The 51,483-nt window shown below is 68.3% G+C and carries 42 protein-coding genes (1 of these 42 only partly in view); 31 read left to right on the plus strand and 11 right to left on the minus strand.

Annotated elements, in window-relative coordinates:
- The 8 genes from carB to ACZYZ5_RS05000 form a co-directional block, all read left to right on the plus strand.
- Positions 1-2,442 carry the 3' portion of a carbamoyl-phosphate synthase large subunit gene (gene carB, locus ACZYZ5_RS04965; RefSeq protein WP_463899612.1) on the plus strand. It extends 906 nt beyond the left edge of the window, so 2,442 of the gene's 3,348 nt are visible here — the last part of the coding sequence; the start codon falls outside the window, past its left edge; its stop codon occupies positions 2,440-2,442.
- Positions 2,432-3,313, plus strand: coding sequence for an orotidine-5'-phosphate decarboxylase (pyrF, locus tag ACZYZ5_RS04970; RefSeq protein ID WP_463899614.1), 882 nt, complete (start codon positions 2,432-2,434; stop codon positions 3,311-3,313). Before carB ends, pyrF begins: the two co-directional genes overlap by 11 nt.
- 186 nt (positions 3,314-3,499) lie before the next feature.
- Positions 3,500-3,835: an integration host factor, actinobacterial type gene (gene mihF / locus ACZYZ5_RS04975; RefSeq protein WP_463899617.1), complete on the plus strand. Its 336-nt coding sequence runs from the start codon at positions 3,500-3,502 to the stop codon at positions 3,833-3,835.
- Positions 3,836-3,858: 23 nt separating this feature from the next.
- A complete protein-coding gene (gmk, locus tag ACZYZ5_RS04980) occupies positions 3,859-4,431 on the plus strand; it encodes a guanylate kinase (RefSeq protein WP_463899619.1) in 573 nt (190 codons plus the stop codon).
- 39 nt (positions 4,432-4,470) lie between these two features.
- Positions 4,471-4,731 (plus strand): DNA-directed RNA polymerase subunit omega, encoded by a 261-nt coding sequence (gene rpoZ, locus ACZYZ5_RS04985; protein WP_011692102.1) that lies wholly within the window; start codon positions 4,471-4,473, stop codon positions 4,729-4,731.
- Between the two features lie 25 nt (positions 4,732-4,756).
- On the plus strand, positions 4,757-6,037 hold the full coding sequence (locus ACZYZ5_RS04990) for a bifunctional phosphopantothenoylcysteine decarboxylase/phosphopantothenate synthase (RefSeq protein WP_463899621.1): 1,281 nt from the start codon (positions 4,757-4,759) through the stop codon (positions 6,035-6,037).
- Between the two features lie 77 nt (positions 6,038-6,114).
- On the plus strand, positions 6,115-7,350 hold the full coding sequence (gene metK / locus ACZYZ5_RS04995) for a methionine adenosyltransferase (RefSeq protein ID WP_463899623.1): 1,236 nt from the start codon (positions 6,115-6,117) through the stop codon (positions 7,348-7,350).
- Positions 7,351-7,522: 172 nt separating this feature from the next.
- Entirely contained in the window at positions 7,523-9,676 is a 2,154-nt protein-coding gene (locus ACZYZ5_RS05000; RefSeq protein ID WP_463899624.1) for a primosomal protein N', read from the plus strand.
- A gap of 32 nt (positions 9,677-9,708) precedes the next feature.
- Here ACZYZ5_RS05000 and ACZYZ5_RS05005 read toward each other — a convergent pair whose 3' ends face one another.
- Genes ACZYZ5_RS05005 through ACZYZ5_RS05020 form a run of 4 tightly spaced genes read right to left on the minus strand, consistent with a single transcriptional unit; the run spans position 9,709 to position 13,646 of the window.
- Entirely contained in the window at positions 9,709-10,818 is a 1,110-nt protein-coding gene (locus ACZYZ5_RS05005) for a glycosyltransferase family 4 protein (protein WP_463899626.1), read from the minus strand.
- Positions 10,815-11,744 carry an alpha/beta fold hydrolase gene (locus ACZYZ5_RS05010; RefSeq protein ID WP_463899628.1) on the minus strand — a complete coding sequence of 310 codons (930 nt, stop codon included), beginning with the start codon at positions 11,742-11,744 and terminating at the stop codon, positions 10,815-10,817. The genes ACZYZ5_RS05005 and ACZYZ5_RS05010 overlap by 4 nt, the downstream gene beginning before the upstream one ends.
- 10 nt (positions 11,745-11,754) lie before the next feature.
- The gene (locus ACZYZ5_RS05015) at positions 11,755-12,633 is read right to left on the minus strand and encodes an aldo/keto reductase (protein ID WP_463899629.1); all 879 of its coding nucleotides are present in this window, start codon (positions 12,631-12,633) and stop codon (positions 11,755-11,757) included.
- A gap of 50 nt (positions 12,634-12,683) precedes the next feature.
- Positions 12,684-13,646 (minus strand): sugar-binding transcriptional regulator, encoded by a 963-nt coding sequence (locus ACZYZ5_RS05020; RefSeq protein WP_463899630.1) that lies wholly within the window; start codon positions 13,644-13,646, stop codon positions 12,684-12,686.
- Positions 13,647-13,771: 125 nt separating this feature from the next.
- On the opposite strand from ACZYZ5_RS05020, the gene ACZYZ5_RS05025 reads away from it, so the two are divergent.
- The 9 genes from ACZYZ5_RS05025 to ACZYZ5_RS05065 all read left to right on the plus strand — a co-directional run bounded on the left by ACZYZ5_RS05025 (position 13,772) and on the right by ACZYZ5_RS05065 (position 27,124).
- Positions 13,772-15,583, plus strand: a complete 1,812-nt coding sequence (locus ACZYZ5_RS05025) for a glycerol-3-phosphate dehydrogenase/oxidase (protein WP_463899631.1) — start codon at positions 13,772-13,774, stop codon at positions 15,581-15,583.
- 157 nt (positions 15,584-15,740) lie between these two features.
- Positions 15,741-16,493, plus strand: coding sequence for an MIP/aquaporin family protein (locus ACZYZ5_RS05030; RefSeq protein ID WP_463899633.1), 753 nt, complete (start codon positions 15,741-15,743; stop codon positions 16,491-16,493).
- Between the two features lie 52 nt (positions 16,494-16,545).
- On the plus strand, positions 16,546-18,060 hold the full coding sequence (gene glpK, locus ACZYZ5_RS05035) for a glycerol kinase GlpK (protein WP_463899635.1): 1,515 nt from the start codon (positions 16,546-16,548) through the stop codon (positions 18,058-18,060).
- Positions 18,061-18,445: 385 nt separating this feature from the next.
- Positions 18,446-20,977 carry a leucine--tRNA ligase gene (leuS, locus tag ACZYZ5_RS05040; protein ID WP_463899637.1) on the plus strand — a complete coding sequence of 844 codons (2,532 nt, stop codon included), beginning with the start codon at positions 18,446-18,448 and terminating at the stop codon, positions 20,975-20,977.
- 84 nt (positions 20,978-21,061) lie between these two features.
- Positions 21,062-22,048 carry a DegV family protein gene (locus ACZYZ5_RS05045; RefSeq protein ID WP_463899638.1) on the plus strand — a complete coding sequence of 329 codons (987 nt, stop codon included), beginning with the start codon at positions 21,062-21,064 and terminating at the stop codon, positions 22,046-22,048.
- A 116-nt stretch (positions 22,049-22,164) separates the two neighbouring features.
- On the plus strand, positions 22,165-23,079 hold the full coding sequence (locus ACZYZ5_RS05050; protein ID WP_463899640.1) for a ComEA family DNA-binding protein: 915 nt from the start codon (positions 22,165-22,167) through the stop codon (positions 23,077-23,079).
- Positions 23,080-23,091: 12 nt separating this feature from the next.
- Positions 23,092-25,059: a ComEC/Rec2 family competence protein gene (locus tag ACZYZ5_RS05055; RefSeq protein ID WP_463899641.1), complete on the plus strand. Its 1,968-nt coding sequence runs from the start codon at positions 23,092-23,094 to the stop codon at positions 25,057-25,059.
- Positions 24,993-26,006, plus strand: a complete 1,014-nt coding sequence (gene holA, locus ACZYZ5_RS05060; RefSeq protein ID WP_463899642.1) for a DNA polymerase III subunit delta — start codon at positions 24,993-24,995, stop codon at positions 26,004-26,006. The genes ACZYZ5_RS05055 and holA overlap by 67 nt, the downstream gene beginning before the upstream one ends.
- Positions 26,007-26,074: 68 nt before the next feature.
- Entirely contained in the window at positions 26,075-27,124 is a 1,050-nt protein-coding gene (locus tag ACZYZ5_RS05065; RefSeq protein WP_463899645.1) for a hypothetical protein, read from the plus strand.
- 96 nt (positions 27,125-27,220) lie between these two features.
- Here the strand turns inward: ACZYZ5_RS05065 and rpsT are convergent, their stop codons facing one another.
- Together rpsT and ACZYZ5_RS05075 are read right to left on the minus strand one after the other, a co-directional pair.
- Positions 27,221-27,481, minus strand: coding sequence for a 30S ribosomal protein S20 (gene rpsT, locus ACZYZ5_RS05070; protein ID WP_018773112.1), 261 nt, complete (start codon positions 27,479-27,481; stop codon positions 27,221-27,223).
- A gap of 174 nt (positions 27,482-27,655) precedes the next feature.
- A complete protein-coding gene (locus ACZYZ5_RS05075; protein ID WP_463899647.1) occupies positions 27,656-28,285 on the minus strand; it encodes a type II toxin-antitoxin system PemK/MazF family toxin in 630 nt (209 codons plus the stop codon).
- 239 nt (positions 28,286-28,524) lie between these two features.
- Here ACZYZ5_RS05075 and lepA point away from each other — a divergent pair, with 239 nt between their 5' ends.
- Complete coding sequence (lepA, locus tag ACZYZ5_RS05080; protein WP_463899650.1) at positions 28,525-30,378, plus strand: translation elongation factor 4; 1,854 nt, start codon at positions 28,525-28,527, stop codon at positions 30,376-30,378.
- 36 nt (positions 30,379-30,414) lie between these two features.
- The gene (gene hemW, locus ACZYZ5_RS05085; RefSeq protein ID WP_463899653.1) at positions 30,415-31,653 is read left to right on the plus strand and encodes a radical SAM family heme chaperone HemW; all 1,239 of its coding nucleotides are present in this window, start codon (positions 30,415-30,417) and stop codon (positions 31,651-31,653) included.
- A gap of 84 nt (positions 31,654-31,737) precedes the next feature.
- On the opposite strand, the gene ACZYZ5_RS05090 is transcribed toward hemW, so the two are convergent.
- Both ACZYZ5_RS05090 and ACZYZ5_RS05095 read right to left on the minus strand, forming a co-directional pair.
- A complete protein-coding gene (locus tag ACZYZ5_RS05090; protein ID WP_463899656.1) occupies positions 31,738-32,157 on the minus strand; it encodes a DUF4870 domain-containing protein in 420 nt (139 codons plus the stop codon).
- Positions 32,158-32,300: 143 nt separating this feature from the next.
- Positions 32,301-33,161: a DUF3097 family protein gene (locus ACZYZ5_RS05095; RefSeq protein WP_463899658.1), complete on the minus strand. Its 861-nt coding sequence runs from the start codon at positions 33,159-33,161 to the stop codon at positions 32,301-32,303.
- Positions 33,162-33,394: 233 nt separating this feature from the next.
- Between ACZYZ5_RS05095 and hrcA the strand changes: the two genes are divergently transcribed.
- The 3 genes from hrcA (at position 33,395) to ACZYZ5_RS05110 (ending at position 36,446) form a co-directional block, all read left to right on the plus strand.
- Positions 33,395-34,408 carry a heat-inducible transcriptional repressor HrcA gene (hrcA, locus tag ACZYZ5_RS05100; protein ID WP_463899660.1) on the plus strand — a complete coding sequence of 338 codons (1,014 nt, stop codon included), beginning with the start codon at positions 33,395-33,397 and terminating at the stop codon, positions 34,406-34,408.
- Positions 34,409-34,509: 101 nt separating this feature from the next.
- A complete protein-coding gene (gene dnaJ, locus ACZYZ5_RS05105; RefSeq protein WP_463899663.1) occupies positions 34,510-35,637 on the plus strand; it encodes a molecular chaperone DnaJ in 1,128 nt (375 codons plus the stop codon).
- Between the two features lie 2 nt (positions 35,638-35,639).
- A complete protein-coding gene (locus ACZYZ5_RS05110; protein WP_463899666.1) occupies positions 35,640-36,446 on the plus strand; it encodes a 16S rRNA (uracil(1498)-N(3))-methyltransferase in 807 nt (268 codons plus the stop codon).
- A 114-nt stretch (positions 36,447-36,560) separates the two neighbouring features.
- Here the strand turns inward: ACZYZ5_RS05110 and ACZYZ5_RS05115 are convergent, their stop codons facing one another.
- Entirely contained in the window at positions 36,561-37,460 is a 900-nt protein-coding gene (locus ACZYZ5_RS05115) for a GerMN domain-containing protein (RefSeq protein WP_463899668.1), read from the minus strand.
- A 441-nt stretch (positions 37,461-37,901) separates the two neighbouring features.
- Here ACZYZ5_RS05115 and ACZYZ5_RS05120 point away from each other — a divergent pair, with 441 nt between their 5' ends.
- The 5 genes from ACZYZ5_RS05120 to ACZYZ5_RS05140 all read left to right on the plus strand — a co-directional run bounded on the left by ACZYZ5_RS05120 (position 37,902) and on the right by ACZYZ5_RS05140 (position 43,420).
- On the plus strand, positions 37,902-38,990 hold the full coding sequence (locus ACZYZ5_RS05120) for a PhoH family protein (RefSeq protein ID WP_463899670.1): 1,089 nt from the start codon (positions 37,902-37,904) through the stop codon (positions 38,988-38,990).
- Complete coding sequence (ybeY, locus tag ACZYZ5_RS05125) at positions 38,987-39,460, plus strand: rRNA maturation RNase YbeY (RefSeq protein ID WP_463899671.1); 474 nt, start codon at positions 38,987-38,989, stop codon at positions 39,458-39,460. The genes ACZYZ5_RS05120 and ybeY overlap by 4 nt, the downstream gene beginning before the upstream one ends.
- Positions 39,457-40,788, plus strand: coding sequence for a hemolysin family protein (locus ACZYZ5_RS05130; RefSeq protein ID WP_463899674.1), 1,332 nt, complete (start codon positions 39,457-39,459; stop codon positions 40,786-40,788). Before ybeY ends, ACZYZ5_RS05130 begins: the two co-directional genes overlap by 4 nt.
- On the plus strand, positions 40,772-41,731 hold the full coding sequence (era, locus tag ACZYZ5_RS05135; protein WP_463899676.1) for a GTPase Era: 960 nt from the start codon (positions 40,772-40,774) through the stop codon (positions 41,729-41,731). The genes ACZYZ5_RS05130 and era overlap by 17 nt, the downstream gene beginning before the upstream one ends.
- A gap of 114 nt (positions 41,732-41,845) precedes the next feature.
- The gene (locus tag ACZYZ5_RS05140; protein ID WP_463899678.1) at positions 41,846-43,420 is read left to right on the plus strand and encodes an LCP family protein; all 1,575 of its coding nucleotides are present in this window, start codon (positions 41,846-41,848) and stop codon (positions 43,418-43,420) included.
- Positions 43,421-43,520: 100 nt separating this feature from the next.
- On the opposite strand, the gene ACZYZ5_RS05145 is transcribed toward ACZYZ5_RS05140, so the two are convergent.
- Positions 43,521-45,473, minus strand: coding sequence for a M13 family metallopeptidase (locus ACZYZ5_RS05145; RefSeq protein WP_463899679.1), 1,953 nt, complete (start codon positions 45,471-45,473; stop codon positions 43,521-43,523).
- 250 nt (positions 45,474-45,723) lie between these two features.
- On the opposite strand from ACZYZ5_RS05145, the gene leuA reads away from it, so the two are divergent.
- The 3 genes from leuA to ACZYZ5_RS05160 all read left to right on the plus strand — a co-directional run bounded on the left by leuA (position 45,724) and on the right by ACZYZ5_RS05160 (position 49,155).
- Positions 45,724-47,463: a 2-isopropylmalate synthase gene (leuA, locus tag ACZYZ5_RS05150; protein ID WP_463899682.1), complete on the plus strand. Its 1,740-nt coding sequence runs from the start codon at positions 45,724-45,726 to the stop codon at positions 47,461-47,463.
- A gap of 106 nt (positions 47,464-47,569) precedes the next feature.
- A complete protein-coding gene (recO, locus tag ACZYZ5_RS05155; protein ID WP_463899683.1) occupies positions 47,570-48,325 on the plus strand; it encodes a DNA repair protein RecO in 756 nt (251 codons plus the stop codon).
- 2 nt (positions 48,326-48,327) lie between these two features.
- Positions 48,328-49,155, plus strand: coding sequence for an isoprenyl transferase (locus tag ACZYZ5_RS05160; RefSeq protein ID WP_463899684.1), 828 nt, complete (start codon positions 48,328-48,330; stop codon positions 49,153-49,155).
- Positions 49,156-49,165: 10 nt separating this feature from the next.
- Here the strand turns inward: ACZYZ5_RS05160 and ACZYZ5_RS05165 are convergent, their stop codons facing one another.
- Positions 49,166-50,176: an alpha/beta hydrolase gene (locus tag ACZYZ5_RS05165; protein ID WP_463899685.1), complete on the minus strand. Its 1,011-nt coding sequence runs from the start codon at positions 50,174-50,176 to the stop codon at positions 49,166-49,168.
- A 67-nt stretch (positions 50,177-50,243) separates the two neighbouring features.
- Here ACZYZ5_RS05165 and ACZYZ5_RS05170 point away from each other — a divergent pair, with 67 nt between their 5' ends.
- Positions 50,244-51,317, plus strand: coding sequence for a quinone-dependent dihydroorotate dehydrogenase (locus ACZYZ5_RS05170; protein WP_463899686.1), 1,074 nt, complete (start codon positions 50,244-50,246; stop codon positions 51,315-51,317).
- Positions 51,318-51,483 lie beyond the last annotated feature (166 nt).

Consider the following 51,483-nt stretch of genomic DNA (forward strand, 5'->3'; position numbering starts at 1 on the left):
CGCGTCTCCCGCTCCTCCGCCCTGGCCTCCAAGGCCACCGGCTTCGCGATCGCCAAGATCGCCACCAAGCTCTCCCTCGGCTACACCCTCGACGAGATCCCGAACGACATCACCCAGAAGACCCCGGCGTCGTTCGAGCCGACCCTGGACTACGTCGTCGTGAAGGTCCCGCGCTTCGCGTTCGAGAAGTTCCCGGCGGCGGACCCCACCCTGACCACCACCATGAAGTCGGTGGGCGAGGCCATGGCCATGGGCCGGAACTTCACCGAGGCCCTGCAGAAGGCGCTGCGCTCCCTGGAACAGAAGGGCTCCCAGCTGGACTTCAGCCACGTCCCGGAATGGGAAGTCGCGGACCTGATCGAGAAGTCCAAGCGGCCCACGACGGACCGCCTGCACCAGGTCCAGCGGGCCCTGCTCGGCGGCGCCACCGTGGAGCAGCTCTTCGAAGCCACGAAGATCGACCCCTGGTACCTGGACCAGCTCCAGCTGCTGAACGAGATCTCCGTCGAGATCCGCAAGGCCGCCGCCCTGACCCCCGAGATGCTGAAGCGCGCCAAGCGCCACGGCTTCTCCGACGAGCAGATCGGCGCCCTGACGCACAACTCCGAGGACGTCGTCCGCGGCGTCCGGCAGGCCCTGGGCATCCGCCCGGTGTACAAGACCGTGGATACCTGCGCCGCCGAATTCGCCGCGTACACCCCGTACCACTACTCCTCCTACGACGAGGAGGATGAGGTCGCGCTGCACGCCAAACCGTCCATCATCATTCTCGGGTCCGGCCCGAACCGGATCGGGCAGGGCATCGAATTCGACTACTCCTGCGTGCACGCCTCGATGGCGCTGCGCAAGGCCGGCTACGAGACCGTGATGGTCAACTGCAACCCCGAAACCGTCTCCACCGACTACGACGTCTCCACGCGGCTGTACTTCGAACCGCTCACCCTGGAGGACGTGCTCGAGGTCATCGCGGCCGAGGAACGCACCGGCGGCGTGATGGGCGTCTTCGTCCAGCTCGGCGGCCAGACCCCGCTCAAGCTCGCCCAGCAACTCGCCGACGCCGGCGTGCCGATCCTCGGCACCTCCCCGGAAGCGATCGACCTGGCCGAGCACCGCGGCGCCTTCTCCCGGGTGCTCGACAAGGCCGGGCTCATTTCGCCGAAGAACGGCACCGCCGTGTCCTTCGAGGACGCCAAGAAGATCGCCGACGAGATCGGCTACCCGGTCCTGGTCCGGCCGTCCTACGTGCTCGGCGGCCGCGGCATGGAGATCGTCTACGACGAGCCCAACCTCTCCCGCTACATCGCCAACGCCACCGAAATCACCCCGGACCACCCGGTGCTGATCGACCGCTTCCTCGAGGACGCCGTCGAAATCGACGTCGACGCCCTCTACGACGGCACCGAGATGTACCTCGGCGGCATCATGGAGCACATCGAGGAAGCCGGCATCCACTCCGGCGACTCGGCCTGCGTGCTGCCGCCCATCACGCTGGGAAACAACGTGCTGGAGCGGGTCCGGACCGCGACGCTGGCGATCGCCGAGGGCGTGGGCGTCCGCGGCCTGATCAACATCCAGTTCGCCCTGGCCTCCGACGTGCTCTACGTCCTGGAAGCCAACCCGCGGGCCTCCCGCACGGTGCCGTTCGTCTCCAAGGCGACCGGCGTGCAGATGGCGAAGGCGGCTGCCCTGATCGGCACCGGCGTCACCGTCAACCAGCTCCGCACGGCCTACAAGATGCTCCCGGAAACCGGCGACGGCTCTACCCTGCCGCTGGACGCCCCGGTCTCGGTCAAGGAAGCCGTGCTGCCGTTCAGCCGGTTCCGCACCCCGGAGGGCAAGGTAGTGGATTCGCTGCTCGGGCCGGAAATGCGGTCCACCGGCGAGGTCATGGGCATCGACAAGCACTTCGACACCGCCTTCGCCAAGAGCCAGGCCGCGGCCAACAACGCGCTGCCCACCGAGGGCAAGATCTTCGTCTCCGTGGCCAACCGGGACAAGCGCTCGGTCATCATGGGAGTCAAGCGGCTCTCTGACCTCGGCTTCGAGATCGTCTCCACCGGCGGCACCGCCGACGTGCTGCGCCGCAACGGCATCCAGGCCACCCCGGTCCGGAAGGTCGCCGAGGGCTCCAGCGCCGAGGGCGAGGGCACCATCGCCGACCTCGTCATCGCCGGGGAGATCGACATGGTCTTCAACACCCCCTCGGGCGGTGAGGCACGCAGCGACGGCTACGAGCTGCGCGCGGCAGCGACGTCGATCGGCATCCCCTGCATCACGACCGTCGCCGAGTTCAACGCAGCGGTCCAGGCCATCGAGGCGCTGCGCACCTACGAGTGGTCGGTCACGAGCCTGCAGGAGCACGCCGCCGGACTGGCGGCATCGCAAAAAGCAGCCTCGCACGAACGGGTCGCGCAGGAACGGGTCACGCAGAATGCCGGCTGACGGCCTGCCTAAGGGCGCGACCGCCGGCACGGCCGGCCGGGAGCCGTTCGGCTCCCGGCTGGGCCGGGCCATGGCGGACCGCGGCCCGTTGTGCGTCGGGATCGACCCGCACCCGGCGCTGCTGGGCAGCTGGGGACTGGACGACGACGTCGCAGGGCTGGAGCGGTTCTCGCTCACCGTCCTGGAGGCGGTGGCTTCGCTCGCTGCCGCGGTCAAGCCGCAGGTGGCATTGTACGAGCGGCACGGATCCAAGGGCATGGCCGTGCTGGAACGCACGCTCGCCGCGGCGGCGGACGCCTCGGTGCTGACCATCGCCGACGCCAAGCGCGGCGACATCGGCTCCACCATGGCCGCCTACGCCGATGCCTGGCTGCGGGACGGGTCCGCCCTGGCCGCCGACTCGGTCACGCTGAGCCCGTACCTGGGCTTCGAATCGCTCCGCCCGGCCCTGGACCTCGCGGCCCAGACCGGCCGCGGCGTCTTCGTCCTGGCGCTGACGTCCAACCCGGAGGGCGCGTCCGTCCAGCACGCCGGCGGTGCGGACTCCGTGGCCCGCCGGATCGTCCGGGCCGCAGCGGCGGAGAACCGGCGATACGCGGGGGAGATGGGCTCAACCGGCCTCGTCGTCGGCGCGACGGTCGGCTCCGCCCTCACGGACCTCGACCTGGACCTCGCCGCGGTGCGGGGCCCGATCCTGGCCCCGGGCCTCGGCGCACAGGGCGCCACGGCCGCGGATCTGCGCCGCACCTTCGGCAACGCCTACTCCCAGGTGCTCGGGACGTCCAGCCGTGACATCCTCGTCGCCGGTCCGCGGATCCAGGACCTGCGGGACGCCGCCCAGCGGACCCTCGAGGGGCTGCGCGCGGCGTAGGGTGCTCTCCACGCTTCAACCAACACACCTGTGACCCGACGGGCCGCGCCGCCGAACTTGTCCATTGATTTCTGCCTCGCCAAGACGGTAGGTTCAGGACAAGTCCGCGGCACCGGCCGGGGTGCTGTTCGGCCCGTCCGGTCGGGCCGTTTGCGCGGTCCGCCCGACAATGCAGGGAGGCATTCAGTGAGTCTGCGACCCCTCACTCCGCAGGAGCGTGCCGACGCCTTGGGCAAGGCCGCCGCCGCCAGGACCACCCGGGCCACCGCCAAGGACCGGCTCAAGACCGGGGAGCTGACCATCACTGAGCTGCTCAGCGCCGGGGAGACTGACGACGCGATCGCCCGGATGAGGATCGTCGAACTGCTCGAGGCGCTTCCCGGCATCGGGCGGGTGCGAGCCGCGGCCATCATGGACCAGCTCGGCATCGCCGCGTCGCGCCGGGTCCGCGGGCTGGGAATTCACCAGCGCCGGGCGCTGGTAGATTTTATAGACGACAAACAGCCCGGTCCGCCGCGCTGACCCAACCCCGCCTAAAGGAATATGTGAGCAAGAAACCGGGACTAACAGTCCTCGCCGGCCCGACGGCTGTTGGCAAAGGCACCGTGTCCACCTACATCCGGGACAACTATCCCGAGGTCTGGTTGTCCGTTTCGGCGACAACGCGGGCGCCGCGGCCCGGAGAAGTCGACGGAGTCCACTACTACTTCAAGTCACAGGAAGAGTTCGAGTCCCTGGTGGCTGCAGGCGAACTCCTCGAATGGGCCGTCGTGCATGGACAGAACACCTATGGCACACTGAAGAGCACGGTCAACCAGGCCATCGCCGAGGGGCGCCCGGTGCTGCTGGAGATCGATCTCCAGGGAGCACGCCAGATAAGGCAGGCCGTTCCTGACGCGCAGTTCGTGTTCCTGGCCCCCCCAAGCTGGGACGAATTAGTGCGCCGGCTGGTGGGCCGCGGCACGGAAAGCGCCGAGGAACAGCAGCGGCGGCTGGAAACCGGTAAAGTAGAACTTGCTGCTGAACCGGAGTTCGACCACACCGTTATTAATGACGACGTTCGCCGGGCAGCGGACGAGCTTGTTTCACTCATGGGGCTGATCCCCCACCCGCACTAACCGCGGGAAGCCATCAGCCCGTAAGAATTTGGAGAATTCGTGTCCACGAACCTTGAAGGCATCATCAACCCGCCGATCGACGAGCTGCTGAAGGCCGCCGATTCGAAGTACGGACTGGTGATTTTCGGCGCCAAGCGCGCCCGCCAGATCAACGCGTACTACGCCCAGCTGCACGAGGGCCTGTTCGAGTACGTCGGCCCGCTGGTCGACACCAAGCTGAACGAGAAGTCGCTCTCCATCGCGCTGCGCGAGATCAACGAAGGCAAGCTCGTTTCCACGCCGATCGAACCTGCAGAGTAATTACGCAGCCGCAGGCGGAGGTCACGTGCGCATAGTCCTCGGAGTCGGGGGAGGGATAGCCGCCTACAAGGTGGCGTCGCTCCTCCGGCTTTTTACTGAAGCCGGCCATGACGTTACCGTCATCCCCACGGAGGCCGCGACCCGTTTTGTCGGCGTCGCCACCTGGGAGGCGCTGTCCGGGCATCCGGTCAACAACAGCGTCTTCGACGAGGTGCACACGGTCAACCACGTCCGCCTCGGCCACGAAGCCGAGCTGATCGTGGTGGCCCCCGCCACCGCCGACCTGCTGGCACGCGCTGCCACCGGCCAGGCCAACGACCTCCTGAGCAACACCCTGCTGATGGCCGGCGGCTGCCCGGTGCTGATGGCCCCCGCCATGCACACCGAGATGTGGCAGCACCCGGCCACCCAGGCCAACGTCGAGACGCTCCGCAGCCGCGGCATCACCGTACTGGAGCCGGCCTCCGGCCGGCTGACCGGGTCGGACTCCGGACCGGGCCGGCTGCCGGAACCCGAAGCCATCTTCGAAGCGGCCCTGGCTCTTGCCGGCGCGCCGCCGGTACCCGCGACGGCGCCGCCGCCGGCGTCGGATGCCGTGCCTTCTTCGCCCCGGGGTCCGCTGGTCGGGCTCACCGTCACCATCAGCGCCGGCGGCACCCGCGAACCCCTGGACCCCGTCCGGTTCCTCGGCAACCGTTCCTCCGGCAAGCAGGGCGTGGCGCTGGCCGCTGCCGCCCGCGACGCCGGCGCCAACGTCCGGCTGCTGGCCGCCCACATGGACGTCCCGCCGCCGGCCGGCGTGAACGTGGTCAAGGTCGAGACCGCCCTGGAGCTCCGCAAGGCCGCCCTGCACGCCGCCGCCGACTCCGACGTCATCATCATGGCCGCCGCCGTCGCCGACTTCCGCCCGGCGGACGTCTCCGGGACGAAAATCAAGAAGCGCGACGACGTCGCCGATCCCGTCATCTCGCTCGTCCGGAACCCGGACATCCTGCGCGAGCTCGTCGAAACCCGGGATGCGGCCTCCCGCCACCAGCTCATCGTCGGGTTCGCGGCCGAGACCGGCGACGCGGAAGGCGACGTCCTGGACTACGCCGCCGCCAAGCTGCGCCGCAAGGCCTGCGACCTGCTGGTGGTCAACCATGTGGGACAGGACAAGGTTTTCGGTGAGGACACCAACTCCGTAGTCATCCTTTCCCGTTCCGGCTCCGAACCCCAAGAGGCGTCGGGTTCCAAATCCGACGTTGCGGCTGCCGTGATTGACCGCATCAGCGCCGAGCTGAGCCGGGTTGTCCCGCCCGCCTGAACCGGCGTAAGCAACGTCTCCTTAGCACGGGGACACACGCCGCCGGACGACCGTTTTCCAACCAGTAAGGTAGTTGAGTGACTTTACCGCTGCACATCCCTGACTTTCATGGGTCCACGCCCGCCTCACTCCGGCTCTTCACGTCCGAGTCGGTGACCGAAGGCCATCCCGACAAGATCTGCGACCAGATCAGCGATGCGATCCTCGATGCCCTGCTGGCCAAGGATCCCGAGTCCAGGGTTGCCGTGGAGACACTGGCGACCACAGGGCTGGTCCACGTTGCCGGCGAGGTCACCACCGACGCCTACGTCGAAATCCCGCAGATCGTCCGGGAAACCATTCTCGGCATCGGCTACGACTCCTCGGCCAACGGTTTCGACGGCGCACGCTGCGGTGTGTCCGTCTCGATCGGCCAGCAGTCCAACGACATCGCCGGCGGCGTCTTCAATTCGCTCGAAGCCCGCGAGGGACGCCAGGAGGACGACTACGACCTCCAGGGCGCCGGTGACCAGGGACTGATGTTCGGCTACGCCAGCGACGAGACCCCCTCCTACATGCCGGTTCCGATCTGGCTCGCGCACCGTCTTTCCGAACGGCTCACCGAGGTCCGCAAGAACGGCGAACTGTCCTACCTGCGCCCCGACGGCAAGACCCAGGTCACCGTCGGCTACGAAGGCGACCGGCCCGTCTCGGTCGAGACCGTGGTGATTTCCAGCCAGCACGCCGAGGGCGCCAGCCTGGATCAGCTCCGCGCCGACCTCGCCGCCCACGTCGTTGACCCGGTCATGGCGCTGTCCAACCTGGACATCTCCCGGGCCAAGAACATCCTGAACCCGGCCGGCGCCTTCGTCATCGGCGGCCCGGTCGGCGACGCCGGGCTCACCGGCCGCAAAATCATCGTTGACACCTACGGCGGCATGGCCCGCCACGGCGGCGGTGCCTTCTCCGGCAAGGACCCGTCCAAGGTCGACCGCTCTGCGGCCTATGCGATGCGCTGGGTGGCCAAGAACGTGGTGGCTGCCGGTCTCGCGAAGCGCGCCGAAATCCAGATCGCCTACGCGATCGGCCAGGCCCGCCCGGTGGGAACCTACGTCGAGACCTTCGGCACCGAGACCGTGGATCCCGCCCGGATCAGTGCCGCGATCGCCGAGATCTTCGACCTGCGCCCCCGGGCCATCATCGATGCCCTCGACCTCAAGCGCCCGATCTATGCCAAGACAGCCGCGCACGGCCACTTCGGCCGCGAGGATCCCGACTTCACTTGGGAGCGGCTGGACCGGGTGGATGCGCTGAAGGCTTTCTTCAACGCCTGAGACGCCCCTGTCCCGGTCTGGAGATGCGGTCTTGGACTGCCGTCTTGAACTAATGTCACTGCCCTGTGATGTGCTGTAGCCAGGCCGCCGATCCCGGCGGCCTGGCTATTCTTTGTTGAGCCGGCGCTTCCTGGCCCGGCACTGACCCGTTGCTGAAGGGAGGACATCCGCGATGAGCCCGATCCATGGCGCGGCAGTGCCGGAAGAGCCCCTGCAGCTCTCGCTGCTCCAGGGCTTTCCAGCTTCCGCAGCCGCGTCCTCCGGCCCTCCCCTCGCCGCCCGGCTTCCCGTGGCCCGGGTGCGGCTCGAGTCGTCCCTTCCGCACCTTGACCGGCCCTTCGACTACAGCGTGCCCGCAGGGCTCGACGCCGCGTCGCAGCCAGGTGTCCGGGTGAAGGTGAAGTTCAACGGCCAGGAGCTGGCCGGATACCTGATCGAACGGGTGGCCGAATCCGACGCCGGGCACCCCCTCATCCCGCTGCACAAAGTGGTCTCTCCGGTCCCGGTGCTGACGGCCTCCGTCGCGGACCTCGCTTACCGGGTCGCGGCCCGTTATGCCGGCAACGTCAGCGATGTGCTCCGTGTCGCTGTGCCGCCGCGGATGGCCAAACTCGAGAAGGACCTTGCTCCCGATGGGGTCCTGGATCCGGCCCTCTTCGTGGACGGGGCCGACAGCGGGGCGGGGCCGGCCATCCCCGCCGGTCTGGAAGCCTCCAGCTGGTCCTCGTACCGCAACGGCCCGGCCTTCCTGCAGCACCTCAACGCCGGGGAGTCTCCGCGGGCCGTGCTCGGCGCGCTCCAGGGCTATGGTCCCGGAGGCTGGCCCCGCCTGGTTGCCGAGGCGGTCGCGGCCGTGCGCCTGTCCGGCCGCGGCGCCGTCGTCGTCGTGCCCGACTACCGGGACCTGGACCGGGTGGAAGCCGCCCTCCTGCAGCTCCTGCCGGCCGGGGACATCGCCCGGCTCACCGCGGACGACGGCCAGACCCCGCGCTACCGCAGTTTCCTGCGCATCCTCAGCGGCGCCGCCGGTGTCGCCGTCGGCACCCGTTCCGCCGCCTACGCGCCCGTCCACAATCTCGGCCTCGTGGTCTGCTGGGATGACGGCGACGACCTGCACATCGAGCAGCGCTCACCCTATGCCCACTCCCGCGAAGTCCTGCTGCTGCGCGCCGAGCAGGAGGGCGCCGCGTGCCTGCTCGCGGGACACACCCGGAGCACCGAAACGCAGCGCCTCGTCGAGGCAGGGTGGGCGTGGCCGGTGGAAGCGGACCGCGCCGTCGTCCGCCGGATCGTTCCGCGGGTGTTGAACACCGCGGACAGCTACGAACTCGAACACGATCCGCTGGCCAGGATCGCCCGGCTGCCGGGCGCCGCCTGGCGCGCCGCCAAGGACGGGCTCGAACGCGGCCCGGTCCTGGTCCAGGTCGCCAGGGCGGGCTACGCGCCATCGCTTGCCTGCGACAACTGCCGGGAACCGGCGCGCTGTACCGCCTGCAGCGGGCCGCTCGCCATCGCCGGGGCCAGCGGGAGCTCCGCCGTGCCGCAGTGCCGGTGGTGCTCCACGCCGGCGCCGGCCTGGCGCTGCGGCACGTGCAACGGGGTCCGGCTCCGGCGGGGCGCCACCGGGGCGCTGCGCACGGCCGAAGAACTGGGCCGAGCCTTCCCGGGCAAGCCGGTCCTCACCTCATCCGGTGACCGGGTGCTGGCCACCGTTCCGGATTCGAAAGCCCTGGTCGTGGCCACGGTCGGCGCGGAACCCGTCGCGGCCGGCGGTTACGCGGCGGCGCTGCTGCTTGACGGTGACTCGCTGCTGCGGCGTGAGAACCTGCGGGCGGGGGAGGACGCCGTCCGTCGCTGGTTCAACGCAGCGGCCCTGGTCCGGCCTGCCGGTGACGGCGGCCTGGTGGTCATCACCGCGGACGACGCAGCCGGCGTCGGGGCCCTGCTGCGCTGGGACCCTGCCGGCTACGCCCAGCGGGAACTGTCCCTGCGCCAGGAACTGCAGCTCCCGCCGGCCGTCCGGGTCGCGTCCATCACCGGCGGCCGGACCGCCGTCGGGCACTTCGGCCAGGCCGTCGAGCAGCAGCTGGGCACGCAGGGGATTGTCCTGCGGACCGCCGGCCCGGCCCCCCTCGTGATGTCCGGCGCCCCGGGCCCGGCAGGATCCCCGGGAAAAGCCGATGAGGACGTGCGGACGCTGCTGTTTATCCCGTACGGCCAGGCCGCACAGGTGACCAGGGTGCTTCGCGCGGTCAAGGTCGCGGCTGCGGCCAAACGCACCGACGACCCGGTCCAGCTGCGGCTCGACGGCGTGGATGTGCTCTAGGACTTTCGGCGCGGATTCGTTCGTCGCGCCGGCTACTTCCGGTTTACGTTCTTTGGATGCCCCGAGCGGCGCGCGCGCAGCGCCACAGCCTCTTCGGCGACGTCCAACAGCCTCCGGGCGGATTCGTCCCAGCTGAAGTCTGCGGCGCGTTCCACCGAGCGGCGGGACCGGGCCTTCCACAGGTCCGGCTCCTCAAGCTTCCGGACCGCGGCGGCGAACTCCGCCGGGGAATCAGGGTGGACGTAGCTGACGGCGTCGCCGCCCACTTCCCGGAAGATCGGGATGTCGCTGGCGATCACGGGCGTGCCGTGCGACATGGCTTCAACCAGGGGCAGTCCGTAGCCCTCCGCCCTGGAGAGGCTGATCAAGGCCGTGGTGCGTCCCAGCATGGCCTCATACTCGGCGTCGGTCACGCCGTTGTGGAAGACGATGTCAGCGCCCGCCGGTGCCAGGGCTTCGAGTTCGGCCCGCCGATCGGGGGTGATCCGGCTGAGCAGGTGCAGGGTCATGTCCGGGAGCTCCGCCATGCCCCGGATCATGGTCTCCACGTTCTTGTACGGCATGAAGGAACCCATGTACAGCAGCGTCTTGTCCGCCCCCGCGCCGGGGTCCCGCGGCGTGTGGCCGTGCTGCGGGGCGTTGCCGACGATCCGGACGGGACGCCGGGTCAGCCGGTACTTCGAGATCAGCGCGGCGGTCGTGGAACTGATGGTGGCGACGACGTCGGCCCGGTTCAGCAGGAGCCGCTGCGGCCAGAACGCCTTGTGGTACAGCCGCCAGAGAACCCGGACCGGGGCCGGCAGGAACCCGGGAGGTGCCGGGTGTTCGTAGTAGATCAGGTCATGAAGGGTCAGCACCAGGGCGTACTTCCGGCCCCAGCTGCCCATGGTCTGCATCGGACACACCACCACGTCGGCGCCGAGCTTGTTGACCCTGCCCGCGACGAACAGCTCGGCCGGGGACAGGGGGCTGTTGATCAGGGTGTGCGGCACATCCGGAAGCAGGGCGAGCTGGCGGACGTCGCTGATCAGCATCGTGACATCGGCGATTTTGGCCGTGGCCTCGATCAGGCTGGAACCGTAGCGGCTGATGCCGTCATGGTGGTCCAGGCGGGTGAAACGGGCATCGATGAGGATTTTCACGCGGGATGGTCCTTCAGGAAGCGGCGGATGAAGCCCGCGGCGGGTTCCGGGGATTCGTAGTGGATCAGGTGGCCGACGCCCTGGATGACGTCGAGGTGCGCGTCCGGCAGCAGGGCCAACAGTGTGTGCTGGTCCGGCAGCGCGGCGATCTCGTCCTTTTCCCCGGCGATCAGCAGCACCGGAAGGGTCAGGCTGCCGGCCACTTCTGCCACATTGCCGCCGACCGAGGCCTTGAACGCCTCCAGCAGGCTCTCCCGGTCCGCAAACGCGGAGAAATAGGCGCTGTGCTGGGCATGCACAAAACGGCGGAGCCGCTTGTCCCGGGTCTTCGCCATCGTCTCGCTCATGACCCGGACTATCAGCTGGCTGCGCAGCAGGCCCTGCCCCAGCCGGCGGGGAAGTCGCGCGGCGGCTTCGTAGTACAGGACGGCGAGCTTTGTCAGGAGCCCTTTGGGCCCTTCCAGGGCGGGTGCGGCGATCGGGTTGACCAGGATGAGTTCGGAGACCGTGCCGGGGTGCGCCGCCACGTAGTGGCTCGCGACAATGGAGCCAAAGGAGTGGCCCAGCAGGACGGTGTCGGGCCCCAGGCCCAGGGCGCCGATAAAGTCGGAGACGAACCGGCCGTAGCGCTCAACGCTGTGTTCGGCACCAAGGAAGGCGGCGGAGCTGCCGAAGCCGGGGAGGTCGGGCATGATCAGCCGCATCTCGGACAGCTGGTCGGCCACCCGGAGCAGGCCATGGTGGTCGCCCCGGAAGCCGTGGATGACCAGGATGGTCCGGGTCTCCGGCGTCACGCGGACCGGTTCGTAGCTCCAGTACGCGACCCTGGTGCCGTCAAGGACGACCTCGGAGCCGTGGGTGCGGGCCTCGAGCCCGGCGCTGAACAGGGGAGTGGTGGGGGAAGGTTCGGTGGACACGTGTTCCATTCGATAAGTCCTAGTTGACTGAGTCCGGGTGGGAGCCGGTGCGGAAGCCACGTTCCAGACCGGCCAGGGCGTCCATGGCGGCGTCGTCGAGGCTGAAGCCGAAGACGTTCAGGTTTTCTTTGATCCGGGCGTAAGAGCTCGCCTTGGGGATGGTGACATTGCCGAGCTGGACATGCCAGCGGAGGATGATCTGCGCCGGGGACTTGCCATGCGCTGCGGCGAGGTCCAGCACCACCGGATCCTGCAGGATCTGGCCGCGGCCCAACGGGCTCCACGCCTCGGTGGTGATGCCGAGCTCGCCGTGCAGGGTGCGCAGCTGCTCCTGCTGGAGCCAGGGGTGCAGTTCGATCTGGTTGACGGCCGGGACGACTTCCGCGGTCTGCAGCAGACGGTCCAGGTGGGCCGGCTGGAAATTCGACACCCCGATAGCCCGCGCCCGGCCTTCCCGGTACAGCGTCTCCATGGCGCGGTAGCTCTCGGGGTACAGCCCGCGCTGTGGACAGGGCCAGTGGATCAGGTACAGATCCACATATTCCAGTCCGAGGTTCGACATGGACGTGTCGAAGGCGCGCAGGGTGGCGTCGTAGCCCTGGTCGTCGTTCCAGAGCTTGGTGGTGACAAACAGGTCCTCGCGCGAGAGCGAGGGGGAGGACTCGCCGGAACCGCCCCGGGCGTCGTCGGGGCTCACGAAACTCGACAGCGAGCCAATGCCCCGGCCAACGCGCGTCTCGTTGCCGTACATGGCGGCGGTGTCGAAATGCCGGTAGCCGGCCTCCAGCGCCATGGTCACGAGCCCGGCGGCGGCCGCGGGGGGCACCTTGTAGAGTCCGAACCCCAACTGGTCGATCAGTACTCCGTTGTTGAGGCTGAGGCGCGGCGAGGGTTTCATAGCATCGACTTTACCGACTCCGCCGCCGGGGCCGCCCACGGCGGGCCGGTTCAGGACCAGCCGTCAAAGCTGACCAGCCGCCGGGCGCTGGCCTCGTCGAGAATCAGGTCAGTGGCCAGACCCGCGGCAAGGGCACCGCGCAGGCCGTTGATCTTGGAGGCGCCCGACACCACACAGATCCGACGGCGGACCTGGCGCAGCTGCGCCAGGTCCGGGCCGGTGGAGCGTTCGTTGAGGGTGATGCCGTCCGAGGAGCCATCGGCGCGGAAGAACACGGTGGCCACATCGCCCACGACGTCGGAGGAGGCCAGGACCGCCAGGTCGTCTTCATCGAGGTAGCCGCCCGCGTAGACGTGACTGGGGTAGTCGGCGTCGACCGAACCGACGCCGAATATGGCGATACTCATGCGGGCCTGCAGTTCAAGGACCCGTTGCACACTGCGCTCATTCCACATGGCCCGTTTCGTCGCCGCGTGGTCGAAGAACGCCGGGACCGGGAACTGTTCCACCCGTGCCCCGTAGGCGCTGCCAAAGCGCCGCATGATGTCGGAGGCATAGGTGATGCCCGTGGTTTGCATGTTGCCTGCCCCGTTGAGCTGGACGATCACACTGTCGTGGGTGATCTTCCGGGTCAGGTGCCGGCTGACGGCGCTCAGGGTGGACCCCCACGCGACGCCGATGATCGCATTGGAGTCGACCAGCGGGCCGATGGTGCGCGCGGCCTGCATCGCCACGCGGTCCAGTGTTTCCGCCTCATTTAGCGTGTCCACCACCGGAACGACGTGCACATCGACCTTGTATTCGGCGCGGATCATGCTTGCCAGTTCGGGGCCCGTGTCCAGCGGACTGCGGATCTGGATCTGCACCAGGCCCGATTCCCGGGCCGAGGAAAGCAGTCGGGACACGGTGGACCGCGACGTGCGGAGTTCGCGGGCAATCGCGTCCATTGTCAGGTCCTGCAGGTAATACAACTGGGCCGCGCGAAGGGCGTCGGAGCTGCGTGAGGGCGTCATCCCATTTCCGTTCTGCACGTTTGTGCATAGTGCTTGACTCCATTTTCCATTAGTCCAAAGAATAGTGTTGAACGGCGCCGCGCCACGTGGCGCGCCGCACAGGACTAAACCCAAAGGAGCAGTTCTTGGGACAGAAGGATTCAGCCCGCAACCAGGCGTCGGCCGGCGAGCGAGCATCGGTGCAGAAGCTGCGGACGCGGCCCCACGCTCAGGTGCTGATCATCGGCGGTGGCATCAACGGAGTGGGCACGTTCCGGGACCTGGCCCTGCAGGGGGTTGATGTGGCCCTCGTGGAGCGCGGTGACTACTGCCAGGGGGCCAGCGGCGCCTCCTCGCATATGATCCATGGCGGCATCCGCTACCTTGAGAACGGCGAGTTCCGCCTCGTCCAGGAGTCGGTGGTGGAACGGAACCGGCTGCTGCGCATCGCCCCGCACTACGTCAAGCCGCTGCAGACCACTATCCCCATCTTCAGCACCTTCTCCGGCATCCTCTCCGCTCCGCTGCGTTTCCTGACCCACAAGCAGCAGGGCGCCCCCAAGGAACGCGGGGCGTTCCTGATCAAGCTCGGCCTGAGCCTGTACGATTTCTTCTCCCGTGACGGCGGCACCGTCCCCCGCCACCAGTTCCGCGGCCGCAAGCGGGCCCTGGCGGAACTGCCGCGCCTGCATCCGGGCATCAAGTACGCCGCCACGTATTTCGACGCCTCCGTCCACAACCCGGAGCGCCTGACCCTGGACGTGCTCCAGGACGGCGAGAAGGCCGGCGCTGCGGGTGCCAGTGACGCCCGCGCCAGCAACTACCTCTCGCTCGTCTCCGTCCGGGACAGCGAAGGAACCGGGCGTCCCGGAAGCACCGTGGAACTCCGCGACGAGCTCACCGGTGAACTGTTCGCCTTCTCCGCGGACGTCATCGTCAACACCACCGGCGCCTGGGTCGACCAGACCAACCAGGCGATGGGAGAGGCGTCGGCGTTCATGGGCGGCACCAAGGGGTCGCACATCGTGCTGGACCACCCGGAGCTGCTGGCGGCCTGCAACGGCCGCGAGATCTTCTTCGAACACACCGACGGCCGGATTGTGCTGATCTACCCGATGGGGGACCGGGTCCTGGTGGGCACCACCGATGTCGACGCCGACATGGCTGCGGACGCCGTGTGCACCGAGGCGGAGATCGACTACTTCTTCGACCTGATCGGCCACGTCTTCCCGGACATTTCCGTTGACCGCGAGCAGATCGTCTACACCTTCTCCGGTGTCCGTCCGCTGCCCAAGCACGACGCCACCCAGCCCGGCTTCGTCAGCCGCGACTACCGGATCGAACGCCGCCCCGGCGCCACCACGGGCGCCAGAGCAGGACAGCACGGCGGCGCCGTCGTGCTCAGCCTCGTGGGCGGCAAGTGGACCACCTTCCGGGCCCTCGCCGAACACCTGAGCAACGACGTCCTCGCCGAACTCGGGATGGAGCGGAAGGTCTCGACGGCGAAACTCGCCATCGGCGGTGGCGCCGGCTTCCCGGACAGCGAAGACGGGGTGCAGCGCTGGATCAAGGCGCACATGGCAGCCGGACGCGACGCGGACCGCACGGCCGGACTGCTGACCCGCTACGGCACCCGCGCCGAGGAAGTCATCGGCTTCCTCGACGGCACCCCGGGGACCGCCAAAGACCGGCTGCTGCACTCGACCCGCGAACTCAGCGTCCGCGAACTGGAATTCATGGCCCGGAACGAGCAGGTCGGGCACCTGATCGACGTGCTGATCCGCCGCACCTCCCTCGCCTTCCGGGGGCTGGTGACCGGCGAGCTGCTGAACGAGGTTGCCGACATCCTCTCCGGCCCGTTGGGCTGGGACACGGCGACGCGCTCGTCCGAGATCACCCACGCTCAGGAGGTGCTCAAGCGGTTCCACGGCGTCCAGGTCCACAGCCTGGTCTCCTGATAGACCTCGGCGACCGGACGGGGGACGTCCGGGCGCAAGGACTGCGTGGTCCTCTGGGGGACCGGCGCAGTGGCCGGCCGGCGGCGCCAACACGTTGCCGGCCCAACAGCCCTTCAAACTCGCGAGGGGCTGACAACAGAAAATAGAGGAGTCAAAGATGTCTCTTGGAATAGTTTTCCTGTCCGAAGTATTCGGTACCGCAATGCTGACCCTGCTGGGCTGCGGCGTTGTGGCAAACGTTGCACTCAAAGGCACCAAGGGCAACAACGGCGGGTTCCTGATGGTCACCTGGGGATGGGGCATCGCCGTCTTCTCCGGCGTTTACGTTGCCGCCATGTCCGGGGCCCACCTGAATCCCGCAGTGACCTTCGGCCTGCTGGTCAACGGTAAGACGGAGTACGCGCCGGGCGTCCCGGTGGACGTCGCCTCCACCTTCACCTACTTCGGCGGTGAACTGCTCGGCGCCTTCCTCGGTGCCGTGGTCATGTGGCTGGCCTACAAGCAGCACTTCGACGCTTCGGAGTCGGAGCCCGCCAGCCAGCTGGCAGTGTTCTCGACCGGTCCGGCCATCCGCTCCGTCCCGTGGAACCTGATCACGGAGATCATCGGCACCTTTGTCCTCGTCTTCGTCATCCTGACCTTCGGCGGGACGCCTTCGGGGCTTGGCCCGTTCGCAGTGGCCCTCCTCGTTGTCGGTATCGGCGTCTCCCTCGGTGGCCCCACCGGCTACGCCATCAACCCGGCCCGTGACCTTGGCCCCCGCGTCGCCCATGCCCTGCTGCCCATGAAGGGCAAGGGATCCTCGGACTGGAGCTACTCCTGGATCCCCGTCGTCGGACCGCTGGTCGGCGGAGGCCTCGCCGGCCTCGTCGCAGCCGTCGTGCCGATCATCGCCACCGCAGCCGCCTAACCCACCCCGCTACGCACTCCTTCAACCGCCAGCCCAAGACAAGGACGTCAACATGAACCAGTACGTAATCGCCATCGACCAGGGCACCACCAGCAGCCGCGCCATCGTGTTCGATCACAGCGGCAACATCGTTTCGTCGGGGCAGATGGAACACGAACAGATCTTTCCGCAGGCAGGCTGGGTGGAGCACGACCCCGCCGAGATCTGGAACAACACCCGCGAGGTCATCGCCTCCGCGTTGTCGAAGGCAAACCTGACCCGCCACGACATCGCCGCCGTCGGCATCACCAACCAGCGTGAAACCGCGGTCGTCTGGGACAAGACCACCGGCAAGGCCATCTACAACGCGATCGTCTGGCAGGACACCCGCACCCAGCCGATCGTGGACGAGCTGGCCAAGGACGGCGGACCGGAGCGGTTCAAGCAGAAGGTCGGCCTGCCGCTGGCGACGTACTTCTCCGGCACCAAGATCAAGTGGATCCTGGACAACGTCGAGGGTGCCCGCGCCAAGGCCGAGGCCGGGGACCTGGTGTTCGGCAACACCGACTGCTGGGTGCTCTGGAACCTCACCGGCGGGATCGACGGCGGCGTCCACGTCACGGACGTGACGAACGCCTCCAGGACCATGTTCATGGACCTGGAGACGCTGTCCTGGGACCAGGAGATCCTGGACGCTTTCGGCGTTCCGGCTTCCATGATGCCGGCCATCAAGTCCTCCTCCGAGGTCTACGGCACGGTGCACACCTCCCAGCTGCTGCGCGAGGTCCCGGTCGCCGGCATCCTGGGCGACCAGCAGGCCGCGACGTTCGGCCAGGCCGCCTTCGACACCGGTGAAGCCAAGAACACCTACGGCACGGGCTGCTTCCTCATCTTCAACACCGGTGAGGAAATCGTCCACTCCAAGAACGGGCTGCTGACAACGGTCGGCTACAAGCTCGGCGACGCCGCACCGCACTATGCGCTGGAAGGTTCCATCGCAGTCACCGGTTCGCTGGTGCAGTGGCTGCGCGACAACCTCGGCATGATCAGCAGCGCCCCCGAAGTGGAGACGCTGGCGGCCTCGGTGGAGGACAACGGCGGCGTGTACATCGTGCCCGCCTTCTCCGGCCTGTTCGCCCCGTACTGGCGGTCCGACGCCCGCGGCGCGATTGTCGGGCTGACCCGCTTCGTGAACAAGAACCACATTGCCCGGGCGGCGCTGGAAGCCACCGCCTTCCAGACCCGCGAGGTGCTCGACGCCGTCAACGCGGACTCGGGGGTGCCGCTGACGGAGCTGAAGGTCGACGGCGGCATGGTCGCCAACGATGCGCTGATGCAGTTCCAGGCGGACATCCTCGGCGTTCCGGTGATCCGGCCCAAGGTCGTGGAGACCACGGCACTGGGCGCCGCCTACGCCGCCGGCCTGGCCGTCGGCTTCTGGAAGGACCTCGGCGAATGTTCGGCCAACTGGTCCGAGGACAAGCGCTGGGTGCCGAAGATGGACCAGTCGGAGCGCGAGCGCCAGATGCGGCTCTGGAAGAAGGCCGTCACCAAGTCCATGGACTGGGTAGACGACGACGTCAAGTAGCTGATTCCACGGCCTCTCAGGGGCACGACGGAGCCCCGGCCAGCCACGCTGGCCGGGGCTCTGCCTGTCTGCCACGTTGGCCGGCGTTCCGCCCGCCTGCCCGCGGCGCCGCTGTTTCCCCGCGAACCGGCCGGAGGCGCTAAAGTAGAGCTATGCGTGCGATCCTTCTGCTTGGCTAGCCGCCCGGCATCCCGACGAGAACTCGGATTGCCGAGCGGCAGCCCCTCCGTGTCGAGGGGCTTTTGTGTGTCTGGACCCGTTTGGGCGGGCGGCAGGGGAGCGGGCGGGGCCGGATTCGGACTTCGCTCGAGATTTGATGGTAGAAGACTTGACGGTACAAGACCTGACGGAACATAAAGGCTTGACAGAACAGAAGAGGCCAGCAGTGAGCGTTCAGCCGGAGACAGAGACCGGAACACCAGCAGTCGCCGCGGCGACCCCCGAAGAGGGTGTCTACAGCTTCGCGTCCATGGAAGCCAAATGGCCGCAGGTCTGGGAAGACCTCAAGGTCTTCACTCCCGTCGACGACGGTTCGAAGGAACGGCGGTACGTGCTGGACATGTTCCCGTACCCCTCCGGAGATCTCCACATGGGCCACGCCGAGGCGTTCGCCATGGGCGACGTCGTCGCGCGTTACCTGCGCCAGCAGGGCTACGACGTGCTGCACCCGATCGGCTGGGATTCCTTCGGGCTGCCTGCCGAGAACGCGGCCATCAAGCGCAACGCCCACCCGAGCGAGTGGACCTACGCCAACATCGAGACCCAGGCTGCGTCGTTCAAGCGCTACGCAATTTCCGCCGACTGGTCCCGCCGGATCCACACTTCCGACCCGGAGTACTACCGCTGGACGCAGTGGCTCTTCAAGCGCTTCCACGAGCGCGGTCTTGCCTACCGCAAGAATTCCCCGGTCAACTGGTGCCCCACGGACCAGACCGTGCTGGCCAACGAACAGGTGGTCAACGGTGCCTGTGAGCGCTGCGGCACCCCGGTCACCAAGAAGTCACTGAACCAGTGGTACTTCAAGATCACGGACTACGCCGACCGGCTGCTCGATGACATGGACGAACTGCGCGGCCACTGGCCCGAACGCGTCCTGGCCATGCAGAAGAACTGGATCGGACGGTCCGAGGGCGCGCATGTTAACTTCGTGATCGAAGCCGACGGCGGCCGGCCCGCCAAGGACGTCACGGTGTTCACCACCCGCCCCGACACCCTGTACGGCGCGACGTTCTTCGTCGTCGCCGCGGACGCGCCGATCGCCGTCGAGCTGGTCACCGAGGAACACGCCGCCGCCCTGGACGCGTACCGCGAACAGGTCAAGGCGCTCTCCGAGATCGAACGCCAGTCCACCGAGCGGGAAAAGACCGGTGTCTTCACCGGCCGGTACGCCGTCAACCCGCTCAACGGCGAGAAGCTGCCCGTCTGGGCGGCCGACTACGTGCTGGCGGACTACGGCACCGGCGCCATCATGGCCGTTCCGGCCCACGACCAGCGCGACCTCGACTTCGCCCGGACCTTCGACCTGCCCGTGCGGGCGGTGCTCGACACCGGCGAGGAGGATCCCGCCGTCAGCGGCACCGCCACCTCCGGCGAGGGAACCCTGATCAACTCCGGCGCCCTGGACGGCCTGCCCAAGGCAGAGGCCATCCCGGCCGCCATCGAGATCCTGCAGCAGCAGGGCACGGGCAAGAAATTCGTGAACTTCCGCCTGCGCGACTGGCTGCTCAGCCGGCAGCGCTTCTGGGGCACCCCGATCCCGATCATCCACTGCCCCGCCTGCGGCGAGGTCCCGGTCCCGGATGAGCAGCTTCCCGTCACCCTGCCGGCCGACCTGCGCGGCGAGGACCTGTCCCCGAAGGGCACGTCGCCGCTGGCCTCCGTCGAAAGCTGGGTCAACGTCGAGTGCCCCAGCTGCCACGGCCCGGCCAAGCGCGACACGGACACCATGGACACTTTCGTGGATTCCTCCTGGTACTTCCTGCGCTTCGTCTCGCCGCAGTACACGGACGGCCCCTTCGATCCGGAGAAAATCAATGACTGGATGCCGGTCGGCCAGTACGTGGGCGGCGTCGAGCACGCCATCCTGCACCTGCTCTACGCGCGGTTCTTCACCAAGGTCATCCACGACCTGGGCTTGATCGACGCCGACGAGCCTTTCAGTGCGCTGCTGAACCAGGGCCAGGTGCTCAACGGCGGCAAGGCGATGAGCAAGTCCCTGGGCAACGGGGTGGACCTGAGCGAGCAGCTGGACAAGTACGGCGTGGACGCCGTCCGGCTCACCATGATCTTCGCCTCCCCGCCGGAGGACGACGTCGACTGGGCCGACGTTTCGCCGTCGGGCTCCGCGAAGTTCCTGGCCCGCGCCTGGCGCCTGGGCCAGGACGTCACGAGCGCGCCCGGCGTCGACTACGCCACCGGCGACCGGGCCCTGCGCGCCGTCACACACCGCACGATCGCGGACGCGGCAGCCCTGCTGGACCACAACAAGTTCAACGTGGTCGTGGCCAAGCTCATGGAACTGGTCAACGCGACCCGCAAGACTATTGACGCGGCCAGCGGCGCGGGCGGCGCCGATCCGGCGGTCCGTGAAGCCGTCGAGACCGTGGCGGTCATCCTGAGCCTGTTCGCGCCGTACACGGCCGAGGACCTCTGGAACGTGCTGGGACATCCCGCCTCGGTGGCCAACGCCGGCTGGCCGACGCACGACGCGGCCCTCCTGGTGCAGGACACGGTCACCGCCGTCGTCCAGGTCCAGGGCAAGGTCCGGGACCGGCTCGAAGTCTCGCCGGAGATCAGCGAGGACGACCTGCGGGAACTGGCCCTGGCCTCGGAAAACGTCCAGCGCGCCCTCGACGGCCGCGGGATCCGCACGGTGATTGTCCGGGCGCCGAAACTGGTCAACATCGTCCCGGCCTAACCGGGAGCCGGCCGCCGGTACACACCGGCGGCCGGCCGGTACCGCGAGTCCGTTCAGCAAAGTGCAGACAGCAGGAGGTCCTTCGTGCCCCACCGCGACCCCGCAGGGTGGCTGAAGGAGCGCCTCAGCGGGCTCCGGCAGGCCAAACCGTCCGCGGAAGGCCCCGCCGCCGTCGTGCGGACGGCCGTTGTCACGGACTCCGCCGCGGCGCTGCCGGCGGACTGGGTCCAGGCCGTCTCCGCCGACGGGCGGCTGACGGTCGTCCCGATGCCGGTGATGGTGGGGGCGGAAATCTACGGCGAGGGCGAGGACGACATCGCCGAGACGATTGCCCTGGCCCTTGCCAGCGGCAGCCCTGTCAAGACCTCGCGACCTTCACCCGGACAGTTCGAACAGGCATACCTGGCGGCCCAGCGCCGTGGCTTCGAGTCCGTCGTGTCGCTCCATATTTCCGGGGAGCTCTCCGGAACGGTGGACTCCGCCCGGCTCGCTGCCGCCCGTGTGGACATCCCGGTGGAGGTCCTGGACTCGCGCACCGTCGGCATGGCGCAGGGGATGGGTGTGCAGGGCGCCGTCGCCGCGGCGGCGGACGGTGCGGCAGCGGCGAACGTCCGCGCGTTCGCCGAGCATGAACTGGCCCGTACCAAGGTGTACTTCTACGTGCCGAGCCTGGAACAGCTGCGCCGCGGGGGACGGATCGGCGCCGCGGCGTCGCTCTGGGGGACCATGTTCTCGATCAAGCCCATCCTCGCGGTGGAGGACGGCAAAGTCGTTCCGCTGGAGAAGGTGCGGTCGGCGGCGAAGGCCGTCGCGCGGCTCAAGGAGATCGTTGTGGCCGACGCCGCCGGCCGGCCCCCGGGGCAGGCCCGGCTTGCCGTCCACCATTTCGGCAACCCGGCCGAGGCAGAACAGCTCGCGGAGCAGCTGGCCGAAGCCGTCTCCGGCTGTGCTCCCGTTCAGATCAGTGCCCTTCCGGCCGTGCTGGCGGCCCATGCCGGACTCGGCGTGCTGGCAGTAATCGTGGGGGAGAGCAACACCCCGGCCATCCAGGACATCCCCGCCGCGCCGTAGTCCTCGTGGCTTGGTATCCACATAAGACCCGGTGGGCCCGGCCCGGCGGTCCCACAGTATCCACATAAGAACCGCTGCTCCTGAACCGCGTGCCCGGAGCTTCGTACGATGGGCGCATGCCGCGCCACAATTCCGGAGACCCGCCCGGCGCCGAACCGGGCCGCGCCGACCACAGACTGGCGGCCGCCGTTGGTCCGGGCGCTGTTCGTATAGGCCCGGGGTCGGGCCTGCTCGACGGGCCGCCCTTCGCGTCACGGTCCGGGGGACAGCATGAACCCGGCCCTGACGATTCGCCGGTCCGCGGCCCCCGCATCAGGTGGCGCACCGGGCGCCGGGCCGCAGCGTTGCTGTGCTTGCTGGCCACGGCGTTCCTCTGCTGGTTCTGGTGGCAGGCGGCGAACGCCACAGCAGAGGTCAGCCCGCTGAGTTCCATCAACCCAACGGAAGCCGGCGGACAGGATGACCCGGATCCTGAAACAGGACCATCAGCCGCCCCGGACAATTCCCCGGGCGAGGGCGAGGGCGAGGGCGAGGTGGAGGGCGAGGGCGAGGGCGACACCGGCGACAGCATCACCGTACATGTGGCCGGCGCGGTTGTCCGGGCCGGCATTGTGGAGCTGCCGCGGGGCAGCCGCCTGCACGAGGCCATCGCAGCGGCCGGAGGCGGCGCCCCTGGCGCTGACCCGGACCAGCTCAATCTCGCGGCTGTCCTCGAGGACGGGCAGAAGGTCCTGGTGCCGCTGCACGGTGAAACCGTGCCGGACGCGTCCGCCCCGGCGAGTGACGCGAGTGACGCCGCTGCCCGGGGAAGCCCGGGCAGCGGCTCCGCTCCCGCAGCGGGAAAGATCAACTTGAACACGGCCGGCGCCGAGGAACTGGCCACCCTCCCGCGAGTGGGCCCGGTGCTGGCGCAACGGATTGTGGATTGGCGCAAGCTGCACGGTAACTTCCAGCGGGTTCAGGAACTGGATGCCGTGGACGGGTTCGGACCCAAACTGCTCGAGGGCCTGCTGCCCCTGGTCCGGGTGTGACGGGAGCCTGACATGGAACGAACGAGTCGCTGGCAGCGGTACGTTGATGCGGCGGTCGGCCGGACATCCGGGAACCACCAGGCTCCGGAGCCCGCGCAGGTTCCGGCCGGGCACGCGAACGCCCCGGCGGGGCTGGCGCAGGGCCTCTCGCAGCGCCGCCGCGGCCTGGGGATCCGTGGCCGGCTGATGTCATTCGCAGTCCGCGGGCGCGCCCGCCCGGCCCGGGAGGACACCCTCCCAAGGACCGATGTACGCCTGGTCCCCGCGGCGGCGCTGGTCTGGGCCGCGGCCGCTGCGGGACACCACCTGCACCCTGCGGCGCTGGCGGCCCTCTGCCTGACCCTCCTGGCGGGCTCGGGACTGTTGCTGCTGAGGGCCGTATCCACCTCCGGGGCACGCCGGCCCGGCGCACCGGCACGCCGGAGCTTCCACGCGACGATGGCCATAGCCCTGCTGCTCGCCGCCGCAGCGGGCGGGCACGGCGCCGCCGACTCCTCCCGGCGGCACGAAGGGGCTGTGGCCGCCGCAGCGGCCGCGAACGCCGCCGTGGCGGTGGAAGTGGAGATAGCGGGGTCGCCCCGGCAGCTCAGGACGCCGGGGCGTTCCGGACTCGCGGACCGGTGGGCGGTCCCGGCCGCCCTGATCGGCATGACCTTCGACTCGCACCGGGTGCAGGCGCAGGCCAGGCTGCTGGTCCTGGGCGGCGCCGACTGGGAACATGCAGTCCCGGGTCAGCGGATCCGCACCACCGGCAAGCTCAGGCCGCCCGGGCCCGGGCAGCCGGAAGCGGCGGTCCTCTCGGCCAGTTCCGCCCCGCTGACGCTCGAGGCGGCCGCGACCTGGCAGCGGGGTCCGGCCGAAGTCCGCGGTCGTTTCACCGCGGCAGCCGGGAACTTCGACGGTGATGCCCGGGGACTCCTGCCGGGCATGGTCACCGGTGATACCAGCCCTTTGGATGCTGAGCTGGACGCGGCCATGAAGTCCGTTGGAATGACCCACCTGACGGCCGTGAGCGGCGCCAACTGCAGCCTCATCCTGGGCGCCCTCCTGCTGGCCGCCCGCAGCCTGCGGTTCAACCGGGCGTTCGCAGCGGTCGTCTGCCTCGCGGGGCTGGGCCTGTTTGTCCTCATGGTCGGCCCGGATTCCAGTGTCCTGCGGGCCGCCGTGATGGGCGCAATCGGGCTCGTTGCCGTGGCCGGTGGCCGGCCCGGGCGGGGCTTGAGCTTCCTGTGCCTCGCCGTCGTCGGGCTTGTGCTGGCCGAGCCGGGGCTCTCCACCAGCTTCGGATTCCTGCTCTCCGTCCTTGCGACGCTCGGCATCGTGGTGACGGGCAGGCCGATCATGGCCTGGTTCCCGGCTGCGGTACCGCGCTGGCTCGCCGCAGGATTGGCTGTTCCGCTGTCCGCTCAGGCCTTCTGCGGACCGGCGATCGTCCTCCTGCAGCCGCAGTTTTCCACCTATGCCCTGCCCGCCAACATGGCCGCCGCCGTCCTCGTCGCACCGGTTACGCTGCTGGGGACCGCGGCAGTGCCGCTGGTGCCGCTGGCCCCGGCCCTGGCCGCCGCGCCGTTGGGCATCGCTGCGGCTTTCGCCACCGCGGTCGGAGCAATCGCCCGATTCTTCTCCGGGCTGCCCGGCGCGGTCCTCCCGTGGCCGGAAGGAGCGTTCGGTGCCGCCACGATGACACTGTTCTCCGCCTGCACCCTCGCTGCCTGGTGGGTGCCCTTCCACCCCGCTCGCTCCGTCGCGCTGGCCCGGGCGGCGCATGTGCGGACAATGGCCCTGCTCACCCGGTTCCCGCCCCGCAGCGACCGCCTGCGGGCACCGCCGGGAAGGTCCCGGCCCGGCTTGTTGCACCGCCCGGGCCGTGGCAGGCTTAGAGTCTGCAAACAATTTTCCGGGAGGAAACCTCAGTGGCTGCTGCCCAGACCCCACGCGCACGGTCCGCCGCCTCGAACACCGCCACCTGGCGCGACGTGACCCCGGCCGCCGTCGTACTGGTCGGCGGACCGGAAGACTATCTGGGGTCCCGCGCCATGGACCGCATCCGTGCGCAGGTCCGCGCCGTAGCCCCGGACGTTGAGGTCACCCGGCTCAATGCCAGCAACTACGAGCCAGGTTCCCTCGCCATGAACGTCAGCCCGTCCCTCTTCGGCGAGCAGAAGCTGATCGAGGTGGAGGGCCTGGAGGGCATGAACGATGCCTTCCTGGCCGACGGGCTGAAGTACCTCGCCCGCCCCGAGCCCGACGCCGTGCTGGTCCTTCGCCATAGCGGCGGCGTGCGCGGCAAGAAGCTCCTGGACGCCGTCAAGGCCGGCGGGTGGCCGGTGGTGGACTGCCAACCCCTGAAGAAGGACGCCGACAAGGTCGCCTTCGTGACGTCCGAGTTCAGGGCAGCGTCACGGCGCATCGATCCCGACGCCGTGCACGCGCTGGTCAACGCGGTAGGCGCCAGCCTGGCCGAGCTGGCCGCCGCCTGCAGCCAATTGATCGCCGACGCCGCCACCGGAGTGGATGCCGCCATGGTGGACCGGTACTACGGCGGCCGGGTGGAAGCCACCGCCTTCAAGGTCGCCGATGCCGCGATGGCCGGGAACGCCCCGCTGGCCCTCTCCACCCTGCGCCACGCCCTCGCCACCGGCGCAGACCCGGTACCGCTGGTGGCCGCGCTGGCCTCGAAGCTCCGTTCCCTCGCCAAGGTGGCGGGTGCCCAGGGATCCTCGGCCCAGATTGCCAAGCAGCTGGGCATGCAACCCTGGCTTGTGGAGCAGGCACAGCGGGAAGTCCGGCGGTGGACTCCCGAAGGCCTCGTCCGGTCCATCCAGGTGACCGCCGAGGCCGACGCCCAGGTCAAGGGCCTGGCCCGGGACCCGGTCTACGCCGTGGAACACGCCGTGACGGTGATTGCGACGTCCGTGCGCCGCTGAGCAGATCCGCCCGTTCCGCCGGGATAGTCCCGGCACCAGGGGCTTGGCCGAAGTTGTAGGCTCTGGGCATGGGGGACGGCGAGGCTGGGGAGTTGCTGCAGGGTCCGCGCGGACGGCGGTTCTGCCTGGCCGTCCTCACGACTGCCCTCCCCGGGCTATGGACCCTGGCCCTTCGCGCTGCCATGGATCCGGTAAATCAGTCGCTTACTGACGAACTGGCCCGCGCCCTCCGGAGCCCTGACGTACTGGCGGCGGCGGAATCAGCCGGACCTTCCGGGCTGCTGGCCGGGCTCGTGGAAGCAGTTAACTCCGCCCGATACTGGCAGGAACCCGACGAGACCGACGAGTTGCTAAAGAAGCCGCCCGTCGTGGCGGCCCTCAACCCTGTCGCCCGTTCGCTGGCAGGTTCCCTGACGGCCTGGTGGCACCCCGGCCCGGCGGCCCTGGACCGGCAATGTTTCGTGCAGTGGACCGATGAACACAGGCTGCAATCTCCAAGCCTCACTGATGCCGCCGAAAAGCTCGCTCGCTGGAAGGCCTCGACCATCGCCGACCAACGTCAAGCAGCGGAACGCCCGCGGGACCCCGCAGCTCCCTGGAGCGGACGGTGGTGGTCCACGCCGGCCCTGTCTGACCTGGTGACCACTACCAGGAGCATCACCGGGTTGGGGGCCACAAAACTGATGCTGGTCGAAGACAGCATGGGCTGGAAGCACGCCTTGGTCTGGCCGCTCGCGCCGGCCCCAGGGTCTCGCATTTATGAAATATCCGAGCCAACGGCGTGGACGGGCCTCGTGGCCCGCTACCCCCTGGACGTCAGTCATGCCAAGCGCCACGACTGGTGGCGAACAACAGGGGCCGACGGGTCCTGGCTCATGCCCGACTGGTCAGCTGTCGCCGCTGACTACGACGGTGTGCACCTCACCGTCGCCGGGTACCTCACAACGGCCGGGCGCTACCTCCCCGCCGGTCGGTCCGGCACAGTCCTGGCCGGTTGGAATCCGGACGAGACCTACTGGCTCAACGACGTTCTCCGTCCCGGTGCGGAACCCTCCGAGTGGGAGGGCGACGACTCCCAACCACCGGAATGGGTGGCCACCACCTCCAGACCGGCGTGACGTGGGCAAGGGGCGGCGCACCCTGCGGCTTAACTGGAAGTGGCCGGCACCCGAGGGTGCCGGCCACAATCATCAGTTCAAGTGAACTGGAAACCTTTAGAGCGCGTTGACCTTCTTGGAGATGGCCGACTTGCGGTTTGCAGCGTTGTTCTTGTGGAGAACGCCCTTGCTGACAGCCTTGTCCAGCTTGCGGCTGGCGGAAAGCAGTGCAACAGCCGCAGCATCCTTGTCGGTGGACTCAACGGCGGTGTTGACGGCGCGGATGGCCGTCTTCAGCTCGGACTTGACTGCGTTGTTACGCAGACGAGCCTTCTCGTTGGTGAGGATGCGCTTCTTCTGGGACTTGATATTAGCCACGTGTGAACTCTCTTTTTCAATGCGGAAAATGGTCTAGAGGGCTTTCAGATTGGCCATTGACTGAGCGGCGTGGGGATACCTATGGCGACCAACCATCTGTGGCCGTCGACCTGCACGGACACACAGCTGTCAATAGTAGCAGAGAGGCCGGCGGAGTGGCGATTTGGCGGCCGGTCAGCGCCAGCCGTGGCGGCTCTGCAAAGCCGCCGCGATGACGCTGAAGCTTCCGGCGTCGAGGATGGCGCCCTCGCGCCGGACATCCTGCGGGTTGATCTGCAGAATACGGTCCAGTTTCGCCTCGCTGGGGCGCCACTGCCGGTCCCAGGGGCCGGTGCCGATGTCCACGTAGTCGTCCGCGCGGCGCGGGTCGCCGTCGTGGTCCTTGCTGGTCAGCATCAGGCCTAGCAGGTAGCGGCCGTTCGTGCCCACCAGCAGCACCGGGCGGTCCTTGCCCCGCGAGTGGTCCTCCTCATACGGCACCCACGTCCAGACGACTTCGCCCGGTTCGGGGCGGCCGTTGGGGGAGGGGGCGTAACTGACCTTTGCCGTTCCGCGAAAATCACCGGGATACCTGCCGGTCAGGCCGACGGCGGCGCCGTGGCCGGCCGCCGCGCGCCCGCCGGTCTTCGTGCCAGGCCGTCCCGGCTGCGCCTTCGTTCCGGCCTTGCCCCTTGTTCCCGGTTTGGCCTTCCCGCCGGCCGGCCCGGCCGTGCCGGAGCTGCTGGGCGCCGAACCCGGGCGCCCTTCAAGGAAGCGCAAGGTACTGCGGATTGCATTGCCGATCGAGCGTAAGTTCCAAGCCATGGGGAAACAATACCGGCCGCCGGCAGGGCACCGGTCCGGGGTCGCGCCATGCGGGCAGGACCGTGGGGGGAGGATCACGGCGAAAACCGCGGGCCGCAACGGAGGACGGGGATGCGCCCGCACGGGCCCGGACGTGGGAGACTATAGGTTCAGAGATGCGGCACGTCGCGGGCCGGGAAACCAGCCCCCGCGCCGATCTGTGCAAAAGCCAACAGTATTGCCAACAGTAAGGACCCTGCGTGTCTCCCATGGCCCGCACCGCCCCGGTGCCCGCGGCAACAGATCCGGACATCATCCGGAACTTCTGCATCATTGCGCACATTGACCACGGCAAATCCACGCTGGCCGACCGGATGCTCCAGTACACCGGCGTGGTCCAGTCCCGTGACATGAAGGCCCAGTACCTGGACCGCATGGACATAGAGCGCGAACGCGGCATCACCATCAAGTCACAGGCAGTCCGTATGCCCTGGGAGCTCGACGGCGTCAGCTACGCGCTGAACATGATCGACACTCCCGGACACGTTGACTTCACCTATGAGGTTTCCCGCTCGCTCGCGGCCTGCGAAGGCGCCGTGCTGCTGGTCGACGCGGCCCAGGGCATTGAGGCCCAGACCCTCGCCAACCTCTACCTGGCGATGGAAAACAACCTCACCATCATCCCGGTCCTGAACAAGATTGACCTCCCGGCGGCCCAGCCCGAGAAATACGCGGCGGAACTTGCCAACCTGATCGGCGGCGACCCCGACGAGGTGCTCCGCGTCTCCGGCAAGACCGGCATGGGCGTCGAAGTCCTGCTCGACAAGATCGTCCGCGACCTCCCGGCCCCCAAGGGTGACCCCAACGCCCCGGCCCGCGCCATGATCTTCGACTCGGTCTATGACACCTACCGCGGCGTGGTCACCTACGTCCGTGTGGTTGACGGCATGCTGCACCCCCGCGAACGCATCCAGATGATGTCCACCCGCGCCACTCACGAGCTCCTCGAGATCGGCGTCAGCTCCCCGGAGCCGACCCCCTCCAAGGGCCTCGGCGTCGGTGAAGTGGGCTACCTCATCACCGGCGTGAAGGACGTCCGTCTGTCCAAGGTCGGCGACACCGTCACCAACCTGGCCAAGCCGGCGAGCGAATCCCTCCCCGGCTACGCCGATGCCAAGCCGATGGTCTTCTCCGGCCTGTATCCGCTGGACGGCACGGACTACCCGGTGCTCCGCGATGCGCTCGAGAAGCTGATGCTCAACGACGCAGCCCTGGTGTACGAACCGGAGACGTCAGCCGCGCTGGGCTTCGGTTTCCGGGTGGGATTCCTGGGCCTGCTGCACCTGGAAATCACCCGTGAACGGCTCGAACGCGAATATAACCTGGACCTGATTTCCACCGCCCCCAACGTGGAATACGAGGTCACGCTGGAGGACAAGAAGGTCGTCCACGTGACGAACCCCAGCGAATACCCCACCGGAAAAATCGCGGAAGTCCGCGAACCGATGGTCGCCGCCACCATCCTGGCGCCCAACGAGTTTGTCGGCGCCATCATGGAGCTGTGCCAGAGTCGGCGCGGCGTCATGGGCGGCATGGACTACCTCTCCGAGGACCGGGTGGAAATCCGGTACCGCCTGCCGCTGGCCGAGATCGTCTTCGACTTCTTCGACATCCTCAAGTCCAAGACCCGCGGCTACGGCTCGCTGGACTGGAAGGCCGACGGCGAGCAGGTGGCCGACCTGGTCAAGGTCGACATCATGCTCCAGGGCGAACAAGTGGATGCCTTCTCCGCCATCACGCACCGTGACAAGGCCTACGCCTACGGCGTGATGATGACCGGCAAGCTGCGCGAACTCATTCCGCGGCAGCAGTTCGAGGTGCCCATCCAGGCCGCCATCGGTTCCCGCATCATTGCCCGGGAAAGCATCCGCGCCATCCGCAAGGACGTGCTCGCCAAGTGCTACGGCGGTGACATCACCCGAAAGCGCAAACTGCTGGAAAAGCAGAAGGAAGGCAAGAAGCGCATGAAGATGGTGGGCCGCGTGGAGGTCCCGCAGGAAGCCTTCATCGCCGCCCTCACCACGGACGAGTCCAAGGACAAGGCCAAGAAGTAGCGGTGCCAGAGATGACTATGCAGGCAGGCCCGGACCGTGCCTAGCGCCCTCCCGCTGGGCGACCCGGCGCCGCCGGACGGGCTGCTTCCGGCCCAGGCGCTGGAAGGCGCCCCGGGCCGGGCCTTCGGGCTGTATGTGCACATCCCGTTCTGTGCCGTGCGCTGCGGCTACTGCGACTTCAACACCTACACCGCCACGGAGCTCGGCGGCGGCGCCTCCCAGGACGCCTACGCCGGCACCGCCGTCGCGGAGGTCGACTTCGCAGCGGCGGTCCTGCAGCGCAGCGGCCTGCCGGCGCGCCCGCTCAGCACGGTCTTTTTCGGCGGCGGAACACCCACGCTGCTCCCCGCCGCGGATCTGGCCCGGATCCTCACCACCGCCATCGCGGCCTGGGGCCTCGAGCCCGGCGCCGAGGTCACCACCGAGGCGAACCCGGACTCCGTCACCCCCGATTCCCTGCAGCTGCTGGCCGACGCCGGCTTCACGCGGGTGTCCTTCGGCATGCAGTCCGCGGTGCCGCACGTCCTGAAAGTGCTGGACCGCACCCACACCCCGAGCCGCGTGCCGCAAGCGGTCCAGTGGGCCCGGGAAGCCGGCCTCGCCGTCAGCCTCGACCTGATCTACGGAACGCCCGGGGAGTCGCTGGCCGACTGGCGCTACTCACTGGAGACGGCACTGTCCTACGGTCCCGACCACATCAGCGCCTACGCGCTGATCGTCGAGGAGGGCACCAAACTCGCCGCGCAGATCCGCCGCGGCGAAGTGCCGGGAATCGACGACGACGACCATGCGGCCAAGTACGAACTCGCAGACGAATTGATTTCGGCCGGCGGGCTCTCCTGGTATGAGGTCAGCAACTGGTCCCGCACGCCGGAGCAGGCCTGCCGCCACAACCTTGCCTACTGGCGGGGTGACGACTGGTGGGGGATCGGCCCGGGCGCGCACTCACACGTCGGCGGCGTGCGCTGGTGGAACGTCAAGCACCCCACCGCCTATGCCAACCGTCTAGGGTCCGGGCTTTCGCCGGCCGCCGGCCGGGAAACCCTCGACTCGGAGACCCGCAACGTGGAGCGCGTCATGCTCGAAGCGCGGCTGAACTCCGGGCTGGAGATCACCAGCCTGGGCGGGCTGGGTGACACCGGGCGGCACGCGGTCGCGGGACTCATCGCCGACGGCCTCGTGGATCCCGTGGCGGCCTTCCGCGGCAGCCTCATCCTGACGCTCAAGGGCCGACTGCTCGCCGACGCCGTGGTCCGCAGGATCCTGCCGGACTGACGCCGGCCCTGCTGGACTAATACGGGTCCACCGGGAGGCAAAGGTCAGGCCGGACTTCCCGGTCAGGGCGGGCCTGACCCGGGCCTACTTGATCCAGCGGAGGTTGAACTCGTAGCGGTGCGGCTGGCCGCGGTTGACGTGGATGCCGGCCGCGACCGAGAAGCACGTCACGGCAATCCAGATGACCGTGGCCAGGACCGCGAAGATGTTGCCCACCACCGGGACGAAGACCAGCAGGTTGCACACCACCGCAGCGATCGTGGGGGGCAGCGTGAAATTGAGGGCTTCCTTGGACTCCTGAGCCGTAAACGGGCCGCGGTCCTTGAAGATCAGGTAGATCAGCAGCGAGGGAACGCAGCCCAGAATGCCGCCGAAGTGCGCCAGTGTGGCCCACTGCCGGTCCTCGTTGGCCGTCAACGGCAGCGCATTTGCGGGAACGCCGTGGTACGGGGGCTGGCCATGGCCGGCCTGGTTGCCAGTGTGTTCGCGTGCGTTATCTGCCACGGTGTCGTCCTTCGGATTGCGGTGGTGCGTTGCTGCCTGGAGGTGCCAGGGCTGCGCCGGGAGCGTAGCCGCCTTACCAAGAATACTTGCTCGGGGGCGGAATCGCCGATCCGTCCGCTGGCGGGTGTGCTCGGCGGGGCGCTTCAGGGGACGGTCAGGAAGTCGATGACCTCCTCCACCCGGCCCAGCAGGGAGGGTTCCAGATCGGCGTAGCTCCGGACCGCGCCGAGGAGCTTTTGCCAGCCCAGGCCGATGTCCTCTTTGGTGCTGTGCGGCCAGCCGAAGGCCATCAGGATGCCGGTCTTCCAATCCACCCCGCGGGGGATCACCGGCCACTTCTCGATTCCCAGCACGGCGGGCCGGATCGCCTGCCAGACGTCGACATAGGGGTGGCCGACGATCAGGACGTTGCCGGCCGCGCCGGGGGACGCCATCACCGCGGCGGCGATCCGGGATTCCTTGGAATCGGGCACCAGGTGGTCCACCAGGACACCGAGCCGGCGCCCGGGCCCGGGCCCGAAGGCGCCCACGGCCCCGGCCAGGTCATCAATGCCGTGCAACGGCTCGACGACGATGCCCTCCACCCGGAGATCGTCCCCCCAGACCCGTTCGACGAGCTCGGCGTCGTGCTTGCCCTCCACCCAGATCCGGCTCGCTTTGGCCACCTGCGCGCGCTGGCCGGCCACCCGGACGGAGCCGGAGGCGGTTCTGGTGCCTGCGGCGGCCCCGGCGCCCGCTGCGGCGGTCCGGGGCGCCGGCGGCATCAGCCGGATCGGCTGGCCCTCCAGCAGGAAGCCGAAGCCAAGGCGGAAGGACCGGGACTTGCCGCGGCGGTCTTCGAGCGCCACCACGACCATGCCGCCGGACTTCTCCACCCGGGTGACGGCACCCACCCAGCCGGACTGCACATCCTCGAGCACCATTCCGCGCTCCACCGGCACTTCCGGCAGTTGGGTCTTGGCGGGCGCGGACAGGTCCTGGGGGCCCCAATTCTGGTACGACATCGGTTACACACTGCTTTACGCTCGGTTTGCTGCGGCGGGCTGTGCCCGAAAACACCCGCCCCAGGAGGAACGCCCGGAGCGAATTCAATGCTAACAATGCGGCGACTCATATTAGACTGGTTAGCACTTAGGCATGTCGAGTGCTAATCATCAGGTCTTTTGTGCCGGAACTGTGTCCGGCGCGGCCGGCGAGCGGCGGCACCGGATGCGGGACAGTCGAATGGAGGTGGAGCGTGAGCGAACCACGCAAGCTCGAAGTGCTGCGCGCCATCGTGGAGGACTATGTCCATTCACGGGAACCCGTCGGCTCCAAAGCCCTCGTGGAGCGGCACCACCTCGGGGTGTCCAGTGCCACGATCCGCAATGACATGGCGGCCTTGGAAGATGAGGGCCTGATCACGGCGCCGCACACGAGCGCTGGGCGGATCCCTACGGACAAGGGCTACCGGCTCTTCGTGGACCAGATTTCGGCGGTCAAGCCGCTCTCACCGGCGGAACGCCGCGCCATCCAGGCGTTGCTGGAGGGCTCCGACGACCTCGACGACGTCCTCGACCGGACCGTGCGGCTGCTCTCGCAGCTGACCAACCAGGTCGCCGTCGTGCAGTACCCCCACCTCAGCCGCGCCAAGGTGCGGCACATCGAATTCGTCCTGCTGGCGCCCCGCAAGGTGCTCGCGGTGCTGATCGCGGACACCGGCAAGGTCGAACAGCGGGTCATCGACGCCGGACAGGAGCTTTCCGACGAGGTCCTGTCCGAACTGCGCACTCGATTCCTCGGCAGCCTCTCGGGCACCCCGCTGAACCTGCTGCCGCAGACGCTGCACTCGGTCATTGCCAGCTGCCCGCCCGCGCGGCGCAGTGCCGCGCAGGCACTGGCCCGCGGCCTGGAGGCGCTGGCCACCAGCAGCCGCGAGGAGCGTATGGTGATGGCCGGGACCGCCAACCTGGCCCGCTCCAACGTCGACTTCCCGCTCAGCATCGGCCCGGTGCTGGAAGCGCTCGAGGAACAGGTGGTCATGCTCCGCCTGCTGAGCGACATGGCCGAGGACCCGCGGGGCGTGACGGTCAGCATCGGCCGGGAAAACCCGTATGACGGACTTGCCGAGGCCTCGGTGGTGGCGACCGGCTACGGCCCGGACTCGACGGCGAAAGTCGGCGTGCTAGGCCCCACCCGGATGGACTATCCGACCACCATGGCCGCCGTCCGGGCCGTGGCCCGCTACCTTTCGCGGATTCTCGGCCCCTGACGAACCTCGTCCACCCGGCCGGCCCGACGGGCCGTCACCAGACTTCTTGCCCCTAACAGGCAGTGCCCCACCGGCAGAACAAAAAGGAAGAGATACAAATTTTGAGCAGCCACTACGACGTTCTGGGAGTCTCCCGTGAAGCCACCGGAGAAGAGATCAAGAAGGCCTACCGCAAGCTGGCGCGGACCCTCCACCCGGACGTGAATCCGGGGGACGACGCCTCGGACCGCTTCAAGGCCGTCACCCACGCCTATGAGGTGCTGTCTGATCCGCAGAAACGCCGGATCTACGACACCACGGGCAACGAGAACGGCACCGACAACGGCTTCGGCGGCGGCAGCTACGCCGGCCAGGGCTTCGCGTTCCAGGACATTTTCGAGACCTTCTTCGGCGCCGGCGGCCAGGCCGGGCCGGCCTCCAGGGTCCGCCGCGGCCAGGACGCCCTGATCAGCGTCCGGATCGACCTCCGCGATGCCGTGTTCGGCGTCAACAAAAAAATCGAAGTGGACACGGCCGTCACCTGCCCCACCTGCGAGGGCTCGTGCTGCCGTGCAGGCAGCCACCCGGAACGCTGCGACATCTGCGGCGGCAGCGGCCAGGTCCAGCGCGCCGTGCGTTCCATCCTCGGCCAGGTCATGACCACGGCCCCCTGCGGGTCCTGCGAGGGCTTCGGCACCGTTATCAAGGACCCCTGCAACGAATGCGCAGGCCAGGGCCGCATCCGCAGCCGGCGTTCCCTGACGGTGAAGGTTCCCGCCGGCGTCGCCACGGGCACCCGCATCCAGCTCTCCGGGCAGGGCGAGGCAGGACCTGCCGGCGGCCCCGCGGGCGACCTGTACGTCGAGATCCGGGTCAACAACGACGCCACGTACGTGCGCGACGGCGACGACCTGCACGCGAGCCTCAACATCCCCATGACCGCCGCCGCGCTGGGCACCGAGCTGAACCTCGACACCTTCGACGGCCGGCAGGAGATCGATGTCAGGGCCGGAACCCAGTCCGGCGAGGTCATTACGCTCCGCGGGCTCGGCGTCACGCACCTGCGCGGTTATGGCCGCGGCGATCTCAAGGTCCACCTCCAGGTGGACACCCCCGCCAAGCTCGACGCCGCCCAGGAGGATCTGCTCCGCCAGCTCGCCAAGCTGCGCGGGGAACAGTTCAGCGAAGGAAAGCTCGCCGCGGGCGGTGGGGTCTTCGCGAAGCTTCGGGACCGGCTCGGTAACCTGTAGCGGTGAGCAACCCGGTCTTCTTCACCGCCCCCGGCACCCTGGACGGGGTGGCCCCCGGTTCCGTCTTCGTCCTTGACGGGTCCGAGGCCCGCCACGCGGTCACGGTGAAGCGGATTGCCGTGGGCGAGGCCGTGGACATCGCCGACGGCGCCGGAAAGCGCCTGACCGGCACCGTGGCCGCCGTCGCGCCCGGCGAACTGTCCGTGCAGTGCTCCGGACTCGCCGAGGAGCCCGGGCCCGCGGTGCGGCTCGTCCTGGTCCAGGCCCTCGCGAAGGGCGACCGGGACGAACTCGCCGCCGAAACCGCCACCGAACTGGGGATCGACGCCGTCGTCCCCTGGCAGGCGGAACGTTCGATTGTCCGCTGGAAGGCGGAACGCGCGGCGAAAGCCCACGCCAAGTGGCAGTCAGTTGTCACGGCGGCGGCCAAGCAGGCACGCCGCGCCTGGATTCCGCAGGTCCGCCCCGCCGTCGACGGCGCCGGGCTGCAGACGGCAGTGGCGGCGGCCGACCTGGCCATCATCCTGCACGAGGACGCCGTGCGTCCGCTGCGTCAGGTGCTGGAGGCCTGGCTTGCGGCCGATTCCACGGCCGGCTCCTCGGGCGATGGCGCTGCTGTGGACCGGGCAGACCAGAGCCGCGAGGTGCTGCTGATCGTCGGACCCGAGGGCGGCATCAGCCCGCGGGAAGTGACCAGGCTCTGCGACGCCGGCGCGGTGACGGCCCTGCTGGGGCACCATGTGCTGCGCTCTTCCACGGCCGGTCCCGCCGCCACGGTCCTCGCCAGCGACATCCTCGGCCGCTGGTAGCCCTCGAAGTACCGTCCGTGCAGAAAAAGCGATCGACTGCTCCGTAACCGCCGTTTTGACGGTTCAAAAGGGCCGTTACGGAGCAGTCGATGCGGTCCGTTCCGCGGGGGTCCGCTATTTGACCGTGAACCCGCGGGTGTCGACGTTCAGGTCCTCGGCCGGGTTGCCCTCTTCGAGCTGCGACACCCGGACCTCGTAGTTGCCCGGCCCCAGGCTCACCGACAGCCCGAAGGCTCCCGACTGGCCGGCCTCGGCCGAGGCCGTGACCGTCCCGTCCAAATACTTGGTCTCGACGCTGCCGTCGATGCGCAGGATCTCCCACCGGAGTTTGCCGCCCGGAGCGGTGCTGCGGCCGGAGATCTTGACGGCACCGTCCTCGACGGAGGTCCCTTCCTGGGGATCAATAATCCACACCGGCGCGACCATGCCCGTGCTGCGGGCCGTCGGGGAGCCAAGCCGGACGTGGTTGAAGGCGACGTAGTCCGTATGCCCGTCCACGAGCACCACCACCTGGATCTGCTGGCCGGCATCGATCAGCCCCGCACTGGCCGCGGCTGCGGTCGCGGTGTAGACGAGCTGCTGGACCGCGCGCTCGGCCATGTCCGGGTCCACATTGCTGTTGAAGGCGTCTGCGGACAGGTCCACCGTGATGACGTTCTTGCCCGAGATAGAGCTTGCCAGTTTCCTGGGGTTCTGCCACGGGGTGAAGAAATCCGGATCGAGCGGCTTCTCGGACATCATGACCCGGAGCGCCCGGGTGACCGGATTGTCCTGTTCCGGAACGTCGCGGAACTCCCTATAGAGGAACATGCTGTCGTTGCTCCGGCCGATCCAGTACACCGGCGCCTTGTTGGACGCCTGCGTGGTTTCCAGCGGCGCGCTGGTGGTCGGCGCCGACGCCTGGGCAGACAGGACCTGCGACGGGGCACTGGCATCCGTGATCCCGGTCTGGGGCGTGGCCACGCAGCCGGAGAGGGCCAGGGCCAGCGCGGCGGGCAGCGCCAGCAGCGGCATGCCCGGACGTGTCCGCCTGCCTGCCACTGTCTGCCGAGTCCCGCGATCCCTGATGGCCGTTGCCTTCCACTGCTCGTTTTCTTGGTGTTCTAGCCCCCCAGCCCGGCTTAAAAGCCGCGACGGAGGCCGATTTCCAGCATGGCATACGGGCCCGGCGAGAACGTCTGGATTCGCCCGGCCGGCGGGAACTGCAACGGGAACGATATGAGGCCGATACGAAGTTGATACCTAAAACCGGGAACAGCGCCGGATGACGCCAGGCGGCAGCCCGACAGGCCGTGCCGTCCGGCGCGGTGCTCAGCCCCGCACTGGCGTAAGATAAAAGGACCCGCTGACCCCCGGAACCAGAATCAAGCGCCGTCAAATCAAGCGCCGTCGGGGCCGGACCAGCGGACAGACCATTTCGAACTGGAGGGGACCAGAGGCCCGCGGGCCAACACCATGACTGAAGCAGCGAACGGCAAGGCCCGGATCAGCGCCGGAGAGCGCGCCGCAGGTGAATTCCCCCACTCCCTACCAGGGCTGCGGACGGAGGTGGTCCTGTTCGACAACTCCGATCAGATGGTCCAGTCGCTTGGCAGTCATGACGAAGCCCTGCGGTTCATTGAGGCCCAGTTCCCGGCCGTCGACTTCCATGTCCGCGGCAACGAACTCGCCATCAGCGGGCCGGCCGCCGACGTGCCGCGGATCATGCGGCTGCTCAACGAGGTCCGGGGACTCGTCGCCCGGGGCACGGTCGTCACCCCCTCAGTCCTGCAGCAGCTCGTGTCGATGCTCCGGAGCCAGTCCCTGCAGAACCCGGTCGAGGTGCTCACTCACAACATCCTCTCGAGCCGCGGCAAGACGATCCGGCCGAAGACGCTGAACCAGAAGAACTACGTGGATGCGATTGACGACAACACGGTGATCTTCGGAATCGGCCCGGCCGGTACCGGCAAGACGTACCTGGCGATGGCCAAAGCCGTGCAGGCACTCCAGCAAAAGGAAGTCACCCGGATCATCCTGACCCGTCCCGCCGTCGAAGCGGGGGAGCGGCTGGGATTCCTTCCTGGCACGCTCAGCGACAAGATCGACCCCTACCTGCGGCCGCTGTACGACGCCCTGCACGAAATGATGGACCCCGAATCCATCCCGCGGCTGATCGCGGCCGGCACCATCGAGGTCGCCCCGCTGGCCTACATGCGCGGGCGCACGCTCAACGACGCCTTCATCATCCTGGACGAGGCACAGAACACCACCCCGGAGCAGATGAAGATGTTCCTCACCCGGCTGGGCTTCGGCTCCAAAATGGTGATCACCGGCGACGTCACGCAGGTTGACCTGCCCTTCGGGACCCGCTCCGGCCTCCGCATTGTGGAGGACATCCTGCAGGGCATCGACGACGTCAACTTCACCATCCTGGACGCCTCCGACGTCGTCCGTCACCGCCTGGTGGGCGACATCGTCAACGCCTACAGCGTCTGGGACGAGATCCAGCGGAACCGGGTCAAGCATTCCGTGGCCCGCGACAAGCGGGGAGAACACGCGTGAGCATTGAGGTCAACAACGAATCCGGCATCACCGTCGATGAGGCCGAGCTGGTCCAGCTGTCCCGGTTCATTTTCGAACGGCTCTTCATCCACCCGCAGGCCGAACTGTCGATCCTCCTCGTGGACGAGCCGGCCATGGAGAAGCTGCACATCGAGCTGATGGACGAGCCGGGCTCCACCGATGTGCTCTCGGTGCCCATGGACGAGCTGACGCCGGGCACCCCGGACAAGCCCACACCGCAGGGCATGCTCGGCGACATCGCCATCTGCCCGCAGGTCGCGGAGGTCCAGGCGATGAACGCCGGCCACTCCACCCAGGACGAGATGCTGCTGCTCACCACCCACGGCATCCTGCACCTGCTCGGCTTCGACCACGCGGAGCCGGAGGAGAAGGAGGAGATGTTCGGCCTCCAGCGCGAACTGCTCGCTGCCTTCACCGGTAAAGATGCCCCCTCCGAGACGATTCAGTGACGCCACTGATCGTTGCCGGCATGGCGCTGGTGTTCCTCAGTTTTGCCGCGTTCCTGACCGCGGCCGAATCTGCCTTCAACTACCTATCCCGGCACGACGCCGAGGCCGCGATCCTGCACAGCCGCGGTACCGCGCTCCAACGCATCATGGCGCAGCCCGTGGCGCACATGCGCGCCCTGCGGTTCTGGCGCATCTGGTTCGATATGGCCTCCGCCGTAGCCGTGACGGTGCTGCTGAACAGCCTGCTCGACAACGTCTGGCTCTCCGGGCTGATCGCCACCGGCGTGATGGCCCTGCTGGGCTTCGTGATCGTCGGGGTGTCCCCGCGACAGCTCGGCCGGGTGCACTCGGCCGGCCTGGTCCGCTTCAGCGCCCCGCTGATCCGCTGGCTCTGCTGGGTGCTGGGGCCCATTCCGGGCTGGCTCGTCACCCTGGGCAGCGCGGTGGCCCCCGGGGCGCCCGCGGACAACGAGGCCTTCTTCAGTGAAGAGGAATTCCGCGAGCTCGTGGACCGGGCCACGGAGTCCGACGTGATCGAGGACAACGAAGCCGAGATGATCCAGTCGGTCTTCGACTTCGGGGACACCCTGGTCCGCTCCGTCATGGTGCCCCGCACCGACATCCTCTGCATCGACTCCGGGTCCAGCCTGCACCGGGCCATGTCGCTGTTCCTGCGTTCGGGCTATTCCCGGATCCCCGTCATCGGCGAGAACACGGACCAGGTTCTGGGCATCGTGTACCTCAAGGACGTGGCCGCGGTCATCCACAACCTCGGCCCCGGTGAGGAGCCGCCGGTTGTGGACGAGCTCGCCCGCGAGGTGCGCTACGTGCCGGACTCCAAGCCGGTGAGTGAACTGCTGCGCGAACTGCAGAAGGAATCGACGCACGTCGCGATCGTGATCGACGAATACGGCGGCACGGCCGGGCTCGTGACCCTCGAGGACCTGATCGAGGAAATTGTCGGTGAGATCGTCGATGAATACGACACCGAGAGCGCGGAGGCGGTCGAACTCGGCGACGGAAGCTACCGGGTCAGCGCCCGGATGAGCATCGATGACCTCGGTGAGCTGTTCGACCTCGAGCTCGACGACGACGAAGTGGACACCGTGGGCGGCCTGCTCGCCAAGGCCCTCGGCCGGGTGCCGATTGTCGGCAGCACCGTCGAGGTCCACGGCCTGTCCCTCCGTGCCGACCGGCTCGAGGGCCGGCGGAACCGTGTCAGCCACATCATTGCGGCGGCCGTACCAACAGTAGAAACTGACCTTGAAGACCTTCTCGACGAGGCCGCACCAATCCAACAGGGAGTCTCACGTGAGCAAGCAGAATAAGTCCGACGGCGAAGCAGCCCACGGCGGCTACCGGGCCGGGTTTGCCGTGTTGGTCGGGCGGCCCAATACAGGCAAGTCCACCCTCACCAACGCCCTGGTCGGCCAGAAGGTAGCCATCACCTCGGCCAAGCCGCAGACCACGCGGCACACCATCCGCGGCATCGTGCACCGGGAGGACGGGCAGCTGATCCTCGTGGACACACCGGGCCTGCACCGCCCGCGCACCCTGCTGGGGAAGCGGTTGAACGAACTCGTCGCCGACACCCTCGCCGAGGTCGACGCGATCGGCTTCTGCCTGCCGGCCAACGAGAAGATCGGCCCCGGTGACAAGTTCATCGCCGCCCAGCTCGCGGCCATCGGCAACAAGCCGGTCATCGCGATCGTGACGAAGTCCGACACCGTGGACCGCCAGGCCCTCACCGAACAGCTGCTCGCTGTCGACGCTCTGGGCCGAGACGTCCTCGGCGAGGACGGCTGGAAGGATATTGTCCCGGTTTCCGCCGCCGACGGCTTCCAGGTCAAGACCATTGCCGACGTGCTGATCGGCCTTATGCCGCTGTCGCCGCCGCTGTACCCGGACGGACACCTGACGGACGAACCGGAAGCCGTGATGATCGCCGAACTCATCCGGGAGGCTGCCCTCGAAGGCGTCCGCGACGAACTGCCGCACTCCCTCGCGGTTGTCGTCGATGAGATCGTCCCGCGGGAAGGGCGGCCTGAAGACAAGCCGTTCCTCGACGTCCGGGTCAATCTGTACGTGGAACGCCCCTCCCAGAAGGCCATCATCATCGGCAAGGGCGGCGCCCGGCTCCGCGAAGTCGGCACCAACGCGCGGAAGGGAATCGAGGCGTTGCTCGGCGCGCGCATTTACCTCGACCTGCACGTGAAGGTCGCCAAGGACTGGCAGCGGGACCCGAAGCAGCTCGTCAAGCTCGGTTTCTAGGCACCACCCCGGCGCCGGCGAGGCCGGCGCCGCTCCCATGGAGCCCGCCATCGGGGAATTCCCAGATTCGGGCCCTAAAATGGGCTGACCCCTTTTCTGAAAGAAGGCTCAACTGTGTCTCGACCCCGTGAAGACCGCGCAGACGGAACCGGATCCCCGGTTCGGTCAGGTTCTGCTGCCCGGCACACGGATGATCCCGCCGTCGGTCCGGCACGGCATCTGGGACGCGTCCGGGCCATGCCCGGCTGGCTGAAAATCGGCACCGCAGTGGTCTCCATCCTGCTGGTGGGTGTCCTCGCCTTCGGCGGCTACTGGGTCCTCCGCTTGCAGGGAAATATCAGCAAGGCATCGCTCGGGGCCGGCAGCGACAAGACCGAGGGTACCCTGGACGACTCGCGGGACCGGATGCAGATTCTCATTCTGGGCTCGGACACCCGGGACGGGAAGAACTCGAAGTACGGCACGTCCGACGATGCCACCGGGTTCGGGCACTCCGACGTCATGATGCTGATGGACATCTCGGCGGACAACAAGCGGGTCAGCGTGGTCAGCTTCCCCCGCGACCTGCTCGTGGACACGCCCGCCTGCACCGACCAGGAATCCAAGCAGGAATTCCCGGCGAAGCAGAATGTGATGATCAACGAGGCCATGTCCGAGGCCGGCATCGGCTGCGCCGTGGATACGGTCAACAAACTGACGGGCCTGGAGATCGACCACTTTATGATGGCCGACTTCAATGCCGTCAAGGAGCTCTCGAACACGGTGGGCGGTGTGGAGGTGTGCATCAGCGACGCCGTGTACGACCCGGATTCGAAGCTGCGGCTCCCCGCGGGAACCTCCACGGTCCAGGGGGAGCAGGCACTGGCGTTCCTGCGCACCCGGCACGCGTTTGCGGACGGCGGCGACCTCGGCAGGATCAAGGCTCAGCAGGGCTTCCTGTCGGCCATGACGCGGAAGCTAAAGGATGACGGCACGATGTCCAACCCCGCCAAGATGCTGGAGATTGCCGACGTCGTCACCCGGAACCTGACCATCGACGACGGGCTCGCCTCCATCCCGACGCTGCTGACGGTCGGGAACCGGCTGAAGAACATCGACGTCGGCAAGGTCGCCTTCGTGGCGGTCCCGACCGTGCCCGCGGTGAGCGACCCGAACCGCCTGCAGGTCGCCGAGCCCGCCGCTTCCCAGCTCTTCGCGGCGATGCGCAAGGACATTGACCTCACGGACCCGACGGCGCCGCCGAGCCCGTCCGCATCCCCGGACCCCAGTGCCAGTGCCGAGCCGACACCCAGCGAGACGGCCCCCGCCTACGAGAAGGCGCTGCAGCCCGTCACGGTCGCGAACGGATCCGGTGTTCCGGCGCGCACCCAGGAGATCATCCAGGCCCTCACCGCCGGCGGTTTCACCCAGCTCGGCCAGCTTGCCGCCCAGCCGGTCGCAGCGACCGCCGTCTATTACGGTGCGGGCTACGAGGTTGTCGCCGCCGATGTCGCCGCCCTGTTGGGCATTCCGGCGACGCAGGTGCTTCCGGCCGCCGGTGTTGCCGGCGTCCAGGTCTACCTGGGCAGCGTCCTGGCGGGCGGCACCCCGGGTGCGGACGCCGCGGTGCAGCTGCCCGCGGACATCGTCAACCAGACCGCCGGTGACGTGGTCTGCCAGCAGGCCAACCCGGCGCTGATCACCCGGTAGCGGCGCCGCTTCAGCCGGCGAGGGCCGGCCGCGGGAACTGGACTGTTCCCGCGGCCGGCCGTTTGTGCGTGTCCGGGCGGGCGGTGCCGCCGGGGAGCACCTACCAGATGCTGACCCGCTCGGCCGCCGGCATCCACATGCCGTCCTGCTCCGCCATGCCGAAGGCCTCGTGGAAGGCGTCCAGGTTCTTGGCGATCTGGTTGGTGCGGAACTCATTGGGGGAGTGCGGATCCGTGGCGATCCTGCGGATCGCTTCCTCGGTCCGGATGACCTGCCGCCAGCTGGCAGCCCAGGACGCAAAGAAGCGCTGCACGCCGGTCAGGCCGTCCAGGACCGGAGGCTCCTGCCCGTCAAGGCTGATCCGGTAGGCCTTGTAGGCAATCGTCAGGCCGCCGAGGTCTCCGATGTTCTCGCCCAGGGTGAGTTTGCCGTTGACGGTGTGCCCGGGCGCGGCGGCGGGGGAGAGCGCGTCGAACTGGGCCACCAGCCTGGCGGTCAGTGATTCGAAGGCGGTGCGGTCGTCTTCCGTCCACCAGTTGCGGAGCAGCCCGCTGCCATCGTACTGGGAGCCCTGGTCGTCAAAGCCGTGGCCGATTTCGTGGCCGATGACAGCGCCGATGCCGCCGTAGTTGACGGCATCGTCGGCGTCGGCGGTGAAGAAGGGCGGCTGCAGGATCGCCGCGGGGAAAACGATCTCGTTGAGCAGCGGGTGGTAGTACGCGTTTACCGTCTGCGGCGTCATCAGCCACTTCTCCCGGTCCACGGGCTTGCCCACCTCGTCAAGGTGCCGGTCGACGTCGGCGTTGTGCGCCCGCTCCACATTGCCGAGCAGATCCGACGGGTCGATCTCCACCGCGGAGTAGTCGATCCACTTGTCCGGGTAGCCGATCTTGGCCCGGAAGGAATCGAGCTTCTTCAGCGCCTCATGTTTCGTGTCCTCGCCCATCCAGGCCAGGCCGGTGATCGATTCCCGGTACGCCTCGATCAGGTTCGCGACCAGCGACTCCATCCGGGCCTTGTGCGTCTCCGGGAAGTGCCGGGCCACGTAGATCTGGCCCACGGCCTCGCCAAGTGCAGCCTCGACGACGGCGACCCCGCGCTTCCACCGGTCCCTGTTCCGCGGCGTGCCGCTGAGCGTGGTGCCGTAAAAGGCGAAGTTGGCGTCCACCAACGCGGAGGAGAGGTACGGTGCGGCCGCGCTGACGACGCGCAGGGCAAGCCATTCCTGCCACGCGGACAACGGCTCGGAGTCCAGCAGGGCCGCCGCTCCGGCGAAGAAGTCCGGCGTGCTCACGACCAGTTCGGCGCGCTTCTCCGGTGTGATGGCGGCGGCGTCGAACCAGGTCGTGAGGAGCGGGAACAGCTCCGCGGCCTCGTCGGCGGACTTCAGGTTGTACGTCTTCTGCGGATCCCGCAGGGTGACCTTGTCCCAGTGGTGCGAGGCCAGCGCCGTTTCCAGTGCCACGACCCGGCCAGCCGCTGTTTCCGGGCCGGCGACGCCGGCCAGGGTGAAAACGGTCGCCACATGGTCCTGGTACGCCTGGACGACGGCGGCGAACTTCTCGTCGCGGTAATACGATTCATCCGGCAGGCCCAGTCCGCCCTGGCCGGTGTAGAGCAGGATTCGGTCGGGGTTGCCGGCGTCGGGGGCGGGATAGATGTAGAAGAGGCCGCCCACGTCCGCGCGGAACAGGCGCCCGGAGAGGGCCACGAGCTCGGCGGCCGTCTGCGTGGCGAACACCTCGGCGAGCCGCTGCCGGATCGGGTCCAGGCCCTTGGCCTCCACCGCAGCCTCGTCCATGAAGCTGTTGTAGAGGTCCCCGATCTTCTGCTCGATCCCGGTTGACTCCGCGCCGCGGGCGGCCGCGTCCAAAATGATCTCCTTCACCGCAAGCTCCGAGTCGTCCCGCAGCGCCGTGAACGTGCCCTCCAGGGGCCGGTCGTCCGGGATCTCGGTGCTCTTGAGCCAGGTGCCGTTGACATGCTGGTACAGGTCATCCTGCGGCCGGACACTGGCGTCGATATTGGACAGGGCGATCCCCGAAAGTGACACGGATGCTCCTTTGAGAGGCAGCCCGGGACCGCCGTGTTACGGGTCGCGGTCTGCATGGTGGACGTTACGGAGGTGTGGCTCCTTCATCTTACGCACCCGTGTTACTGTGAAAAGGTGCGCGCAGAACTGCTCCTCCTTAGCTGCCGCGGCGAGGCCTCAGACGCGATCTAGCGCAAGGCCCACCCTCGCTGCGGAGTTTGTGTTGCCCGGCCACCTTTCATCAGGAATCACAGAAAAGGCCCCGATTGTAATGCGAAACGCACAGAAGCCCTCAGGAATGCCCGTCCACCGCTACGTCCCGTTCCAGGACCTGATCACGGTTGAACTGCCGGACCGCACCTGGCCGGACAAGGTCATCACCAAGGCCCCGCGCTGGTGCGCCGTCGACCTGCGCGACGGCAACCAGGCCCTGATCGACCCGATGAGCCCCGCCCGCAAACTGAAGATGTTCCAGCTGCTGGTCCAGATGGGCTACAAGGAAATCGAAGTCGGGTTCCCCTCCGCCTCACAGACGGACTTCGACTTCGTCCGCCAGCTGATCGAGGGCAACCACATCCCGGACGACGTCACCATCCAGGTCCTGACCCAGGCCCGCGAGCACCTGATCGAGCGGACCTACGAGTCCCTGGTCGGCGCCAAGCAGGCAATCGTGCACCTGTACAACTCGACGTCGGTCCTGCAGCGCCGGGTCGTCTTCAACCAGGACGAGGACGGCATCCTGGACATCGCCCTGCAGGGCGCGCGGCTCTGCAAGAAGTACGAAGAGACGCTGCAGGACACCCACATCACCTACGAGTACTCACCGGAATCCTTCACCGGGACCGAGCTGGAGTACGCCGTGCGGGTCTGCAACGCCATCGCCGACGTGTTCGAGGCCTCCGCCGACAGCCAGGTCATCATCAACCTGCCGGCCACGGTGGAAATGGCCACCCCCAACGTCTACGCCGACTCCATTGAGTGGATGAGCCGGAACCTGCACCCGCGGGAGGGCATCATCCTGTCCCTGCACCCGCACAACGACCGCGGCACCGGCGTCGCGGCCGCCGAGCTGGGTTACCTGGCCGGCGCCGACCGGATCGAAGGCTGCCTGTTCGGCAACGGCGAGCGGACCGGCAACGTGGACCTGGTGACGCTGGGCCTGAACATGTTCGTCCAGGGCGTCGACCCGATGATCGACTTCTCCGACATCGATGAAGTCCGCCGCACCGTGGAGTACTGCAACCAGTTGCCCGTGGCCGAACGCGCTCCGTACGGCGGGGACCTCGTCTTCACCGCCTTCTCCGGTTCCCACCAGGACGCCATCAAAAAGGGCCTGGAAGCCCTGGAGAAGGACGCGGCCGCCGCCGGCAAGCACGTGTCCGACTATCCCTGGCAGGTCCCGTACCTGCCGGTCGACCCGAAGGACCTCGGCCGCAGCTACGAGGCCGTCATCCGCGTCAACTCCCAGTCGGGCAAGGGCGGCGTCGCCTACCTGCTGAAGAACGAGCACAACCTGGACCTGCCGCGGCGCGCCCAGATCGAATTCTCCGGTGTCATCCAGAAGCAGACCGACACCGTGGGCGGCGAAGTCAGCGGCGCCCAGCTCTGGCAGGTCTTCAAGGATGAATACCTGCCCTCCGGCTCCGCCGACGCGCAGTGGGGCCGCTACGCCCTCGGCCCGTTCAGCACCGAGACGGACGAGGACGGTTCCATGACGCTGCACGCCGCGCTCAAGATCGACGGGACCCCCGTCCACCGCATCGGCACCGGCAACGGTCCGATCGCTGCGCTGCTGAGCATCCTGCGCGAAGACGGCGTCGACGTCCGGGTGCTGGATTACAGCGAACATGCCCTGTCCGAAGGCGGCAGCGCCCTCGCCGCGGCCTATGTCGAATGCGCCGTGGGGGAGCGTGTGCTGTGGGGCGTCGGGATCGACGCCAACACGTCCACGTCCTCGCTCAAGGCCGTCATCTCGGCCGTGAACCGCGCCATCCGGGACGCCCGCGCCTAAGCCGGCCGTCACTGCGCCGCCGGGTCCCTCCGGCGGCGCAGCCTGCCTGAACTGCGGTGTTTCCCGATAGGCAGCGTTTCCTTCAAAGACAGTGCGAAGATTAACCGTGGCCCATCCCTCCTCCTTTGCCTCCCGCGCCTACCGTGATGACGGTGTCATCCTGCGCACCCACAAGCTGGGTGAAGCGGACCGCATCATCACCATCCTCACCAAGCATCACGGCCAGGTCCGCGCGGTGGCCAAGGGCGTCCGCCGTACCAGCAGCCGTTTCGGCGCCCGGCTGGAACCCTTTATGGTTGCGGACCTCCAACTGATCTCCGGACGTACCCTGGACATTGTCACGCAGGCCGTCGCCAAAGGGGCCTACGGCGGCAACATCGCCGCGGACTACGGCCGCTACACCGTCGCTGCGGCCATGACGGAGACGGCCGAGAAGCTCACCGACGTCGACGGTGAAGCGGGCACGGCCCAGTACAACCTCCTCGTCGGGGCCCTGGCATCGCTGAGCCGCGGGGACCACAGCCCGGAACTGATCCTCGATTCGTACCTGCTGCGCGCCCTCGCCACCGGCGGCTGGGCGCCGAGCTTCACCGATTGCGCCCGCTGCGGGGCCCGCGGCCCGCACACCGCGTTCTCGGCTCCGCTCGGCGGCATGGTGTGCGCCGACTGCCGGCCGCCGGGATCGCCCGCGCCGGCCGCGGAAACCGTCCTGCTGCTCGGCGCGCTGCTCACCGGGGACTGGACGACGGCGGACGCGTCCCTCCGCGTGCACCGCCGGGAGGCCGCCGGCCTCGTGGCCAGCTACCTGCAGTGGCATCTGGAACGTGTCCTCAAATCCCTCAAACATGTGGAGCGAACGTAACTGTGGCGTTGGGAAAAAAGAAGAATCCGGTCCGGCAGCGGAGCGCCCCCGTGGTGCTCCCGTACCCGCACGCCTCCGGAGCCGTGCCCCCGGCGATCCCGGCGGAGTTCATTCCCCGCCACGTCGCGATCGTGATGGACGGCAACGGACGCTGGGCCAACCAGCGCGGCCTGCCCCGGATCGAAGGCCACAAGGCGGGTGAACCGGCCCTGCTGGATGTGGTGGCCGGAGCGATCGAGCTTGGCATCGAGTACGTGAGTGTCTACGCCTTCTCCACCGAAAACTGGCGCCGCTCGCCCGAGGAAGTGCGCTTCCTGATGGGATTTAACAAGGACGTGCTACGTCGTCAGCGCAACCAGCTCGATGAGTGGGGCGTCCGGATCCGCTGGTCCGGCCGGCGCCCCCGGCTCTGGGGCTCGGTGATCCGCGAACTGGAGGAGGCCGAGGACTTCACCCGCGGCAACAGCACGTGCACGTTGAACATGTGTGTTAACTACGGCGGGCGCGCCGAAATCGCAGATGCGGTCTCCGCGATTGCGGAGGAAGTCGCCGCCGGGCGGCTCAAACCGGGCGCCATCACCGAAAAGACCATCCAGAAATACCTGGACGAGCCTGACCTTCCCGACGTCGACCTGTTCCTGCGCAGCTCCGGCGAGCAGCGCCTCTCCAACTTCATGCTGTGGCAGTCGGCGTATGCCGAGTTCGTCTTTATGGACACGCTCTGGCCCGACGTGGACCGGCGCACCCTGTGGGACGCCGTCGAGATCTACGCCCAGCGGGACCGCCGTTACGGCGGTGCCGTGGACGCGGCACCCGCCGGCCCGGCCTGACCCCAGGGGTTCACACGGAGGAGCCGCCGTCGTCCAGCACGTACGCGCGGAGCCAGCGGGCCAGCCGGGCGTAGGCGTCGGCGCGGACTTTCGGGGCGGACAGGAACACATCATGCAGGGCGCCGTCGACCCGTTCGAGAGTGACGGTCCGGCCGAGGCTGAGGGCTCGCAGGGCAATGGTGTTGACGTCCAGGACCGCGTCGGTGCGCCGCATGGACTCCTTCCAGAACATCCCGGTGGCGCTGGCCCCGGAGATCAGCACCAGGATCGGGACGTCGATGTTCAGTCCCCGCGCCACCTGCGACTGCCCGCTGAGGACCGCGCTCAGCCACCCGGCCCGCACGGGGAACGCCCGGGGCGGGCGGTAGTTGTCATCCAGGGTCCATTCGCCCTCCGCGGCGCTGCTGATGCTGCGCCAGTAAAAGCCGCGTTCGGGGAGCCGGATGATGGCTTCGGGCCGGAACCGCGCGAGCGGTTCCACCATGGTCCGCGCCGCGCGGCGCACGGCCGGACTGCCGTGCATTTCCAGCCACGGGCTGTCGAGGATCAGCTGCGAAACCATCCCCGGATGCCGGCTGGCCCACAACGCGGCGATCAGCCCGCCGGTGGAATGGCCCATCAGCGCCACCGTCGGCGGAGCTGCAGCCTCGGGGTGCAGGGAGGTGATGATGCCAATCGCCGCGGTGATCTCGGCGTCGTAGTCGTCCAGGTCGGCCACATAGCCGCCGTGCGCGCCGGCGTGGAGGCTCCGCCCGTGGTTGTGCATGTCGAGGGCGAAGAACGCGAAGCCTTGGCCGGTCCAGAATTCGGCGAGTTCCTCGTTGAAGAAATAGTCACTCCAGCCGTGCAGGAACAGCACGGCGCGGGGCCGGCCCCCGCCGGCCGCACCCCCGTCGGCGGCGCTCCGTGGAACGGGAACGTGCCGCACCAGCGTGGCGGTCCGCTCGACGCCGTCGGGCCCAGCCGCCGCGAAGGTACAGGCTTCGAAGTCGTCGCCGAGGATATCGGGTACCCAGTCCATTGCTTCATGCTAGCGCCCGGTAGACCGCGGGTTTGGTCTGGGCCGCCGGAACCGCAAAACTAGATCCATGCGCGTATACCCGACTTTCTTCCGGCTGGCCTTCTCATGGATGGACGCCGAACGCGCCCACAGGATCGGCTTCAGGGCCATCCGGCTCGTCCACTCCTGCGGCGCGGGACGGGTGCTGCAGAAGTTCACCGCCCCGGCGGCGTCGCTCCAGACCCAGGCGTTCGGCCTGACGTTCCCTTCCCCGTTCGGCCTGGCGGCCGGATTCGACAAGGAGGGCCACGGCATTGAGGCCCTCACCGAACTGGGCTTCGGCCATGTCGAGGTCGGCACCATCACCGGGCAGGCCCAGCCGGGGAACCCCGCACCGCGGCTCTTCCGCCTGGTCGAGGACCGGGCCGTGGTCAACCGGATGGGTTTCAACAATGACGGCGCCGCCGCCGTGGCGCCGCGCCTGAAGTCCGCCCGCGCCGCCCTGCAGCGCCGCCACCCCGGTGTCCGCCCGGTGATCGGCGTCAACATCGGCAAGAGCAAGGTCGTGGAACTCGAGGACGCCGTGGCCGACTACCTCGTCAGCGCCCGCAGCCTGGCGCCCGCCGCCGACTACCTCGTGGTCAACGTCAGCTCCCCGAATACCCCGGGCCTGCGGCTGCTGCAGGACGTCGAAACACTGCGCCCGCTGCTGACGGCCGTGGGGGAAGCGGCGGACCTGGCCTCCGGACGGCACGTTCCGCTGCTGGTCAAGATCGCCCCGGACCTCAGCGATGAAGACATCGACGACGTCGCGCGCCTGGCACTGGACCTGAAGCTGGACGGCATCATCGCCACCAACACCACCATCGCCCGCGCCGGGCTCTCCTCCAGCGCCGACAAGGTGGCGGCGTGCGGCGCCGGCGGACTGTCCGGCGCGCCGCTGAAGCAGCGGTCACTGGAGGTGCTCGCCCGGCTGAAGGCGGCCACCGGCGGCAGGCTGACCCTGGTCTCCGTGGGCGGCGTCGAAACCGCGCAGGACGTCCAGCAACGGCTCGACGCCGGCGCCACCCTCGTGCAGGGATACACGGCGTTCCTCTATGAAGGACCGTTCTGGGCCGCCCGCATCAACCGGCTGCTCGCGAAGCACCCGTCCCGGCGCTGAGCCACCCGGCACCGCACGGACCGTCCCTCGGCTGCCCGGGGGACGACAAAGCCCCCGGCAAGTCTGAACTGCTCCCCGAAAGTTGGACTGAGAAATCAGTTCTGACTTTTGGGGAGCAGTTTTATGCGGGAGAGCAGTTCGTTGTCCAGGGCGCAGCGGGAGGCCG

Source organism: Pseudarthrobacter ribosi, assembly GCF_055412865.1.

Bases quoted from the DNA above. Each gene is read 5' to 3' on its own strand.
- pyrF (WP_463899614.1), top strand. From the start codon at position 2,432: ATGCCGGCTGACGGCCTGCCTAAGGGCGCGACCGCCGGCACGGCCGGC.
- ACZYZ5_RS05000 (WP_463899624.1), top strand. From the start codon at position 7,523: ATGAGCCCGATCCATGGCGCGGCAGTGCCGGAAGAGCCCCTGCAGCTC.
- ACZYZ5_RS05010 (WP_463899628.1), bottom strand. From the start codon at position 11,744: ATGGAACACGTGTCCACCGAACCTTCCCCCACCACTCCCCTGTTCAGC.
- ACZYZ5_RS05015 (WP_463899629.1), bottom strand. From the start codon at position 12,633: ATGAAACCCTCGCCGCGCCTCAGCCTCAACAACGGAGTACTGATCGAC.
- ACZYZ5_RS05020 (WP_463899630.1), bottom strand. From the start codon at position 13,646: ATGACGCCCTCACGCAGCTCCGACGCCCTTCGCGCGGCCCAGTTGTAT.
- ACZYZ5_RS05030 (WP_463899633.1), top strand. From the start codon at position 15,741: ATGTCTCTTGGAATAGTTTTCCTGTCCGAAGTATTCGGTACCGCAATG.
- glpK (WP_463899635.1), top strand. From the start codon at position 16,546: ATGAACCAGTACGTAATCGCCATCGACCAGGGCACCACCAGCAGCCGC.
- ACZYZ5_RS05050 (WP_463899640.1), top strand. From the start codon at position 22,165: ATGCCGCGCCACAATTCCGGAGACCCGCCCGGCGCCGAACCGGGCCGC.
- ACZYZ5_RS05055 (WP_463899641.1), top strand. From the start codon at position 23,092: ATGGAACGAACGAGTCGCTGGCAGCGGTACGTTGATGCGGCGGTCGGC.
- ACZYZ5_RS05065 (WP_463899645.1), top strand. From the start codon at position 26,075: ATGGGGGACGGCGAGGCTGGGGAGTTGCTGCAGGGTCCGCGCGGACGG.
- ACZYZ5_RS05075 (WP_463899647.1), bottom strand. From the start codon at position 28,285: ATGGCTTGGAACTTACGCTCGATCGGCAATGCAATCCGCAGTACCTTG.
- ACZYZ5_RS05095 (WP_463899658.1), bottom strand. From the start codon at position 33,161: ATGTCGTACCAGAATTGGGGCCCCCAGGACCTGTCCGCGCCCGCCAAG.
- ACZYZ5_RS05115 (WP_463899668.1), bottom strand. From the start codon at position 37,460: ATGCCGCTGCTGGCGCTGCCCGCCGCGCTGGCCCTGGCCCTCTCCGGC.
- ACZYZ5_RS05120 (WP_463899670.1), top strand. From the start codon at position 37,902: ATGACTGAAGCAGCGAACGGCAAGGCCCGGATCAGCGCCGGAGAGCGC.
- leuA (WP_463899682.1), top strand. From the start codon at position 45,724: ATGCGAAACGCACAGAAGCCCTCAGGAATGCCCGTCCACCGCTACGTC.
- ACZYZ5_RS05165 (WP_463899685.1), bottom strand. From the start codon at position 50,176: ATGGACTGGGTACCCGATATCCTCGGCGACGACTTCGAAGCCTGTACC.
- ACZYZ5_RS05170 (WP_463899686.1), top strand. From the start codon at position 50,244: ATGCGCGTATACCCGACTTTCTTCCGGCTGGCCTTCTCATGGATGGAC.